Annotated in this window: 47 protein-coding genes (1 of these 47 running past the window's edge); 23 read left to right on the top strand and 24 right to left on the bottom strand. The window is 73.5% G+C overall.

The annotated features are described in order from the left end of the window. Positions 1-270 carry the 5' portion of a nuclear transport factor 2 family protein gene (locus ACBJ32_RS06730; RefSeq protein ID WP_375125938.1) on the bottom strand. 147 nt of this gene lie to the left of the window's left edge, so the window shows 270 of its 417 coding nt (coding positions 1-270); the start codon lies at positions 268-270; its stop codon lies off the left edge, out of view. A 216-nt stretch (positions 271-486) separates the two neighbouring features. Here ACBJ32_RS06730 and ACBJ32_RS06725 point away from each other — a divergent pair, with 216 nt between their 5' ends. Continuing rightward, positions 487-1,233 (top strand): arginase family protein, encoded by a 747-nt coding sequence (locus ACBJ32_RS06725; protein WP_375125937.1) that lies wholly within the window; start codon positions 487-489, stop codon positions 1,231-1,233. A 15-nt stretch (positions 1,234-1,248) separates the two neighbouring features. Here the strand turns inward: ACBJ32_RS06725 and ACBJ32_RS06720 are convergent, their stop codons facing one another. Next, positions 1,249-1,674 (bottom strand): nucleoside deaminase, encoded by a 426-nt coding sequence (locus ACBJ32_RS06720; RefSeq protein ID WP_375125936.1) that lies wholly within the window; start codon positions 1,672-1,674, stop codon positions 1,249-1,251. A 60-nt stretch (positions 1,675-1,734) separates the two neighbouring features. Continuing rightward, a complete protein-coding gene (locus tag ACBJ32_RS06715; protein ID WP_375125935.1) occupies positions 1,735-2,586 on the bottom strand; it encodes an LLM class flavin-dependent oxidoreductase in 852 nt (283 codons plus the stop codon). Positions 2,587-2,680: 94 nt separating this feature from the next. Here ACBJ32_RS06715 and ACBJ32_RS06710 point away from each other — a divergent pair, with 94 nt between their 5' ends. Continuing rightward, positions 2,681-3,133 (top strand): Lrp/AsnC family transcriptional regulator, encoded by a 453-nt coding sequence (locus ACBJ32_RS06710; RefSeq protein ID WP_375125934.1) that lies wholly within the window; start codon positions 2,681-2,683, stop codon positions 3,131-3,133. A gap of 19 nt (positions 3,134-3,152) precedes the next feature. On the opposite strand, the gene ACBJ32_RS06705 is transcribed toward ACBJ32_RS06710, so the two are convergent. From ACBJ32_RS06705 to ACBJ32_RS06695, 3 genes are all read right to left on the bottom strand, one after another. Further along, positions 3,153-4,040, bottom strand: a complete 888-nt coding sequence (locus ACBJ32_RS06705; RefSeq protein ID WP_375125933.1) for an ABC transporter permease — start codon at positions 4,038-4,040, stop codon at positions 3,153-3,155. Between the two features lie 129 nt (positions 4,041-4,169). Next, positions 4,170-4,757, bottom strand: coding sequence for a TetR/AcrR family transcriptional regulator (locus tag ACBJ32_RS06700; RefSeq protein WP_375125932.1), 588 nt, complete (start codon positions 4,755-4,757; stop codon positions 4,170-4,172). Positions 4,758-4,829: 72 nt separating this feature from the next. Continuing rightward, complete coding sequence (locus ACBJ32_RS06695; RefSeq protein ID WP_375125931.1) at positions 4,830-5,684, bottom strand: hypothetical protein; 855 nt, start codon at positions 5,682-5,684, stop codon at positions 4,830-4,832. A 166-nt stretch (positions 5,685-5,850) separates the two neighbouring features. Between ACBJ32_RS06695 and ACBJ32_RS06690 the strand changes: the two genes are divergently transcribed. Beyond that, positions 5,851-6,600, top strand: a complete 750-nt coding sequence (locus ACBJ32_RS06690) for an HAD family hydrolase (RefSeq protein WP_375125930.1) — start codon at positions 5,851-5,853, stop codon at positions 6,598-6,600. Further along, positions 6,597-9,515, top strand: a complete 2,919-nt coding sequence (locus tag ACBJ32_RS06685) for a pyridoxamine 5'-phosphate oxidase family protein (protein ID WP_375125929.1) — start codon at positions 6,597-6,599, stop codon at positions 9,513-9,515. Before ACBJ32_RS06690 ends, ACBJ32_RS06685 begins: the two co-directional genes overlap by 4 nt. A gap of 11 nt (positions 9,516-9,526) precedes the next feature. On the opposite strand, the gene ACBJ32_RS06680 is transcribed toward ACBJ32_RS06685, so the two are convergent. From ACBJ32_RS06680 to ACBJ32_RS06660, 5 genes are all read right to left on the bottom strand, one after another. Further along, complete coding sequence (locus tag ACBJ32_RS06680) at positions 9,527-10,624, bottom strand: esterase-like activity of phytase family protein (protein ID WP_375125928.1); 1,098 nt, start codon at positions 10,622-10,624, stop codon at positions 9,527-9,529. A gap of 158 nt (positions 10,625-10,782) precedes the next feature. Further along, positions 10,783-10,917 carry a hypothetical protein gene (locus ACBJ32_RS06675; protein ID WP_375125927.1) on the bottom strand — a complete coding sequence of 45 codons (135 nt, stop codon included), beginning with the start codon at positions 10,915-10,917 and terminating at the stop codon, positions 10,783-10,785. Positions 10,918-10,941: 24 nt separating this feature from the next. Beyond that, complete coding sequence (locus ACBJ32_RS06670) at positions 10,942-11,562, bottom strand: TetR/AcrR family transcriptional regulator C-terminal domain-containing protein (protein ID WP_375125926.1); 621 nt, start codon at positions 11,560-11,562, stop codon at positions 10,942-10,944. 25 nt (positions 11,563-11,587) lie between these two features. Then, positions 11,588-12,388: a putative protein N(5)-glutamine methyltransferase gene (locus ACBJ32_RS06665; RefSeq protein ID WP_375125925.1), complete on the bottom strand. Its 801-nt coding sequence runs from the start codon at positions 12,386-12,388 to the stop codon at positions 11,588-11,590. 203 nt (positions 12,389-12,591) lie between these two features. After that, positions 12,592-13,725, bottom strand: a complete 1,134-nt coding sequence (locus tag ACBJ32_RS06660) for an FAD-dependent oxidoreductase (protein ID WP_375125924.1) — start codon at positions 13,723-13,725, stop codon at positions 12,592-12,594. Positions 13,726-13,829: 104 nt separating this feature from the next. Between ACBJ32_RS06660 and ACBJ32_RS06655 the strand changes: the two genes are divergently transcribed. From ACBJ32_RS06655 to ACBJ32_RS06630, 6 genes are all read left to right on the top strand, one after another. Beyond that, entirely contained in the window at positions 13,830-14,444 is a 615-nt protein-coding gene (locus ACBJ32_RS06655) for a TetR/AcrR family transcriptional regulator (RefSeq protein WP_375125923.1), read from the top strand. A gap of 882 nt (positions 14,445-15,326) precedes the next feature. Beyond that, positions 15,327-15,614 (top strand): hypothetical protein, encoded by a 288-nt coding sequence (locus ACBJ32_RS06650; RefSeq protein ID WP_375125922.1) that lies wholly within the window; start codon positions 15,327-15,329, stop codon positions 15,612-15,614. Then, complete coding sequence (locus ACBJ32_RS06645; protein WP_375125921.1) at positions 15,611-15,985, top strand: hypothetical protein; 375 nt, start codon at positions 15,611-15,613, stop codon at positions 15,983-15,985. The genes ACBJ32_RS06650 and ACBJ32_RS06645 overlap by 4 nt, the downstream gene beginning before the upstream one ends. Before the next feature lie 71 nt (positions 15,986-16,056). After that, a complete protein-coding gene (locus ACBJ32_RS06640; protein ID WP_375125920.1) occupies positions 16,057-16,968 on the top strand; it encodes an NADP-dependent oxidoreductase in 912 nt (303 codons plus the stop codon). 114 nt (positions 16,969-17,082) lie between these two features. Then, entirely contained in the window at positions 17,083-17,550 is a 468-nt protein-coding gene (locus ACBJ32_RS06635; RefSeq protein WP_375125919.1) for a cupin domain-containing protein, read from the top strand. Between the two features lie 12 nt (positions 17,551-17,562). Further along, complete coding sequence (locus ACBJ32_RS06630) at positions 17,563-17,997, top strand: cupin domain-containing protein (protein ID WP_375125918.1); 435 nt, start codon at positions 17,563-17,565, stop codon at positions 17,995-17,997. Between the two features lie 140 nt (positions 17,998-18,137). Here the strand turns inward: ACBJ32_RS06630 and ACBJ32_RS06625 are convergent, their stop codons facing one another. Together ACBJ32_RS06625 and ACBJ32_RS06620 are read right to left on the bottom strand one after the other, a co-directional pair. After that, entirely contained in the window at positions 18,138-19,283 is a 1,146-nt protein-coding gene (locus ACBJ32_RS06625; RefSeq protein WP_375125917.1) for a TolB family protein, read from the bottom strand. Positions 19,284-19,360: 77 nt separating this feature from the next. Next, positions 19,361-20,671: a lysine N(6)-hydroxylase/L-ornithine N(5)-oxygenase family protein gene (locus ACBJ32_RS06620; protein WP_375125916.1), complete on the bottom strand. Its 1,311-nt coding sequence runs from the start codon at positions 20,669-20,671 to the stop codon at positions 19,361-19,363. Between the two features lie 112 nt (positions 20,672-20,783). On the opposite strand from ACBJ32_RS06620, the gene ACBJ32_RS06615 reads away from it, so the two are divergent. Continuing rightward, a complete protein-coding gene (locus tag ACBJ32_RS06615; RefSeq protein WP_375125915.1) occupies positions 20,784-21,731 on the top strand; it encodes a methionyl-tRNA formyltransferase in 948 nt (315 codons plus the stop codon). Here the strand turns inward: ACBJ32_RS06615 and ACBJ32_RS06610 are convergent. Continuing rightward, the gene (locus ACBJ32_RS06610; RefSeq protein WP_375125914.1) at positions 21,722-22,843 is read right to left on the bottom strand and encodes an alpha/beta hydrolase-fold protein; all 1,122 of its coding nucleotides are present in this window, start codon (positions 22,841-22,843) and stop codon (positions 21,722-21,724) included. The two genes, ACBJ32_RS06615 and ACBJ32_RS06610, sit on opposite strands and share 10 nt — an antisense overlap. An 88-nt stretch (positions 22,844-22,931) precedes the next feature. Here ACBJ32_RS06610 and ACBJ32_RS06605 point away from each other — a divergent pair, with 88 nt between their 5' ends. The 7 genes from ACBJ32_RS06605 to ACBJ32_RS06575 all read left to right on the top strand — a co-directional run bounded on the left by ACBJ32_RS06605 (position 22,932) and on the right by ACBJ32_RS06575 (position 40,988). Further along, a complete protein-coding gene (locus ACBJ32_RS06605) occupies positions 22,932-23,966 on the top strand; it encodes a FecCD family ABC transporter permease (RefSeq protein WP_375125913.1) in 1,035 nt (344 codons plus the stop codon). After that, a complete protein-coding gene (locus ACBJ32_RS06600) occupies positions 23,963-25,033 on the top strand; it encodes a FecCD family ABC transporter permease (RefSeq protein WP_375125912.1) in 1,071 nt (356 codons plus the stop codon). Before ACBJ32_RS06605 ends, ACBJ32_RS06600 begins: the two co-directional genes overlap by 4 nt. A 124-nt stretch (positions 25,034-25,157) precedes the next feature. Then, positions 25,158-26,156 (top strand): iron-siderophore ABC transporter substrate-binding protein, encoded by a 999-nt coding sequence (locus ACBJ32_RS06595; RefSeq protein WP_375125911.1) that lies wholly within the window; start codon positions 25,158-25,160, stop codon positions 26,154-26,156. A gap of 43 nt (positions 26,157-26,199) precedes the next feature. Next, entirely contained in the window at positions 26,200-27,978 is a 1,779-nt protein-coding gene (locus tag ACBJ32_RS06590) for an ABC transporter ATP-binding protein (protein WP_357885630.1), read from the top strand. A 42-nt stretch (positions 27,979-28,020) separates the two neighbouring features. Next, positions 28,021-39,060 (top strand): amino acid adenylation domain-containing protein, encoded by an 11,040-nt coding sequence (locus ACBJ32_RS06585; RefSeq protein ID WP_375125910.1) that lies wholly within the window; start codon positions 28,021-28,023, stop codon positions 39,058-39,060. Further along, entirely contained in the window at positions 39,047-40,747 is a 1,701-nt protein-coding gene (locus tag ACBJ32_RS06580) for an ABC transporter ATP-binding protein (protein WP_375125909.1), read from the top strand. The genes ACBJ32_RS06585 and ACBJ32_RS06580 overlap by 14 nt, the downstream gene beginning before the upstream one ends. Before the next feature lie 31 nt (positions 40,748-40,778). Further along, a complete protein-coding gene (locus ACBJ32_RS06575) occupies positions 40,779-40,988 on the top strand; it encodes an MbtH family protein (protein ID WP_357885625.1) in 210 nt (69 codons plus the stop codon). A gap of 135 nt (positions 40,989-41,123) precedes the next feature. Here the strand turns inward: ACBJ32_RS06575 and ACBJ32_RS06570 are convergent, their stop codons facing one another. From ACBJ32_RS06570 to ACBJ32_RS06560, 3 genes are all read right to left on the bottom strand, one after another. Next, the gene (locus tag ACBJ32_RS06570; protein ID WP_375125908.1) at positions 41,124-43,646 is read right to left on the bottom strand and encodes a sensor histidine kinase; all 2,523 of its coding nucleotides are present in this window, start codon (positions 43,644-43,646) and stop codon (positions 41,124-41,126) included. Next, a complete protein-coding gene (locus ACBJ32_RS06565) occupies positions 43,616-43,999 on the bottom strand; it encodes a response regulator transcription factor (RefSeq protein WP_357885621.1) in 384 nt (127 codons plus the stop codon). Before ACBJ32_RS06565 ends, ACBJ32_RS06570 begins: the two co-directional genes overlap by 31 nt. A 92-nt stretch (positions 44,000-44,091) precedes the next feature. After that, positions 44,092-44,769: a response regulator transcription factor gene (locus ACBJ32_RS06560; RefSeq protein WP_357885619.1), complete on the bottom strand. Its 678-nt coding sequence runs from the start codon at positions 44,767-44,769 to the stop codon at positions 44,092-44,094. A 177-nt stretch (positions 44,770-44,946) separates the two neighbouring features. Here ACBJ32_RS06560 and ACBJ32_RS06555 point away from each other — a divergent pair, with 177 nt between their 5' ends. Together ACBJ32_RS06555 and ACBJ32_RS06550 are read left to right on the top strand one after the other, a co-directional pair. Further along, entirely contained in the window at positions 44,947-45,210 is a 264-nt protein-coding gene (locus ACBJ32_RS06555; protein ID WP_375125907.1) for a hypothetical protein, read from the top strand. Further along, positions 45,197-45,802: a hypothetical protein gene (locus tag ACBJ32_RS06550; protein WP_375125906.1), complete on the top strand. Its 606-nt coding sequence runs from the start codon at positions 45,197-45,199 to the stop codon at positions 45,800-45,802. The genes ACBJ32_RS06555 and ACBJ32_RS06550 overlap by 14 nt, the downstream gene beginning before the upstream one ends. A gap of 208 nt (positions 45,803-46,010) precedes the next feature. On the opposite strand, the gene clpX is transcribed toward ACBJ32_RS06550, so the two are convergent. After that, positions 46,011-47,264 (bottom strand): ATP-dependent Clp protease ATP-binding subunit ClpX, encoded by a 1,254-nt coding sequence (gene clpX, locus ACBJ32_RS06545; protein WP_375125905.1) that lies wholly within the window; start codon positions 47,262-47,264, stop codon positions 46,011-46,013. 9 nt (positions 47,265-47,273) lie between these two features. Further along, on the bottom strand, positions 47,274-48,452 hold the full coding sequence (locus ACBJ32_RS06540) for a cytochrome P450 (RefSeq protein ID WP_375125904.1): 1,179 nt from the start codon (positions 48,450-48,452) through the stop codon (positions 47,274-47,276). A gap of 81 nt (positions 48,453-48,533) precedes the next feature. Between ACBJ32_RS06540 and ACBJ32_RS06535 the strand changes: the two genes are divergently transcribed. Continuing rightward, positions 48,534-49,604, top strand: a complete 1,071-nt coding sequence (locus ACBJ32_RS06535) for a TetR/AcrR family transcriptional regulator (protein WP_375125903.1) — start codon at positions 48,534-48,536, stop codon at positions 49,602-49,604. A gap of 284 nt (positions 49,605-49,888) precedes the next feature. On the opposite strand, the gene ACBJ32_RS06530 is transcribed toward ACBJ32_RS06535, so the two are convergent. Next, positions 49,889-50,752: an SMP-30/gluconolactonase/LRE family protein gene (locus tag ACBJ32_RS06530; protein ID WP_375125902.1), complete on the bottom strand. Its 864-nt coding sequence runs from the start codon at positions 50,750-50,752 to the stop codon at positions 49,889-49,891. A gap of 323 nt (positions 50,753-51,075) precedes the next feature. Between ACBJ32_RS06530 and ACBJ32_RS06525 the strand changes: the two genes are divergently transcribed. Beyond that, positions 51,076-52,443, top strand: coding sequence for a family 43 glycosylhydrolase (locus ACBJ32_RS06525; protein ID WP_375125901.1), 1,368 nt, complete (start codon positions 51,076-51,078; stop codon positions 52,441-52,443). Between the two features lie 73 nt (positions 52,444-52,516). Here ACBJ32_RS06525 and ACBJ32_RS06520 read toward each other — a convergent pair whose 3' ends face one another. Further along, entirely contained in the window at positions 52,517-53,434 is a 918-nt protein-coding gene (locus ACBJ32_RS06520) for an EamA family transporter (RefSeq protein ID WP_375125900.1), read from the bottom strand. A 76-nt stretch (positions 53,435-53,510) separates the two neighbouring features. Here ACBJ32_RS06520 and ACBJ32_RS06515 point away from each other — a divergent pair, with 76 nt between their 5' ends. Beyond that, positions 53,511-54,014, top strand: coding sequence for a MarR family winged helix-turn-helix transcriptional regulator (locus ACBJ32_RS06515; protein ID WP_375125899.1), 504 nt, complete (start codon positions 53,511-53,513; stop codon positions 54,012-54,014). A gap of 78 nt (positions 54,015-54,092) precedes the next feature. On the opposite strand, the gene ACBJ32_RS06510 is transcribed toward ACBJ32_RS06515, so the two are convergent. From ACBJ32_RS06510 to uppS, 3 genes are all read right to left on the bottom strand, one after another. Beyond that, on the bottom strand, positions 54,093-54,959 hold the full coding sequence (locus ACBJ32_RS06510; protein WP_375125978.1) for a pentapeptide repeat-containing protein: 867 nt from the start codon (positions 54,957-54,959) through the stop codon (positions 54,093-54,095). A gap of 74 nt (positions 54,960-55,033) precedes the next feature. Further along, positions 55,034-55,804, bottom strand: coding sequence for a GNAT family N-acetyltransferase (locus tag ACBJ32_RS06505; protein ID WP_375125898.1), 771 nt, complete (start codon positions 55,802-55,804; stop codon positions 55,034-55,036). A 117-nt stretch (positions 55,805-55,921) separates the two neighbouring features. After that, a complete protein-coding gene (uppS, locus tag ACBJ32_RS06500; RefSeq protein ID WP_357885589.1) occupies positions 55,922-56,698 on the bottom strand; it encodes a polyprenyl diphosphate synthase in 777 nt (258 codons plus the stop codon). Positions 56,699-56,838: the final 140 nt, after the last annotated feature.

Raw genomic sequence — 56,838 nt, 5'->3', positions numbered from 1 at the left:
CGCCGAGGCGGCCGCCTGGTCGCCGTCGAGGTCCACCAGCAGGTCGGTGGTCGTGTGCTGGGCGCGCTGCCCCTCGACCTCCGACTGCCGCATGAAACCGACGACCTTGTCGAGGCCGCGCAGCTCACCTCCGCGCGGCGAATGCACCGCCACGTCGTCGGCGAAGACCGTGCCGGCGTCCTCCCACCGCGCCTCGTCGAGCAGGAGCGCGAAGCGGGTGAACAGGTCGGCGATCTCGATGCGGTCGGCGATCAGAGTTTCCGTGGACATGCCATCCTCTTTTCATTGGCGTCACCAACGTTTACGTCACTAACTATACCCAGATTCGTTGGCCACGCCAACAGTTCACCAGGACAGATCACCGCGACCGCAGGTGGAACGACCCCGGCACCTGGGACGCCGCCCTCGACGACGTGCACGGCGTCTCCCTCGTACGGCCCGAGCTGCAGCCCGGCGACCTCCTGCGGGCCTTCATCGCCCGGGGCCGTGGCCCGCGGCGCCGAGCGGCTGGTGCCGCTGTCGGCCCGGGCCGGCGGTCCCGGGCTGGACCGGCCGCGCGAGCGCATCGTCCAGCAGTCCGGCGCGGCCTGGACGGTGCTCCACCCCACCTGGTGCTTCCAGAACTTCAGCGAGGGGATGTTCGCCGGCGCCGTGCACTCGGGCGGGCTTTGCCTGCCGGCCGGGGCAGGGCGGGAGGCGTTCGTCGACGCCGGGGACGTCGCGAAGGCGGCGGTCGTGGCGCTGACCGGGGGACGGCCACCACGCCGGCCACCAACCTCGTCCAGGTCGGCATCGGCGGCCGGCGGGGTCCCGGGCCGGGGTCAAGGTCGGCCGCGAGCGCGGCACCACCGTGATCACGGCGGGGACGTGGAACGGGTCGGTGTGGAGCGCGCCACCGGGACCGCCCTGGAGATCGCCTGGCAGGACGCCGAGGCCGTCTACCTCTCCTTCGACATCGACGTCATCGACGCCGGGTTCGTCCCCGGCACCGGCTGGGCGGAGCCGGGCGGGCTGCTGCCCCGGGAGGCGCTGCACCTGGTGCGGCTGGTGTCCGAGCCGGGGCCGGCCGGGATCGAGGTGGTGGAGTGCTCGCCGCCGTACGACTGGGCGGAGCAGACGGCGCTGCTCAGCGCCCGGGTCATCCTCGACAGCCTGGCCGTGCAGGTCAGAGCCGGGAAGCTGGGCCGCAAGGCGGCTGCCCGGCAGCGTCCCGCCTGGGGGCCCACGGCGTGATCGCCGGCGGGGCGGTCAGCGGTAGAAGCCCTCGACCGGGACGCGTGCCTCCTCGAACAGCGCCGGCCCCTCCTGCGGCACCCGGGGCCAGCCGCCGCCCGGCTTGAGCCGGGCGAGCTGGTCGTTGGACAGCGCGTACACCACGCGCCCCAGCCCGGAGCGTTCGATGCCGCCCCGGCACATGTCACACGGCTGGCAGCTGGTGTACATGGTGGTGGCCGCGGCGGTGGCCGGATCCAGCTCGCGGGCCGCCCACCGGGCCAGCTTCAGCTCGGGATGGGCGGCGATGTCGCCTTCGCTGGTGACGGTGTTGTGCGCTTCGGCCAGCACGTCGCCGTCCGGTCCCACCAGCAGGGACCCGAACGGGGCGTCCCCGCTCGCGCGGGCCTTGGCGGCCAGCTCGATGGCCCTGCGCAGGAAGGTCTCCTCCTGAGGTGTCACTGTCGCTCCCTTGATCGGTCGTGCGGGTCCAGGCTGGTCAGTCGAGCGGGTCCACGCCGGTCAGCCGTGCGGGTCCAGGGTCCAGCGGTCGGCCACGGCGGCGAGCGCGTGCCAGGCCGTCGCCGGGTGCAGCGTCTCGGCGGGGTCGCCGTCGAACGGGTCGAGCACCACGGTGTCGGCCCCGAGCGCGCGCAGCTCCTCCAGGTCCTCGACGATCTGGCCGATGGTGCCCTCCCCCGCGCGCCGCTGCGGGCCGGTGACCGGCGTGCCGGTCAGCCGCAGCACGATGCGCGGGGCCAGGGCGGGCGCCGGCCGTCCCAGCTCGCCAGCGACGGTCTTGAGCCGCTGCGCCGCGTCCCGCAGCCACGGGAGCGTCGTGCGCAGCGGATGGTACGCCTCGCCCAGGCGCACCGCCCGGCGCAGCCCGGCCTCGCCGTTCCCGCCGACCCAGAGGGGTATCGGCCCGGCGCGGTAGTCGTCCTCGTCCGCCCACGCGGCCCGCATCGCCTGGAGGTGCTCGTCCGTCAGCCGCCCGCGCCGCTCGAACGGCACCCCGAGCGCGTCGAACTCCTGGCGGGCCCAGCCGGTGCCCACGCCGAGGACGAGCCGGCCGCCGCTGAACCGGTTGAGGTTCGCCGCCATCCGGGCCATGAGGAGGGGGTGGCGGTACGGCACGATGAGGACCGAGGTGCCGAGCCTGATCCGGTCGGTGACGCCGGCCAGCCACGCGAGCGTGGTGAACGGCTCGTAGAACGGCGCCGGATACTGCTCGGCGACGTCGGGTGTCACCACGACGTGGTCGGAGATCATCAACAGGTCGTAGCCGAGCGCCTCCACCGTCCGCGCCCAGCGCCGCAGGACGGCCGGGTCCGTCCCCGGCCCGAAGTTCGGCACGTTAACCCCGATTCGCATGGCAAGGAGGCTATCGAGGCGGCCGCCCGGAACTGAAGGCATTGTTCACGCCCTTGGCGGCCGGTGACCGGGAATCTGCCGGTAATTTGGCATGATGACCGAGGAACTTGACGAGACCGACTGGTCGATCCTGGAGGAGGTCCAGCGGGACGGCCGCATCCCCTTCACCGAGCTGGGCCGACGGGTGAATCTCAGCGCCTCGGCCACCACCGAGCGCGTCAGGCGGCTGGAGGCGCTGGGCGTCATCTCCGGTTACCGGGCCGACGTCGATCTCACCAAGGTCGGCTACGCCATTCTGGCCGTCGTGCGCCTGAAGTACCCGGGCAACCGGCACGAGCCGCTGCGCCACCTGCTCGGCGAGCGCATGGAGATCCTGGAGTGCCTGCGCACCACCGGCGAGGACTGCTACACACTGAAGGTGGCGGCGGGCTCCATGGCGCATCTCGAACGCATCGTCGACGAGCTCGCCCGGTTCGGCAGCACCACGACCAACCTCGTCTACAGCCAGCCCCTGCCCTACCGCGGCCCGCGGACCCCGCCCCTGTGACGCGGCCCGCGACGGGCCCTCAGCCCCGCCCGTACCGGTCCTCGGCCCGCCAGAAGTACCAGAACCCGCCGACGAGCGCGACGACCGCCCACACCACGCACGACACCCACACCATCCGCGGCGGGGTGTGGCTGGCGATGAGGATGTCCCGCATCCACTCGATGTAGGAGGCGGCCGGGTTCAGGTACATGGCGGTGGCCACCCATTCGGGCAGGCCCGCGCTGTTGACGACCTTGTCGTGGATGGCGAAGAACACGCCGGAGGCGTACAGCCACGTCCGCATGATGAACGGCAGCAACTGGTTGAGGTCGCGCAGCGAGGCGCCGAGCCTGGCCAGCGTCAGCCCCGCCCCGATGTTGAACATCGTCTGCAGCACCAGCACGATCGGGATCATCAGCCAGAGCAGGGTCGGCGGCTCGTCGGTGATCACCACGATGACCAGCAGCACGCCCATGGAGATGACGAGCTGCTGCAGCTCCTGGATCGTGTACGCCAGCGGCAGCGAGGCCCGCGGGAAGTGCAGGGCGCGGATCAGCGACAGGTTGCCGGAGATCGACTTGGCCCCGGCCGTGACCGTGCGCTGCGTGTAGGTGAACACGAACATCCCGGTCAGCAGGAACGCCGGATAGTTCTCGATGCCCTTGCTGCCGCCGAGGATGAGGCCGAACATCACGTAGTAGATGGCGGCGTTCAGCAGCGGGGTGATGACCTGCCAGAGCTGGCCCAGCGCCGAGCCGGAGTACTTGGAGACGTTGCGCGAGGTCGCGTACGTCAGCACGAAGTGCCGCCGCTGCCAGAGCTGGTTCAGGTAGACGGGGAATCGGGGGCGCGCGATGGCGGGCCTGAGCCCGTGCCTTCGGGCCAGCTCCGCCAGCGACTGCGGTGCGGGGTCTTCCACTTGGCTCATGAGCACCTCGAAGCGTTGCGGTCACCGTGCCGGCCCGCGCGGTGGCCGATGGTTCTTGCTTGTTGATCATCCCCCGTCACAGGGGGCGCCGGTCCAGTCTTGGGCCGGAGCGTCGCGGAGTCGAGGACCTCATTCGGCGAGGTACGGGCGCAGCGTCTGCCCCACGGCGTCGCGCATCGCGTCGGGGAGCGGGGCGTCGCCGGTCAGCGCCCACAGGATGAGGGCGCCGTTGTAGGCCACCTGCACCGCCCTGGCCAGCGGGCCCGACTCCGCCTCCGCGGTCAGCTCCCCCGCCGCCGCCGCGTCGGCCAGCAGGGCGGCGATCTCGTCGCGGGTACGGCGGGCGTGCTCGGCCGCGTGCGCGCGGAAGTCGGGGTCGGTCAGGTCGAGCTGCAGGAACCCGAGGCTGCCCGACAGCTCCTCGGGCGTGGACACGCCTTCCGCCAGGTGCACGAGCGCGGCACGCAGGGCGGCCAGCGGCGAGGCGTGCTCCTGGCGGGCCCGCTCGAACGGCTCGGCCGCGGTGCTGGTGGCGTGGGCGGCGAACGCCAGCAGCAGGCCGCGCTTCGAGCCGAACCGCTGCACCAGCGTGGCCGGGGACAGCCCGGCCTCCTGGGCGACCGCGGCCAGCGTGAGCCCCTGCGGGCCGTGCCGGCCGATCGCGCGGGCGGTCGCTCCCAGGATCGCCTCGTCGCTGGTGGTGCGGGGCCTGCCCATGATCGCTTCCCCCCGAGCCTTAGTGAATGCGCGTTTATAAACTAGCAGCTCTCCTCGCGAGGACGGCGGCCGTCAGGGAGGCGACGTCACCCCCGTCACCGCGAACCGCTCGACCTCGGCCACGTGGCCGCCGGTCGAGGCGACGATGGTCAGCGTCCGTCCCGGTTGCGCGGTGAACGAGACCCGCACCGACCAGGGCGCGTTCTCGCCTCCCGCGGGCAGGCAGCAGCGCTCCCCCACCGGGGTGTCCGAGCCGGGGTGGCGGACCTGGACCCTGATGCTCTCGTCCACGCCGGTGACGCGACCGCCGACGGTCACCGGCGAGCCGGCGGCGGCGCCGTACGCGGGCCTGGTCAGGGTGAGCGTGGTGTCGTCGGTGCCGACCACCTCCCAGGGGGCGTCCTGGCCGGGGCCGTACCTCATGAGGTGCACTACGGCCGCCACCAGCGGCCGGGAGGCGTCCTCGGCGCGGTAGCCGACGTGCACGCGCGCGTGCGGGCCGTCCGTCACGGTCTTGACGGCGCGGTCGATGCCGGCGAAGCCGAGGAAGTCGCGGCTGAAGGCGACCGCGGTGCGGCGGGCGTCGAGGTGCCACGGCTCGTGGCCGCTCGCCCGGTACTCGCGCTGCCAGGCCGCCACCTCCTCCGGGGTGGAGAACGGCCACAGCGGCTGGTAGCGGCCGCCGATCAGGGTCTCGCGCGGGGTGGGCTGCGCCCCCGGGGTGCCCGCGGGCGAGGAGGAGGCGGGCGATGAGGGGGCGGGCGTGGTGGGGGCGGGTGACGAGGCAGCAGGCGTGGTGGAGGGGGTGGTGGGGGCGGGTGAGGGGCTCGGCGTGGCGGTGTCCGGCGGCCCGGCGTCGCCGCAGCCCGCCACACCCACCCCCAGCACGGCGAGCAACGACAACACTCCTACGGTCAACGCTCTCATGCGGCGCCTCCTGCCAGGGCCGGCGGGTTCGGGGATTCACGTGGCGCGGCCTGGTGACAGACGTACCCACTGACCGCTCCCGCTTCCCGTGGGACGGGCCGGAGGTCCTGGGTCAAGAGGTCCGACGGCCATGGCTGGGCGCCGCGTGCGCGGGTAGCGTCCAGACATGGCCACCTTCGATCTGACCAGCTTGCGCGCCGTCGTCTTCGACACCGACGGCGTGGTCACCGACACGGCCCGGGTGCACGCCGCGGCGTGGAAGCACGTCTTCGACGCCTTCCTCCGGGGGCGCTCGGCGCCCTTCGACATCCGCGCCGACTATCTCGCCCACGTGGACGGCCGGCCCCGGCTCGACGGCGTGCGCACGTTCCTGGCCTCGCGCGGCATCTCGCTGCGCGAGGGCGGGCCGGACGACGAGCCGGGCGCGCCGACCGTGCACGGGCTGGGGCTGGCCAAGGACGCGCTGTTCATGGAGCAGATCCGCCAGCACGGCGTGGCCGCCTTCCCCGCCACGGTGGCGCTGCTGCACGAGCTGCGGCAGCGCGGCTGCCGTACGGGAGTGGTCTCGGCCAGCAGGCACTGCCGGGCGGTGGTGTCGTCGGCGGGGCTGCTGCACCTGTTCGACGTGCTGGTGGACGGCAACGACGCGGCCCGGCTGGGCCTGCCGGGCAAGCCGGATCCCGCGCTGTTCCTGGAGGCGGCGCGGCGGCTGGAGCTGCCGCCGGGCGACGTGGCGATCGTGGAGGACGCGCTGCCCGGCGTGGAGGCCGGGCGCAGGGGCGGGTTCGGGCAGGTCGTCGCGGTGGACAGGAGCGGCGCGCAGGCCGCCGCGATGCTGGCGGCCGGGGCCGGCGCGGTCGTCGCCGACCTGGCCGACGCCGACGTGGCGGGCCGCGTGCCCGTGGGGCGCCGATGAACGCTCCTCCCGCGGCGGACGCCTGGGCGCTGGTCTACGAGGGCTTCGAGCCCGCGAGCGAGGGGCTGCGCGAGGCGCTGTGCACGCTGGGCAACGGCCGGTTCGCCACGCGCGGCGCCACCCCCGACGGGGAGCCGCGCACGCCGGGCACGTACCTGGCGGGCTGCTACGACCGGCTCGACTCCGTGGTGGCCGGTCATACCGTGACGAACGAGGACATCGTCAACCTGCCCGACTGGCTGCCGCTGACGTTCGCCACGCCCGATTCCGGCTGGTTCCGGCCCGAGGGGGCCGACCTGCCGCTCTACCGGCACGTGCTGGACCTGCGCCGCGGCGTGCTGGTGCGGGACCTGCGCTGGCGCGACGGCGCGGGCCGGATCACCCGGGTACGCCAGCGCCGCCTGGTGTCGATGGCCGACCCGTACCTGGCGGCGATGCAGACCACGTTCACCGCGGAGAACTGGTCGGGCCCGCTGCGCGTGCACGCCACGCTGGAGGGCCGGGTGCGCAACGAGGGCGTGGCCCGCTACCGCGACCTGCGCGGCGACCACCTCACCGGGCACGCGACCGGCTCGGAGGACGACCTGGCCTGGCTGACGGCGCGCACCCGCTCCTCCCACGTCGTCGTGGCGCTGGCCGCCAGGATCGACAGCGACGCGCCCGCCAGGCCGGCGCTCGGCACCGGCCACATCACCTCCGACCACGTGCTCGACCTGGCCGAGGGGGTGCCGGCCGACTTCACGAAGGTCGTGGCGCTGACGTCCTCGCGCGACCCGGCCAGCCACGATCCGCGCTCGTCGGCGCTGCGGCACGTACGCCGGGCGCCGCCGTTCGCGGAGCTGCTGGCGCGGCACGAGGCGGCGTGGGAGCGGCTGTGGCGGCGGGCCAGGCTCGACGTGGACGGCCCCGAGCTGTCTCTGGTCGTGCACCTGCACATCTTCCACCTGCTGCAGACGCTGTCCCCGCACACCGCCGACCTGGACGCCGGGGTGCCCGCCCGGGGCCTGCACGGCGAGGCGTACCGGGGGCACGTGTTCTGGGACGAGCTGTTCGTGCAGCCGTGGCTGGACCTGCGCTTCCCGCAGATCTCCCGCGGCCTGCTGCGTTACCGCTGGAGGCGGCTGCCCGAGGCGCGGGACGCGGCCAGGGAGGCCGGCCACGACGGCGCGATGTTCCCGTGGCAGAGCGGCAGCGACGGCCGGGAGGAGACGCAGACCCTGCACCTCAACCCCGCCTCCGGCCGCTGGCTGCCCGACCACTCCCGGCTGCAGCGGCACGTCGGCCTGGCCATCGCCTACAACGTCTGGCACCACTACCTGGCCACCGGCACCATGCCGCCGTGGTGCGCCGAGCTGCTGCTCGACATCGCCAGGTTCTTCGCCTCGCTGGCCGTCCCGGCCGGCGACCGGTACGAGATCCGCGGCGTCATGGGCCCCGACGAGTACCACGACGCCTACCCCGGCGCGTCCGTCCCCGGCCTGGACAACAACGCCTACACCAACGTCATGACCGCGTGGCTGATGGCACGCGCCCGCGACACCGCCGCGCTGGTCCCCGACCTGGCCCCGCCCGCCGCGGAGCTGGACCGCTGGGACGACCTCGGCCGCCGCCTGCGGGTCGACTTCCACGACGGCGTGATCAGCCAGTTCACCGGGTACGCCGACCTGCTGGAGCTCGACTGGGACCGCTACGCCGGCGTGCGCCGCCTGGACCGGGCGCTGGAGGCCGACGGCGACGACGTCAACCGGTACAAGGCGTCCAAGCAGGCCGACACCCTCATGCTCTGCTACCTGCTCACCGGCGACGAGCTGACCGGCACCCTGGAGCGGCTCGGCTACCCGGTCGAGCCGGATCTCATTCCCCGCACCGTCTCCTACTACCTGAGGCGCACCAGCCACGGCTCCACGCTCAGCGCCGTCGTGCACGCCTGGGTGCTGGCCCGCTCGAACCGGGCGCAGTCGTGGCGTTTCTTCACCGAAGCCCTCTACAGCGACATCAAGGACGTCCAGGGCGGCACCACCGCGGAAGGCATCCACCTGGGCGCCATGGGCGGCACGCTCGACCTGCTGCAGCGCTGCTTCCTGGGCCTGGAGGTCAGGCCCGACGGGCTGCGGCTGGACCCGCTGCTGCCCGACGAGCTCGGGCTCGTGTCCATGCCGATCCGCTACCGCGGGCGTCAGGTGTTCATCGACGCCGACCATCACGAGGCCCGGCTCAACGGCGCCGCACGCCGTACCTATCGCAGAGGGGAAGTCATCATGACAGGCACAGGCGATCTCGGCCGCCGCGTCATCCACCACCGCGAGCGACTCGGGCTGACCCGCGAGCAGGTCGCCGAGCGCGCGGACATGTCACCCGGTTACCTGAAATATCTGGAGGAGAACGCCGACACGCCCGACACCGGTGCGCTCTACCGGCTGGCGGACGCGCTGGGCACGACGGTGGACGACCTGCTGGGCGGCGGCCAGGACCGGCCGCCCGGGCGCGGCCCCGCGATGGCCCACCCGTCCCTGGAGACGCTGGACGAGCAGGAGTGCCGGCGGCTGATCGCGCCCGGGGGGATCGGGCGGGTCGCGTTCAACGGCTCGCACGGGCCGACGGTGCTGCCGGTCAACTACAAGGTGCACGAGGGCGCCATCGTCTTCCGCACCGCCGCGGGCGGGGCCATGGACAAGGACCTGAGCACCGGGCTGGAAGGCGTCGACATCATGATCGCCTTCGAGGTCGACAACTTCGACGAGACCAACAGGGAGGGGTGGAGCGTGCTGGTCCAGGGGCCCGCGCACCACCTGCCGCCGGAGGAGGCGGACGGCGCGGCCGGCACGGGCGTCACCCCGTGGGCCGGGGGCGAGCGGCAGCTCTACATCCGCATCGTCCCCCAGCAGATCACCGGGCGCCGCATCCACGGCATCTGACGGTACGCAGGTCAGCGGCAGCCCGTGGCGGCGAAGGCCATGAACTGCGTCACCTCCTCCTCGGAGAAGTTGTCGTCGGAGCCGATCACCAGCGTGCACTCGCCGCTCGCCAGCCGGGGACCCCAGGCCATGCCCTCCAGGTTCTGCACCGGCGGCCGGAAGTCGCCGAGGTCGTGGACCAGCCGCTTGGCGACCGGCCGGTACCGGCCGGCCTGCTCCAGCGAGTCGCGGCCCATGACGTTCGAGGCGCCGCGCAGGTCGATCTCGTACAGCTTGGCCCGGTATCCCACGCCCTGGATCCAGGAGCGTTCGAGTGCCAGGTAGCGGTGGTCGTCGATGGCCAGCAGCTCCGACACGCCGCTGTCGCTCTGGCCCGTCGGCGGGTTCGGCGGGGCCTGCAGGGCGTCGAGCGGGTAGGCGTACTGCGCGCGCACCCGGCCCCCGCGGTCCCACACGGTCAGCCGCGTCACCGAGCCGCTGTCGGCCGTCGGCGTCGGCCCGTCCTCGTAACGCGGCCCCTCGGTCACGGCGGTGACGGCGCGTTCGGTGACGGCCAGCCCCTCGAATCCGAAATTGCGGCGCGGCCCGCTTTCCGTGCTCTCGAAGCGCAAATTCGACGGCACCGGAAAATTACCGACCTCGCGCCCTTCGGGGTTCATTCCGCGCACTGTGGAATGCGAGATGGGAATATCCGGATTCGCGCGGTCGGGCCGGTCGCCCTCGTCGCCCCACAGCAGCCGCCCGCTCCACCGGTCGACCCTGATCGACTCGGGGTCGGCCGAGCCCGGCTTGCCGTAGCCCGGGTACGGGGTCCCGTCGGGCCTGGTCAGCGTGGTGACGCCGGTCAGCCGCACGCCGGTGAAGTCGCCCGTCATCCGGTCGATGGCCAGGCGGCCGGTGTAGAAGCGGGCGGGGTTGTAGCGCCAGCGGTCGTCGGAGACGAAGTACCAGACACCGGTGCGCGGGTCGCGGTCGAAGCCCGACAGGCCGCCCACGGTCGTGCCCTCGAACTTCACCAGGTGCGGGATCCGCTGCTCGCCGAGGAAGCGGGTGATCCGCACCGGCTCCCGCGGGGCGGCCGCCGCGGGCGGGGCCGTGCCCGCCACCATCGCGAGGGCGAGGGCGATCCCTGTAATTCTCCGTGCACTTCTCCGTGTACGCGCCAATTTTTCCTCCGTCTCGGAATTCGACGGAGGAAATGAAAGCGCGTCTCACCGGAGAAGTCCACGAAGAAAACAACCGCATGCCGCACTGCAAAAGGCGCAAATCACTGCGCGATGCCGGGCAGGGTGATCAGGAACAGCGTGCCGTCCGGCAGGCCGGTCGCGGACAGGGCGCTCAACGAGCCGTTCGCGTCGATGCGGGCAGGGGCGGGCCGCCACGTCCACGCCGGCAACCGCACCCGCCGCCTCCTTGACCGGTGAGATCAGGCGGGGGCCGACGCGGCGACGCCGTCGAGGATGAGCCGCAGGCCGTGCGCGAACGCCTCGTCGCTCGTCGGCGCGCCGCCCGTCCTGACCCCCTCGACCGTGAGCGGGTAGTCCGTGGCGTACGCGGCCAGGCCGGGGCTGTCACCGCGGCCTCGCCGGTCGAGGCGGGCCTGCTCGTACAGCACGAAGCCGAGCGTGTAGTGGCTGATCGCGGCGATCGCGTGCAGGCCCTGCGCGGGGGTGAAGCCGAGCCCGGCCAGCGTCCTGAGCTCCTCCTCGAAGCTCCTGGCCACCCCGGGCCCGGGGTCGCCGGCCGCGACGAGCCGCGCGCCGTCGCGGTGGCTGAGCAGCGTGCGCCGGTAGCGGTGCGCGCGCCGGGTCAGCCACTCCCGCCAGCCCTCGCCCTCGGCCGGCCCGCCCATGTCGTGGGCGAGCAGCTCGCGGGCCATCTCGTCGAGCAGTTCCTGCTTGTTGCGGAAGTGCCAGTAGAGCGCCGGGTTCTGGACGCCCAGGCGGGCGGCGAGACGGCGCACGGAAAGGCCCTCCAGGCCGGTCTCGTCGAGCAGTTCGAGCGCCGCGCGCACGACGGTGTCCCGCGCCAGTCCCTTCTGTGCCATCGCGGATCACCTTAACACCGCTAAGTCATCGAGCTTCCCTGGTGCCGATGACCGCCGTCGCGTCCAGGTCGTCGGAGGCGGCCACCCGGACCGCCAGCCCGGCGGCCCGTACGGCCTCGGCGGTCGCCGCCGCCTGCCGCCCGCTGGTCTCCACCAGCAGCCGCCCGCCGGGCGCGAGCCAGCCGGGCGCGCCGCCGATCACCCGCCGCACCACGTCCAGCCCGTCGGCGCCGCCGTCCAGCGCGTGCAGCGGCTCGTGCAGGCGGGCCTCGGGAGGCAGCAGGCCCACCGACTCCGTCGGCACGTACGGGGGGCTGGCGATCAGGATGTCCACCCGGCCGCGGAGCGTGGCGGGCAGCGGGTCGTACAGGTCGCCCTCGTGGACGGTCGCCGTCCCCGCCAGGTTGCGCCGGGCGCAGCGAACGGCGGCGGGGTCGAGATCGGCGGCGTGCAGCTCGGCCCGCGGCAGGCCCGCCGCCACCGCCGCGCCCATCGCGCCCGTCCCGCAGCACAGGTCCAGGACCACCGGCGTGCCCGCGACCTCGCGCGCCAGCGCGACGGCCGCCTCGATGAGGAACTCGGTGCGCGGCCGGGGCACGAACACGCCCGGCTCCACGTACACCCGCAGGCCGCAGAACTCCGCCCAGCCCAGCACGTGTTCGAGCGGCTCGCCCGCGACCCTGCGCGCCACCATGGCGTCGAGGTCGGCGGGGGTGGGCGCGGTGGACAGGAGCAGCTCTGCCTCGTCCTCGGCGAAGACGCATCCGGCGGCGCGGAGGCGGGCGACGATGGCAGCAGTACTGATAGATGACGAAAAAACCGACATGGGAGCCTTTCGGGATGCCGATGGGCACTCCCGCGGTCACCTAATCCCTGTGGGCCGCACTTCGCGAGGGGAGCACCCAGACTGACACAGCGGTAATGGGTCTCACCTCCCGAGGACGATCCTGCGTACGAGACCGCCACAGTATCAGCCCGCCGGATCCCCACCGCACGGGGCCGGGCGATGCCGGCCTCCAGCCGTCACGGTCAGCCGTCGCCGGCGGTGGCGAAGTCGGGCAGCTCGGTGGACAGCAGCCCGTCGGCGGCGCCGTCGAGGAGCTGGGCCATCTCCGCGGAGCGGGGAAGCATGGTCTGCTCGTAGGCGCGGACGGCCTCCTCGACGGTGTCGTGGCGGGCGATGGCCAGGGCGAGCTCGCACGCGTCCAGCAGGGCGAGGTTGACGCCGACGCCGAGCGGGGGCATGAGGTGGGCGGCGTCGCCGAGCAGGGTCACCGTGGGGTTGTGCGCCCAGACGTGCGGGGCGGGCAGGGCGAAGATCGGGCGGTCGACGTAGGGGCCGTCGTTGTCGGTGATCAGCCGGCGCAGGCTGGGCGACCAGTCGCGGTAGCGCTCCAGGAGGAGGGCGCGGATGCCGTCGGTGGCCTGGATGGACAGGCCGCCGGCGGTGATCCAGTCGGCCGGGACGCGCTGGATGAGGTAGACGCGGATGTGGTCGCCGCTGTTGCGCTGGGCGAACAGGCCGCGCTCGCCGTCGGCCGCGGCGGCGCCGCCCTGGCCGACGAGCTCGGCGATGCCGGGATGCCGGGTCGTGATGTCGTGGAACCAGGCTTCCAGGAAGCTCACGCCGGTGTGGCGGGGGGTGGCCGGGGAGACGGCGCGGCGGACCTTGGACCAGGCGCCGTCGGCGCCGATGACGAGGTCGGCCTCGATGGTGGTGCCGTCCGCGAAGTGCAGCCGCCGGGGGCCTTCGCCGGGGCCGCTGACGGCCCGCAGGGTGTGACCCCAGCGCACGGTGCCGGGCTGGAGCGAGTCGAGCAGCAGGTCGCGCAGCCGGCCGCGGTCGATCTCCGGCTTGAACCGCTCGCCCTGCTCGGGGACGTGGTGGAAGAGGATCGTGCCGGCCGGGTCCAGCTGGCGCATCTCCTGGCCCTCGGGCCGGGCCAGCCGGAAGAACTCCTCCAGCAGGCCCGCCTCGCGCAGGGCGATCTGGCCGTTGTCGGCGTGCAGGTCGAGGGTGCCGCCCTGGTCGCGGGTGGCGGGGCCGGCGTCGCGGTCGTAGACGGCGGCGGCGATGCCGTGCCGCTGGAGGATGCGCGCGCAGGTCAGGCCGCCGGGGCCGGCTCCGATGACGGCGATGCGGGGTGCCGTGGTGGTGTTCATGGTGATGCTCCGTTCGTTCTGTGCGCCCCAGAAAAACACACCGGATCAATAAGTGCAACAACACAACTTTTGAACTCGATCCACCAAAGCGGTAGGGTGCCGGTATGCCCAGCACCACGAGCAGTCCCTCTCCCGCGCCGGTGGGGCGCCGCGAGCGCAAGAAGGCCGCCACCCGCCAGGCCATCGCCGACGCCGCGCTGCGCCTGTTCCTGGAGCGCGGATACGACGAGGTCGGCATCCGCGAGATCGCGGACGCCGCCGACGTGTCCACCACCACGCTGTTCAAGCACTTCCCGGTCAAGGAGGCCCTCGTCTTCGACGAGGACTCCGACCAGGAGGCCCGCCTGCTCGCCGCCGTCCGTGAGCGGCCCGAGGGCCGGTCCGTCCCCGCCGCGCTGCGCGAACACGCCCTGACCACCCGGCTGGCCACCGCCGACGGCGACCCCGCCTTCACCGCCTTCACCGACCTCGTGGCCGGCACCCCCGCGCTGCGCGACTACGCGCAGAACATGTGGCTGCGCCACACCGCCGCGCTCGCCCGGGCCATCGCCGAGGAGAGCGGCCTCGCCGCGGACGACCCCGCCTGCACCGCCCTGGCCCACTTCGCCCTCGAAGCCCCCCGCGCCGCCTACGCCCACCACGACCCCCGCGAGGCCATCAACCGGGCCTTCGACCTCCTGGAACACGGCTGGAGCGCGCTCGCCCGGACCAAGGCCTGAGCGAGCGCCTTCGCGTACACCGAGGGGTCCCCTCGTCCGGATGCGCGGCGCGGTCACGGGATGTGCCAGCCGCGGTCACGGTGCGGGGCCGGGTGCCGGGTCTAGCGTCGAGGCGCGACTGGACCGCGCTCGCGACATGCCGTTCGCCCGGCACGCCTCGTTCAGGGAGATCCCCCGCTCATCGCGCCCTCTCGGGTCAGGGGCCCGGCGGTCCTCGCACGGACGCTTCGGCTGGAGAAGGGATCGATCAGATGCAGACCGAGCAGGCCGCCCCGCGCAGCGGCGTCACCGCCGCCCCCGGGCCGGTCCCCGTCGCCGACCGGCGGCGATGGGTGGGGCTGGGGATCGGCACGGCGCTGTCCCTGCTGGCCGCGCAGACCCGCTACGACCTCGCGCCGGCGGCGTGGCCTGGTCACCGCGGTGGGCGTTCTCGGGCTGGCCACCCTGTTCTTCGTGCCCTACGCCCTGGACCGGCTGCTGGCGGCGCGGGCCGGTGCGGGCCGGGTCGCTGCTGCCGTTCCCTGCGGCGGTGACGGCGTTCGAGTTCCTGGTGACGTCGATCGGCCCCTTCGGCTCCGCGTTCAGCGTGATCGCCCCCACCCAGCAGGGCAACCTGCCGCTGCTGCAGGTAGCCGCGCTGACCGGCCCGTACGGCGTGGCGTTCCTCATCGGCTGGTTCGCCACCGTCGTCAACCACCTGTGGGCCGCCGGGTGGGACCCGCGCCGGACGGCCAGGGCGGCCGTCAGCTACGCCGCCGTGCTCACCCTGGTGCTGCTGGCCGGCGGAGCCCGGCTCGCCTACGCCACCCCCGGCGGCCCCACGGTGCAGACCCGCGGGCATCAGCCCGGACCCGGGAGGCGGCCCAGGCCGGAGCGAAGATCGTGTTCTGGTCCGAGCAGTCGGCCAACGTGCTGGCCGCCGACGAGCAGGCGTTCCTGGGCCGGGTCTCCGCCGCCGCCCGGGAGCACCGGATCTACCTGCGGGCCGCCGTGGCGCTCTACCTGCCGCGGGCGCCGCACGCGGCGAACCGGACGTACCTGTTCGGCCCGGACGGCCGGCGGATCTGGACCTACGACAAGTCCCGTCCCATCCCGGGCCTGGGGTTCTACCCGCCCGGCGACGGGGTCGTGCCGGTCGAGCGGACCCCTACGGGCGGCTGGCCTCGGTGATCTGTTTCGACGCCGACTTCCCCGCGCTGGCACGCGTCGACGCCGACATCATGATCGTCCCGGCGCGGGACTGGCCGGAGATGGGCACCTTGCACAGCCGGATGGCGGACATGCGCGTCGTCGAGAACGGCTACTCGATGGTCCGGCAGGCCGAGTTCGGCGTGTCGGGCGCGTTCGACGCGCAGGGACGGACCCTGAGCGAGCACGTCCACGAACGCGGCGACCGGCACGTGGTCGTCTCCGAGGTGCCCGTCCGCGGCTCCGCCACTCCCCTGTCGGGCGATCGGCGACGTGTTCGCGTGGCTGTGCGTGGCCGGCACCGTCCTGCTGATCGGCCTGGCGATCCACCGGGCCGCCAGGCCGCAGGGTGACGGCTGAACGACCGGGCCGGTGGGTACGTTCGCCCTGCTCGAGTTCTCACATCACCGGCGAGGGACCTGCCATGCAAGCCATCACCGTCCGCGACCGGACCGCCGGTCCGGCCGGGCTCTCCCTGACCGAGGAGCCGTACCCGCACGCCGCCGAGAACGACGTCGTCGTGCGGGTGCACGCCGCGGGGTTCACCCGGGGGGAGCTCGACTGGCCGGGAACGTGGTCGGATCGCGCGGGCCGCGACCGGACGCCCAGCGTGCCCGGGCACGAGGTGTCGGGGACGGTGGCGGAGCTGGGGTACGGAACCACCGGCCTGAGCGTGGGACAGCGGGTGTTCGGGCTGACCGACTGGACCCGCAACGGCTCGCTGGCCGAGTACGTGGCGGTGGAGGCGCGCAACCTGGCGCCGCTGCCGGCCGACATCGACCACACCGTGGCCGCCGCGCTGCCGATCTCGGGGCTGACCGCGTGGCAGGCGCTGTTCGACCACGGGCGCCTCGAGGCCGGCCAGACCGTGCTCATCCACGGCGCCGCGGGCGGCGTCGGCTCGGTCGCGGTGCAGCTCGGGCGCGAGGCGGGAGCCCGGGTGATCGGCACCGGCAGGGCCGGGGGCAGGGACACGGCGCTCGGCCTGGGCGTGGACGCCTTCCTGGATCTGCAGGCCGAGCGGCTGGAAGACGCCGGTCAGGTCGATCTGGTGCTCGATGTGATCGGCGGGGACGTCCTGGACCGTTCCGCGGCGCTGGTGCGCCCCGGCGGCACCCTCGTCTCCATCGCCGCGCCGCCGGCGGTCCAGCCCCGGCACGGCCGGGCGATCTTCTTCGTCGTCGAACCCGATCGCGCCCGCCTCGCGGACCTGGCCCGGCGGCTGCGGGAGGGCCGGCTCCGCGTGATCGTGGGGGCCGTGCGCACGCTGGCCGAGGCGCCCGCCGCGTTCGCGTCCCGCGGCAGGACGATCATCCGGGTCACCGAGGGCGGATAGGCCACCGCACGCCCTGCAGCTGGGCGAATCATCGCCAGGGCTTGAACGCGCCCCTGGTTAACCCGGGCAAGGCCCGGACAGCGTACTCGGACAGAGCAGGATGGGAGAGGCGTCATGATCCGAGTACGGTTCGCCCGGGGCTTCCTGGTCGCCGGCCTGGTGGCTCCGGCAGCCGCGTGCGCCGCTCCCGCGGCGGAGCCCGCGACCGGCCGGGCGCCGGTCGCCTCCGTGGTCACGCAGCCACCGTCCGAGACGCTCTCGCCCCTGCTGGAGAAGGCGCTGCCGAATGTCAAGGGCAAGACGTTCACCTCGGCGATCGCCGACTTCCCGCCCACCGCGCGCGCGGTTCCGCATCGGCACGGCGACGCCTTCGTCTACGCCTACGTGCTCGCGGGCGCCGTCCGCAGCCAGATCAGTGGCGAGCCGGTGCGCACCTACCGCCAGGGCGAGAGCTGGGTCGAGCCGCCGGGAGCCCACCATGTGCTCACGGAGAACATCAGCCGGACGCAACCGGCGAAACTACTGGTCATTTTCATCTCGGACACAGGGGCCGAACTCAAGGTCGACGATCGGCCAAGGTAGCGGTGAGGAACCATGAGCGACGAACATCTGCACCACCTCGACAACCCCGACGCGACCACGCCACCGCCGAGGATCGAGCTCATCTCGTCGGTGCCGTCTCCGCCGCCGATGCCCGGCAACGCGGAGGCGATGACGATCCGGGTCACCCTGCCGCCGGGCAGCGCGGGCAACCCGCCGCACCGCCACACCGGTCCCGTGTTCGGGTACCTGATCAGCGGCGAGATGCTCTTCGAGCTGGAAGGCGAGCCGCAACGGGTCATCAAGGCCGGGGAGGCGTTCTGGGAGCCGGGCGGCGACCTCATCCACTACCAGGACGCCAACAACCTCCCGGACGCCGAGACCGAGTTCGTCGTCACGATGTTCGGTGTGGCCGGGCAGCCGATGCTCATCCCGGTGAGCGCGGAGGAGCTCGAGGCGCGCCGGGACCGCCGGGCGCCCCGCCCATGAGGCAGCCTCCGCCGTCCGCAACGGCGCCCGGCGGCCCGGGCAAGCCGCTGCGTCAGCCCTGATCGGCGCGGTGGTGGGTTACCTCTGGCTGTGCAAGAAGCCACGCTGACGGCATCCGCGGCGGCCCGTGCTCACCCGGGTCACCAGGCCACGCGCGGCGAGTCGCCCTCGCCCGGACGCTCGCCGGCCGTGATCGGCACGGAGGTGACGGCACCGCCGGCGAGGCCGATCCGGTAGGCGCGCCACTGGTGCGCGTACAGGAGGTGCTCGCCGGTCCCGTCGACGCAGAAGCGCAGGCTCAGCGAGGCGCCGGGCGGCGGTTCCGGCCGGGCCAGCACCCGCGCCGGCCCGCCCGACACGGGGACGCGTTCGACGGTGTGCCCGGAGGCGTAGATCAGCGCGCCGCCGTCAGGGGTGTGGGTCACCGACTCGAACGGCACGGCGCCGGTGGCGTTCTTGACGATCCGGGACGCGGCGCCGTCCTGGCCGTCGCCCAGGCGGGCGAGGTCGAGCACGGCGATGGCCCGGCCGCCCAGCACGTAGGCGAGCGAGCGGCCGTCCGGGGCCCAGGACAGGCCGCCCACCATCGAGTGCGTCGCGGTCCTCCAGTCGCGGCGCCGGCCGGTGGCGACGTCGAGCACGGAGATCTTGACGCCGCCCCCGATGAGCGGGGTGGCGTAGGCCAGCCGGGTGCCGTCGGCACTGAGGGCCAGGTCGTGGACCAGCGTCAGGTCGTCCGGGTCGGTCTGCGTGACGGGCACCGGCTTGCCCGGCCGCCCGTCCTCGCCGAGGCGGACCAGGAAGAAGCGGAGGCCGGGCTTCGCCTGCCCGGTCCGGCCGGCGATGGCGAACGTGCGGTTGTCCCGGGCGGCGGCCACGCGGTGCGAGGAGCCTTCGATGCCGGGCGGCAGCGGGATGTTCGCGATGAACGCCCCGGTCCCGGCGTCGTGCACGGCGGGCGGCACCGGGGTGACGACGGCGGTCTTGGACCTGCCGGGGAAGTGGGCGAGCGGGGTGCGCGCGGAGACGAAGAACCGCGGCGGGCCCGTCGCCGCCAGGGGCGCCCCGGTCGCCATGGGCTCGGCCAGGGAGGTCGCCATCGGGAACGGGTGCCTCGCGGGCCCCGAGGACGCCATGGGCGAGGGCGGCTGCGGGACCGCCGTGGGCGACGGCGGGGAGGACGCCGGGGGCTGGGACGCGCTGACGAGCGACACCCGGCCGGCGGCCGGGTCGGCGCATCCGGCGGCCAGGACGGCCAGGGCCAAGCCCGCCAGCGCGGCTGACATACGGCACGGCATGCAAGGATCTTCGTAGGAAACGGTCTTCCGCGCCAGCGCACGACAGGACCGCTACGGCGCGCGCCTCAGCGTGACAGCGCGTAGGAGCTCAGGCTCCCGCTCCGGAGCCGGTCGGCCACGGACTCGGCGATCTCGCCCACCCGGATCGCGGTGTTGGACAGCAAGGTCGAGGTGAGGCCGTGGGTGTGCTCGCTGGCGCCCTGGACGTAGATGCCGCAGCGCATCGCCGGGGAGGTGACGATCCGGTAGTCGCGATCCAGCCGCACGCCGCCGCCGGGGAGCCGTTCGCAGAACCGGCCCGCTCCGCCCAGCAGGGTGAGCGGGTCGGCCGGCCGGTAGCCGGTCGCGTAGACGATGACGTCGGTTTCCAGCAGGGTGCGCTCGCCGGTGGGCAGGAACTCCACCGTGACGCGCAGGCCGTTCCCGTCGCGCTCGACGTCGGCGAGGCGTGAGGCGTTGAGGATGCGCAGCCGCTCCTTGCCCTGCACCTTCTCCTGGTAGTGGCGGCGGTACAGCTCGTCGATGAGGTCCAGGTCCACCACGGAGTAGTTGGTGGCGGAGTGGTAGGCGCGCAGCCGCGACTTCACCTCGTCAGGAGCGGTGTAGAAGTGGTCGACCGCCACGGGGTCGAAGATGCGGTTGGCGAAGGAGCTGTCGTCGGCGGGGGTGTATCCGTACTTGGTGAAGACGGCGCACACCTCGGCCTCGGGATAGGCGCCGTGCAGGTGCTCGGTCACCTCGGCCGCGCTCTGCCCGGCGCCGACCACCACGAACCTGCGCGGGTCGCGCAGCGACGGCAGCCTGCCGAGCAGTTCCTCGCTGTGCCAGATCCGCTCGTCGGTGACCAGGCCGTCCGGCAGGACCGGTTCGAGCCCGGCGGCGAGGACGAGGTTGCGGGCGCGGCGGGTGACCAGCGTGCCGTCGCCCTGACGGACGACCACGTCGAGGAGCTCGATCGTCCCGCCTGCCTCGACGGGGGTCACCGCGACGACCTCGGAGCCGTATTCCACCTGCTCGGAGAACCGGGCGGCCGTCCATTCGAGATAGTCGTGGAATTCCATGCGGGACGGGAACATCGTCTTGTGGTTGATGAAGTCGAGCAGCCGGCCCTTGTCCTGCAGATAGCAGAGAAAGCTGAATTCACTCGTCGGGTTGCGCATGGTGACCAGGTCCTTCAGAAAGGACACCTGCATGGTCGTGCCTTCCAGCAACATGCCCCGGTGCCAGCCGAAGGCGGGCTGCTTCTCGAGGAACACGGCGTCGAGCACGTCGCCCGTGCGCGCCTGGCGTTCCCGCAACGCTATCGCCAGGGCGAGGTTGGAGGGTCCGAAGCCGATGCCTACGAGATCGTGCACGTGCTGCTCCGCTGAGGACATGGATGCCTTTCCGCCGGTGCGTAACTGGGGTGGAGTCATGGCAAAAATTAGGTTAGCCTGGCCTAATTAAGGCGAGCCTAACTTAATCCGATCCCCTCGACAAGGAGGCACCATGCGGGTCGTGATGTTCGGCTATCAAACCTGGGGTCATCGCACGCTCCAGGCCCTGCTGGATTCCGCGCACGAGGTCGTACTGGTGGTGACCCATCCGAAGAGCGAGCATGCCTACGAGAGGATCTGGAGCGACTCGGTGGCCGAGCTGGCGCAGGCACACGGCGTCCCGGTGCTCCTGCGCAACCGGCCCGACGACGAGGAGCTGATGGTCCGGCTCAAGGAGGCCGAGCCCGACCTCATCGTCGCCAACAACTGGCGGACCTGGATCCCGCCGGAGATCTTCCGCCTCCCCCGCCACGGCACCCTCAACGTGCACGACTCGCTGCTTCCCGCCTACGCCGGCTTCTCCCCGCTGATCTGGGCGCTGATCAACGGCGAGCCGGAGGTGGGGGTCACCGCGCACATGATGAACGACGAGCTGGACGCCGGCGACATCGTCGTGCAGCGGGCCGTGCCCGTCGGGCCCGCCGACACCGCCACCGACCTCTTCCACCGCACCGTCGACCTGATCGCGCCGATCGTCACCGAGGCGCTCGACCTCATCGACTCCGGCCGGACCGCCTGGACGTCCCAGGACAGGTCGAAGGCCAGCTTCTTCCACAAGCGGTCGATCGAGGACAGCAACATCGACTGGAGCTGGCCCGCCGAGGACATCGAGCGCCTGGTCCGCGCCCAGTCCGACCCGTACCCCAACGCCTTCACCCACTACAAGGGCGAGCGCGTGCGCGTGCTCAAGGCCTCGGTGTCCCAGGGGATCTACGGCGGCACGCCCGGCCGGGTCTTCATCCGGGAGGGTGACGGCGTGGTGATCGTCGCGGGCGCCGAGGCCCGCCGCGGCCGCAGCCACGGGCTGGTGATCGAACGCGTGCGCACGGAGGACGGCAGGGAGCTGCCCGCCACCGAGGTGTTCAGGAGCATGGGCGGCTACCTGACCCGTCACCCGTGAGCGTGTGGTGGCCCGGCGGCCGGGCCACCACCACCCGCGAGCACCCAGGAGACGTCCCTGAGCAGGGCGTGCCGCCAGCCCGCCCGGTCGTGCCCCGAGGGCGAGCGCGAGACCCGCACCGTGGCCCCGGCCTGTTCCGCCAGGGTCTCGACCAGCTCGCAGTGCGGCAACATCCGCCTCTCGTGCTCCCCCACGTCGAAGGCGACCCGCAGCCCGGACAGGTCGGCGCGCTCCCGCAGGCGCGCGGCGACGGCGCCGCCGACCGGCCCGCCCATGGGGTCGGCCAGGTCCTGCGCCCCGGGCGCCCACCAGAACGACCCCGACTGGCAGGCGAGGCCGGACACCAGCCCGGGGAACTCCAGCGCCGCGTACATCGCGCTCAGCCCGCCGAGGCTCTGCCCGGCGACCACCAGCCGGTCCCGGTCGGCGGGCACGCCGCTCTCCGCCACCAGCGGCAGCAGTTCGTCCCTGATCGCCTCCCACAACGCGGGCCTGCAGGCGAACTCGGCCTCCCTGTCCCTGGCGGGCACGAAGACGAGCGTGACGGGAGGCAGGTCACCCTGGGCGACGGCCGAGTCGAACGCGGTCATGGCCGGGTGCAGGTACAACCAGTCGTCCCCATCGAGCAGCAGCACCACCGGCCCGCCACCGCCCGCCGGATGCACGCGCACGGTGCGCCGCCCGCCGAGCCGTTCGCTGGTCCAGCGCAGGCGGGTACGCGGCAGGGGCAGGACGCCGTCGGCGCCGACGGCGGGCCAGTGCGGCTGGGCAGGGGCGTCAGGGGTCGCGGCGATGGACCGGTCGCCGCCCGCGCCCACGGGGTTGAACGGGTCGGCGTACGCGGCGTCCGCGGTGCGGAACTGGTAGGTCACCCGCAGCCGCGCGGGCATGGCCACCTCGGCGTACCAGCAGTCCGTGTCACCCCACCGGCGCAGGGGCACCGGCTCCGACCAGCTCTCGAAGCCGATGCTCGCGGGCGACCCGCGCCACAGGAACAGGGTCGTCCAGCCGCCGGCGCCGTCGGGCAGCGGCGCGGGCGTCGCCGCCGCCGCCCAGAACTCCTCGGTGCCCGGCTCGCCGGGTAACCCGAACCTGGCGAAGGTGTCGTCCATCGCAGCCCCGTCCGTCCCTACCGTCGGCCAGCGACTAAGGATAGCTTTACCTAAATCGATTGATCGAGACGGCGGTGACGAACATCGCATGGGAACTTCCGGGGCAGCGCGGGCCCACCGGCGGCGCGCGGCGGGAGCGGTCACGCTGGTGGTGGTCCTCGCGCTCGTGGGGACGGCGTCGCTGGCCGTCGGCGCGCGCGCGTTGAGCCCTGGCGAGGTGTGGCACGGGCTGTTCGGAGTGCCGGGCGCCGACCAGCGGCTCAGCGAGATCACGCTCATCCTGCGGACCGTGCGGGTGCCCAGGACCGTGCTCGCGATCGCGGCCGGCGCCGCCCTGGGCGTCGGCGGGGCGCTGATCCAGGGGTTCACGCGCAACCCGATCGCCGACACGGGGCTGCTGGGGGTGAACTCCGGCGCCTCCTTCGCCGTGGTGACGGTGATCCTGCTGTTCGGGCTCTCCAACCCGCTCCAGTACGTCTGGTTCGCCTTCCTCGGGGCGGCGGCGGCCGGGGTCGTCGTGTTCGGGCTGTCGAGCCTCGGCAGGGGCGGGGGCAGCCCGCTGACGCTCGCGCTGACCGGCCAGGGGGTCACGGTGTTCCTGGCGGCGATGACCACGGCGATCGCGCTGTCGGACCAGGCGTCGCTGAACGCGCTGCGCTTCTGGAACGCCGGCTCCGTGGCCGGCGTCGGCTTCGAGGTCATCTGGCCGGTGACGGCGTTCATCGCGGCCGGGCTGGTACTGGCGCTGACCACGCTGCCGGCGATCAACCTGCTCAACCTCGGCGAGGACGTGGCCAGGGGGCTGGGCGTGAACACCACGTTGAGCAGGACCGCCGGCATCGCCGCCATCACCGTGCTGGCGGGAGCGGCGACGGCGGCCTGCGGGCCCATCGCGTTCCTCGGGCTCATGGTGGCCCACGTGGCGCGGTACCTCACGGGACCGGACTATCGCTGGCTGGTGCCGTACGCGGGACTGCTGGGCGCCGTCGTCCTGCTCGCCTGCGACATCGTGGGGCGCGTGGTGACGCGGCCGGGCGAGTTGCAGGCGGGCGTGGTGGTCGCGCTGGCGGGCGCCCCGTTCTTCGCGGCGCTGGTGTGGCGCGGGAAGTTCAGGAAGGCATGAACGGGACGGCGGCCAGGCGTACGGTGGCGCCGGGCGTGCGGCTCGGCCGGGCGTCGTTCGTGCGGCGGCCCTGGCTGCTGGCCGTCACGCTGCTGCTGGCGGGCGCGACCTTCCTGGTGTTCTGCCTGTCCATCGGCGTCGGGGACTTCCCCATCGGCCTGCCCCAGGTGATCGCCACGATCTTCGGGCGGGGCGAGCGGGTCGACGAGTTCGTGATCATGGATCTGCGGATGCCGCGCGCCCTGGCCGGGCTCGTCGTCGGGGTCGCGCTGGGGCTGTCGGGGGCGATCACGCAGTCCATCGCGCGCAACCCGCTGGCCAGCCCCGACGTGCTGGGGATCACCGGGGGCGCGAGCGCGGTCTCGGTGTTCCTGGTGACGGTGTCGGGCGGGGCCGCCGCGGCGATCTCCGACACCGTGGGCCTGTCCGCGGCGGCGCTCGCGGGGGGCCTCGGCACCGGCCTGCTGGTGTATCTCATGGCCTGGCGGCGCGGGATCGAGGGCCTGCGGCTCATCCTCATCGGCATCTCGGTGAGCGCCGTGATGGAGGCCATCACCACCTGGCTGCTGGTCACCGCCGACATCCGGGACGTGGCCAGGGCCCAGGCGTGGCTGGTCGGCTCGCTGGACGGCCGGTCGTGGGGCGAGGTCCTGGTGGTGCTGTGGTGCACGCTCGCCCTGCTGGCCGTGGTGTCGTACCTTGCCTTCCCCCTCAGGCCGATGCACTTCGGCGACCAGGTCGCGGCGAGCCTGGGCGTGCGGTACTCGATGGTGCGGGCGGTCCTGCTGCTGTGCGCGGTGCTGCTGGCCGGCGTCGCGGTGAGCGCGGCGGGCCCCGTCCCGTTCGTCGCGCTGGTGGCGCCTCAGGTGGCGATGCGCCTGGCGCGGCACGCGACTCCGCCGCTGCTGGCCTCCGGGCTGGCGGGCGCGTCGCTGCTGATCGGAGCCGACCTGGTGGCCCGTACGGCGCTGCCGGTCAGCCTCCCCGTCGGCGTGGTCACCGCCGCCATCGGCGGCCCCTTCCTGGTCTACCTGCTGGTGCGGGCGAACCTCAGAAAGGACCGATAAGCAAGGTTAGCCTTACCTAACATCGTCGTGTTACGGTTTCCCTGGCAGTCGAGATCGCAGCGGACAGCAAGGGACCCCGATGCCTTCACACGGAACGACCCTGACGGCCCTACGGCGCTCAGCGGTGGCACTGTCCGCCGCGATCCTCGTCGCGGCCTGCGGATCCGCCCCGGCGCCACAGCCGGAGGCCGGGGACGCGGCCCCCACCACCGGCGGCGCGTTCCCGGTCACCGTGGAGCACGCCTTCGGCTCCACGCAGATCACCAAGGCCCCGCAGCGGGTCGTCTCCGTCGGCTACACCGACGACCAGGCCGTCCTGGCGTTCGGCATCAAGCCGGTCGGCATGGTCGACCAGTACCCGAACCCGCCCGGCAGGACCCCCGACATCAACACCCAGTGGCCCTGGGTGAAGGACCGGTGGGGCGGCACCCGCCCCGAGGTCATCATGACCAACGGGGACTCCGGCCCCAACTACGAGAAGATCGCCGCGCTGCGGCCCGACCTGATCATCGCGGTCTACTCCGAGATCGACCAGGCCGCCTACGACCGGCTCACCAGGATCGCCCCGACGGTGGGCCGCACCAGGACCGAGAAGGAGCCGTTCAGCGCGCCGTGGCAGGACAACGCGCTGCACATCGCCAAGGCGCTCGGCAAGGCGGACGAGGGTGCGAAGCTGGTCCAGGACGTCCAGGCCAAGCTCGACGCCGCCCGCGCCGCGCATCCGGAGTTCGCCGGCCAGACCGCCGTCGCGCTGTCCTGGTACAAGAACTCGGTCGCGCCCTTCACCACCACCGACGTGCGCGGGCGGCTGGTGACGGGCATCGGGTTCAAGGGGCAGCCGGAGATCGACGAGATCGCGGGCGGTAGCTTCTACACCGTGCTGTCCCCAGAACGTATCGACCTCATCGACGTCGATCGCATCTTCGTCATCGCGGACCAGGCCGACCAGGCGGCGCTGAAGAAGTTCGAGCTGTTCGCCAACCTGCCCGCGGTCAAGAACGGCAAGGTGTCCTACCTGCTCGACAGCGAGGGCCCGGCCGTCGGCGCCGCCATCTCGCAGAGCACCCTGCTGTCGCTGCCGTACGCGATCGACGAGCTCGTCAAGTCGGTCGGCCAGGGATGACGCCGGTGCACGAGCCCCGTCCCCGGCCCGGCACGGCCCGGACGTGAGCGGCGTCGAGGTTCGCGCCGCCCTGCGCACGGCCACCGGACGCGAGGCCGCCCGATGGGTGGCCGCGGCCTGCCGTGAGGCGCCCTGGCTGACGGCGGCCACCGCCGCCACCACGGTGGCCGGGGCGGCGCTCCAGGTGATCCCCGTGCTGCTGCTCGGCCGGGTGGTCGACGGGGTGGTCGCGGGCGAGCCGCACGGGATCCTGGTCACCGTCGGGGTGCTGCTGGTCGCGGCGGCGCTGCTCGGCGCGGCGGCCACCGCGGCGTCGGCGTACCTGATCGGGCGGCTGGGCGCGGAGCTGCTCGCGCGGTTGCGGGAGGGCGCCGTGCGGGCCGTGCTGGGCATGCCGAGCGCCCGGATCGAGCAGGTCGGCCACGGTGACGTGCTGTCCAGGGTCGGTGACGACGTGGCCGTGGTGTCCAAGGGCATCCGGCAGGCCGTCCCCACCGTGTTCTCGGCCGGGGTGCTGGTCGCCATCGCCACGGTGGGCATGTTCGGGCTGGACTGGCGGCTCGGGCTGGCGGGCGCCGGGGCGCTGCCCGCGTACGCGCTGGCCCTGCGCTGGTACCTGCCCCGGTCCGCGCCGCTCTACCGGGCGCAGCGCGAGGCCCAGGCCGACCGCGCGCAGGCGCTGATCAGCGGGCTGAACGGGATCGACACCGTCCGGGCGTACCGGCTGGAGAGCGTCTTCCGCGAGCGGGTCGCCCGCGAGTCGTGGCGGGTGCGCGATCTGGGCGTCGAGGTGTTCCACTTCTTCGGCCGGTTCGTCGGCAGGGAGAACCGCGCCGAGTTCATCGGGCTGGTCCTCATCATCGTGACCGGGTACGTGCTGCTGGAGGCCGGCGCCGTCACCCTCGGCGAGGCCTCGGTGGCGCCGCTGCTGTTCCACCGGCTGTTCAACCCGCTGGGCGCCATCATGTTCACCTTCGACGAGGCGCAGAAGTCGGGCGCGAGCCTGACCCGGCTGGTCGGGGTGCTGGGTGAGCCGACGGAGGAGCGGCTGGTGGGCGGCGCGGCCGTCGCCCCGGCAGGCGCCGGGCCGTACCCCGTGACGGTGCGGGGGCTGACGTTCGGCTACCCGGAGTCCGAGCGGCCGGTCCTGCGGGACGTGGACCTGGAGATCCCCGCCGGCGGCTCGCTGGCGCTGGTGGGGGCGACGGGCGCGGGCAAGTCGACGCTGGCGGCGCTGATCGCGGGCATCGGCGTCCCGCAGGCCGGGACGGTGCGCATCGGCCCGACCGACCTCGCCGAGCTGGACGAGGCCGGCGCCCGGGTCCTGGTGAGCATCCTGACGCAGGAGACGCACGTGTTCTCCGGCAAGCTCGCCGACGACCTGCGGCTGGCCGCGCCCGAGGCGACGGACGACGAGCTCATGGACGCCCTGCACACGGCCGGCGCCGGCCCGTGGGTCGCGGCGCTGCCCGACGGGCTGGACACCGTGGTGGGCGAGGGCGGCGAGCGCCTGGACGGCGGCAAGGTCGCCCAGCTCGCGCTGGCCCGGCTGATCCTGGGCCGCTCGCCGGTGGTGGTGCTGGACGAGTCGACCGCGGAGGCGGGCAGCCAGGGCGCCGCCGAGCTGGAGCGGGCCGTGCTGGCCGCGTGCCGGGGCCGTACCGCGCTGTTCGTGGCGCACCGGCTCACCCAGGCCATGGCGGCGGACCGCATCGCCGTGCTGGACGCGGGACGGGTCGTGGAGCAGGGCACCCACGAGGAACTGGTGGCCCTGGACGGCCGGTACGCGCGGTTGTGGCGGGCCTGGCGGGAGGCCGGCTAGGTGATCAAGAGGAGGTTACCGAAAGGGATGGCTGAGTCTGCGATGTTGGAACCAAGCGCTCGTGTTGTTTCGCTTTCTTCCGCTCGGCTGGCCGGCCTGCGCCGGCGGACCGGTGAACATCCCGACAGGACTCTCGCCGAAGCGTGCGCCATCGGGCTGGCGTACTGGGCGACGGGCCGCAGCCCCGACGGCCTCGGCCTCACCCCCGGCACGCTCTTCACCGACGTGCTCGGCTGGGCAGGCAACGGCGGGCGCGCGCCCGCCGGCTGGGACGTCGCCGGGGACGGGCGCGGCATCACCGTCCCCGAGGGCGTCGTGCCGGAGGACGCGCAGCTCGCGCTGGACGACCTGGCCGACTTCCCCGACCGGCCGGTGGGGACCATCGGCCCGTCCAGCGTGGCGGAGCGGCTGCGGACCCTGGCCGGCTGGAACGACACCCGGGCCGACCGGGAGCGCCCGACCATCGTGGAGCTGTTCCGCGAGCAGGCGCGGGCCAGGCCGGACGCCGTCGCCGTCGTCGACGAGCGCCGGTCCCTGACCTACCGCGAGGTCGCCGCGCTGGCCGGCCAGCTCGCCCACCACCTGATCGAGCGCGGGCTCAGGGCCGAGCAGGTCGTCGGCATCTCGCTGGAGCGTTCCGCCGACATGGTGATCGGGCTGCTGGGCGTGCTCATGGCGGGCGGCGCGTTCGTGCCGCTCGACCCGCGCTGGCCCGCCGCGCGCCGGGCGGTCGTCATCGCCGACGCCGGGCTCGCGCTGCAGCTCGACCACTGCGGCGAGGCCGGCGCGGGCGAGCCGGAGGCCGTGGCCGTCGATCTCGACGACTGGCGCTTCGGCGCGTACCCCGCCCAGGACCCCGAGGTCGGCATCCCCGGCCCCGCCCTGGCGTACGTGATCTTCACCTCGGGTTCGACCGGGCGGCCCAAGGGCGCCATGATCCGGCACGAGGCGATCAGCGAGCGGCTGCTGTGGCAGGCCGGCGAGATCCTGCGCTTCGGCCCCGACGACGCGTCGCTGTTCAAGGCGCCGCTGTCGTTCGACATCTCGATCAACGAGATCTTCCTGCCGCTGGTGCGCGGCGGCAGGCTGGTGGTCCTGCGGCCGGGCGGCGAACGCGACCCGCACCACCTGCTCAGCGTGATCGCCGAGCAGCGCGTCACCTTCACGTACCTGGTGTCGTCCATGCTGGACGTGCTGCTGGAGATCGCGGGCGAGTCGGGGCGGCTGGACAGCCTGCGCCACGTGTGGTGCGGCGGCGAGGTGCTGACCCCCGAGCTGTACGAGCGCTTCCGCACCCGCCTCGGCATCCCGCTGTACCACGGCTACGGCCCCGCCGAGACGACGATCGGCGTCTCCCACGTCATCTACCGGGGCGCGGCGGAGCGCCTGTCCACCTCGATCGGCAAGGCCAACCCCAACACCGAGCTGTACGTGCTGGACGAGGAGCTGCGCCCGGTCCCGGTCGGCGTCGGCGGCGAGCTGTACGTCGGCGGGTTCCTCCTGGGCCGCGGGTACGCCGGCGCGCCCGGCCTGACCGCGTCCCGGTTCGTGGCCAACCCGTTCGCCACGGACGGGTCCCGGCTTTACCGGACCGGCGACCTGGCGCGGTTCGCCCCGGACGGGTCGCTGGACTTCCTCGGCCGGGCCGACAACCAGATCAAGATCCGCGGCATGCGGCTGGAGCTGGAGGACGTCGAGGCCGGCCTCGCGGAGCACCCCGGCGTGCGGCATTCCTGCGTCGTGGCAAGGAAGAACGCCGCCGGCGGCACCTACCTGGTGGGATACGTGATCCCGGCGGCCGGGAGCGAGGGCCTGCGGCCGGAGGAGGTCACGGCGTGGGCCGCCACGAACATGGTCGAGCACATGGTGCCCGCGCACGTCGTCGTGCTGAAGGAGTTCCCGCTCACCGAGAACGGCAAGCTGGACCGGCGCGCGCTGCCCGAGCCCGAGATCGGGGCGGGCCCGCTCGTGCCGCCCGCCACCGAGAACGAGCGGGTGGTGTGCGCGGCGGTCGCGTCGGTGCTGGGGCTGGACGAGGTCGGCGTGGACCAGAACTTCTTCAAGCTCGGCGGCGACAGCATCCTGGCGATCTCGCTGCTGAGCGCGCTGCGCGACGCTGGGCTCCACGTCACCGCGACGGAGATCTTCGCCGGCGGCACCGTGGGGGCGCTGGCGGCGGTGGCCAGGCGCGAGGCGGCCGTCCCCGCCGACTCGGGGGATGTCGCGACCGGTCCCGTCACGGGGTCGCCCATCGTGCGGTGGCTCGGTGAGACGACCGACGCGATCGACGGGTTCGTCCAGTCGACGGTGCTGAACACCCCGGCGGGCCTGACCGCCGGCGCCCTCGACGAGATCCTCGCCGCCCTGGTCGCGCGGCACGACATGTTGCGGGCCAGGCTGGTGCGCGGCGACCGCTGGGGCTTCGAGGTGCCGGAGGCCGGCCAGGCGTCCGCCGGGTGGCTGGAGAGCGACCTGCCGCTCGACGAGTGCGTCGCGCTCGCCACCGAGGGGCTGGACCCGGACGGGGGCGTGATGCTGCGTGCCGTCTGGCGGCGTGCGGCCCGGCAACTGGTCCTGGTCGCCCATCACGTGGTCATCGACGGCGTGTCCTGGCGGGTCCTGATGGAGGACCTGGCCACGGCGTGGCGGCAGCTCGCCGCGGGCGCGCCGATCGAGTTGCCCCCGGTGGGCACGTCGTTCCGGCGCTGGACGCAGGTGCTGGAGCAGACGGCGTCCGACGCGGACCTGGACTACTTCCAGCGCCCCCTGCCGGGCACGGACGAGCCGGTGGGCAGGCGCCCGCTGTCGGAGGCCGACACCGTCGCGCGCGAGAGGGTCCGGGTGGTCACGGCGGGCCCCGAGGTCACCGCCGCGCTGCTGGGCGAGATCCCCGCCAGGTTCCACGCCGGCGTCAACGACGTGCTGCTGACCGCGCTCGCCGTCGCCCTCGCCCGGTGGCGCCGCGATCTCGGCCAGGATCAGACGTTCGCGCACGTCGAGCTGGAAGGCCACGGCCGGGAGGGACGGCTCGTCGCTGACGCCGCCGGGTTCGAGCCGGAGCTGTCGCGGACCGTGGGCTGGTTCACCACGCTGTTCCCGGTGGTCGTGGATCCCGGGGCCGCGGCGGACTTCACCGCGCCCGAGTACCTGTCGGCCGCTCTCAAGGCGGTCAAGGAGGACCTCGCCCGGGTGCCGGGAAACGGCCTGCCCTACGGCGTCCTGCGTTACCTGGCCGGCCACGCCTTCGACGCGCCCGCCCCGCAGGTGCTGTTCAACTACCTGGGCCGCTTCGACGCGGGCGGGCCCGGGGACTGGCAGCTCGCGGGCGCCACGGGGCAGCTGGGCGAGCGCCGGGATCCGGGGATGCGGCTGCCCCGCGCCCTGGAGTTCAACGCGATCGCCGAGCCCGGCCCCACCGGCGAGTACGAGCTGGCCACCGCCATCTCCTGGCCGGAGGGCGTCTTCACCGGCGAGGACGTCGCGACGATCGGCGGCTACTTCCTGGCGGCGCTGGAGGGCCTGGCCGCGCTCGAACGGGGCGGCCACTCCCCCAGCGACTTCCGCCCGCTGTCCCTGACGCAGGCGGACGTCGACGCCCTGGACGGCCCGGCGCTGCACGACATCCTGCCGCTGACCCCGCTGCAGGAGGGCCTGTACTTCCACTCGGTCTTCGACGACGACTCGGCGGGCAGCTACGTCGAGCAGCAGGTGCTGACGCTGGAGGGCGAGGTGGACGCCGACCGGCTCGCCGCGTCGGCCACCCGGCTGCTCACGCTCTACCCGAACCTGGCCGCGCGGTTCGTGGCGCTCGCCGACGGCCGGGTGGTCTCGGTGCTGGAGAGCGGCATGACCGCGCCGTTCACCACGCTGGAGCGTCCCGGGATGACCGGCGAGGAGATCCGCGACCACGCCGAGCGGGACCGCCGCGCCGGGTTCGACCCGGCCAGGGGGCCGCTGATGCGCTACACGCTCATCCGCGCGGGCTCCGGCGGGAACGTCCTGGTGCAGACCGTGCACCACATCATCGCCGACGGCTGGTCGGTGCCGGCCATGTTGCGGGCGCTGCTGGCCGAGTACCACGCGCCGGGCAGCGTGCATCCGCTGGGCGGCTTTCCCGGTTACGTACGGTGGCTCGCCGGGCGTGACGACGACGTCAGCGACCGGGTGTGGCGGGACCAGCTCGCCGGGCTGCCCGGCCCCTCGCTGGTCGCCGAGGGGCACACCCCGTCCGGCCGCTTCGCCGACACCGCCGCGCAGCCGGGCGCCGAGCTCGACGCCGACGGGGCCGCGCGGGCGGCGGGCGTGCCGCTGAGCGTCGCCGTGCACGGCGCCTGGGCGGTGACGCTGGGCGGCATGCTGCACAGCCAGGACGTGGTCTTCGGCTCCACGGTGTCCGGGCGTGACGCGCCGGTGCCCGGCATCGAGGACATGGTGGGGCTGTTCATCAACACGATCCCGGTGCGTGCCCGGTGGGACGGCACCACCACCTCGCACGAGCTGCTCTCCGCCGTGCGGGAGCACCAGAGCGCGGTGCTGCCGCACCAGCACGTCTCGCTGGCCAGGATCGGGCGCCAGGCCGGGAGCGGGCCGCTGTTCGACACGCTGGTGGTGTTCGACGTCGCGACCGACGTGGAGAGCCTGCGCGAACCCGGCCACGAGCTGGTCATCACCGGCGTCGTGAACGAGGGCGCCCCGCACTACCCGCTGACGCTGGTGGTGGAGCGCGCGCCGGACGGCCGGGCGCGCTTCAACCTGATCTACGACTGCGAGCTGCTGCGGGAGAAGGGCGCCCGGGCCGTCCTCGCCACGTTCACCCGGACCCTGACCGGGCTGCTCACCCGGCCGGACGGCCTCGTCAGCGACCTGGCGTCCGGCGCCCTGCCGGACGCGCTCACCGGCCACCCGGCGGCCCGTGGCACCCGGCCGGACGCGCCGAGCACTCCTGGCACGCCGAGCGTTCCGGCGACCCTGGGCGGGCTGTTCGACGCCGCCGCGAGCCGCGACCCGGCCGCCACCGCCGTCACCCAGTGCGGGCTCGACGGCAGCACCCGGTCACTCACCTACGGCGAGCTGGCGGAGGCCAAGGACCGGCTGGCCGCGGCGCTGCGCGCGGCCGGGGCCGGGCCGGGCGAACGGGTCGCGGTCGCCGTACCGCGCTCGGTGGAGCAGGTCGTCGCCCTGGTCGCGACCGTCACCGCGGGCGGCGCGTACGTGCCGCTGGACCTGGCGTACCCGGACGAGCGCCTGCGGTACGTCCTCGAGGACGCCGCCCCGCGGGTCGTGCTCGTGGACGGGGAACACCGGGACCGCCTCGCGGAGCTGCTGGCCAGGGCGGGCGTGCCGGCCCGCGTGCTCGTCCAGGGAGACGAGCCGCCCCTGGACGCCGCTCCCGGCGGGCCGCAGGCCGGCCCGCACGACCCGGCGTACGTGATCTACACCTCCGGCTCGACCGGCAGGCCCAAGGGTGTCGTCGTCCCGCACTCCAGCGTGGTGACGCTGCTCCTGAACACCCGGCCCGGCATGGGCTTCGGCCCGGACGACGTGTGGGTGCAGTTCCACTCCTCCTCCTTCGACTTCGCCGTGTGGGAGCTGTGGGGCGCGCTCGCGCACGGTGGCGAGCTGCTGGTGCCCGAGTACGGGCTGACCCGCTCCCCCGTCGACTTCCACCGCCTGGTACGCGAACGCGGCGTCACCGTGCTCAACCAGACCCCATCGGCGTTCTACCAGCTCATCGAGGCCGACCGGCACGCCGCCGAGCCGCTGACCTCGCTGCGCCGGATCGTCTTCGGCGGCGAGGCCCTGGATCTCGGGCGGCTGCGCGGCTGGGTCGAGCGGTACGGCACCGGCTCGCCCGAGCTGGTCAACATGTACGGCATCACCGAGACCACGGTCCACGTCACCCACCGGGTGCTGACCGAAGAGGACTTCGCCGCCCGCGGCGACGCCGCCCCGATCGGCGGCCCCATCCCCGGCCTGGTCACCTACCTGCTCGACGACCGGCTCAGGCCGGTGCCGCCGGGGCGGGTGGGGGCCATCTACGTCGCCGGTGACCAGGTGTCGCTCGGCTACCTGGGCAGGCCGGGGCTCACCGCGAGCCGGTTCGTGGCCGACCCGTTCGCGGGTGACGGCTCCCGCATGTACCACACGGGCGACCTGGCCCGCCGGACGCTCGACGGCGAGCTGGTCTTCGCCGGCCGCGCCGACGACCAGGTGCAGCTCAAGGGGTTCCGCGTCGAGCCCGGCGAGGTGGAGGGCGCGATCAGGGAGCTCGACGGCGTGGTGGACGCGGCCGTCACCGTGGCGGACAGTGGTGACCATCTGATCGCGCACGTCGTGGGCGGCGTGCCCGGCGACCTCACCCGGCTGCTGGCGGCGAAGCTGCCCGCGTACATGGTGCCCGGGCGGGTGCTGCCGGTGGACGCGCTGCCGCTGACGGTCAACGGCAAGCTGGATCGCCAGGCCCTGGCGGAGCGCGCGGCCCGGCTCGACGCCGGGGAGCCCCGGCTGCCCGCGAACGGACCGGCGGCGCTCGCAGAGGCGCCCCCGCCCGCACACCAGCCCCCACCCGCACACCAGCCCGCGCTCGCCGCGCTGGTCGGGATCTTCGCCGAAACGCTCCCCGGCACCGACGTGGACGGCGACACCGACTTCTTCCGTGCCGGGGGCGACAGCATCATCGCCATCACCGTCGTCAACCGGGCCAGGGCGCTCGGCCTGCCCGTCACCCCGCGCGACGTGTTCCTGCACAGGACGCCACGCGTGCTGGCCGAGCACCTGGCCACGCGCACGCCACCGGCCACGACACCCGCCCCCGCACCCGCCCGCCACCGGGACGGCCCGCTGACGCCCACGCCGATCATCCTCCGACAGCGGGAGCTGGGCGGCTCCCTCGCCCGGTTCGCCCAGGCCAGGACCCTGCCGGCGCCGGAGGGCACCGGCTTCGCCGACGCCGAGCGCGCCGCGAACGCCGTCGTGGCCGCGCACCCGGCGCTCCGGTTGCGGCTGCGCGTCGAGCACGGGGTGTGGGCGCTGCGTACGGAGCCGCCCCGCCCGGCGGCGGTCACCCGGGCGGCGGCCACGGCCACGGCGACGGCTGCCGCGAACGAGGCCGCCGGCCGGCTCGACCCCGAGGCCGGGGAGGTGATCGCGTTCACCTGGCTGGAGGAGAGCCGGACCCTGGTGGTCACCGCGCATCACCTCGCCGTCGACTCGGTGTCCTGGCTGATCCTGCTGGACGACCTGGCCACCGCCATGCGAGGAGCGGCCCTGCCACCGCCCACCACGTCCTACGCCGAGTACGCCGACACGCTGGCGGCCCGCTCCGCCCACGCGATCGACGACCTCGGGCACTGGGTGGAGACGCTCCAAGCGCCCGCGCTGCTGCCCGCGATCGGGAAGCTGCGCGAGACCACGGTGGAGATCTCACCCGAGGTGACCACGACCCTGACGCGCACCGCGCCCGCCGCGCTCGGCGTCGGCCTCACCGAGCTGTTGTGCGGCGCGCTGCGGGCCGCGCTGACACACGTCCAGCAGGCGCCCGCCGATCTCGCCGTCGAGCTGGAACGGCACGGCCGGGTCCCGCTGCTCGAACACCACGACTACACCCGTACGGTCGGCTGGTTCACCGCCATCGCGCCCGTGCGGCTCACGGCGCACACCGACCCCGTGGCGGCGGCGCGCGAGGTCGCGCAACGCCAGCGGGACGAGCGCGGGCACCTCTCCTACGGCCTGCTCAGGTACCTCGACCCGCAGACCGCCCCGCTGCTGCGCGGGCGCCCGCAGGTGCTGTTCAACTACCTCGGCCCGGCCACCGAGTCGCAGGCGCTCCCGATCACCGGCGGCGACCAGGGCAGCCCGTACGCCGTCGAGGTCAACGTCTGGCTCGACCCGGCCACCGGCACCCTGCGCGCCGCCTTCACCCTGGCCGAGGGCGTCCCCGGCGAGCTCACCGGGCACTGGCGGCGCGCGCTGGAGCGCATCGCCGGCGCCTGCGCGACGGCGGAACGCACGGCGCCGGTGACCCCGCTGCAACGCGGCCTGTTCTTCCAGGCCCAGCTCACGGGCCCGGCCGGGCACTACGTCGCCCAGAGCTACTTCACCTTCGACCGGCGGCTGGACGCCGACGCGCTGGCCGAGGCGATGGCGTACGTGATCGCCCGGCACCCGGTCGTGGGCGCCGGGTTCACCACCGACGCCGATGGGAACCCGGTCCAGGTGCTCGCGGCGGGCCGGCGGGTCGAGGTCCGCACGGTCGTGGCGTCCACCGAGGCGGAGGCCGAGGCGCTGCGGGCCCGCGACCGCGACACCGGCTTCGACCCCGGCGAGCCGCCGCTGATCCGGCTGACCGTGGTGCGCCTGCCCGGCGGGCCCGACGGCCTGCTGCTGAGCTACCACCTGCTGCTGTGGGACGGCTGGTCACGCGAGATCGTGCTGCGGGACCTGTTCGACGCCTACGCGGCCGTCGTCGCGGGACGGCCGCTGGACCCGGTCCCTGCCACGCCGAGCTTCGAGGAGCACGCCCGGGCGCTGGCCGCCAGGGACGTCTCCGCCTCGGAGCGCTTCTGGGCGGAGCACCTGGCCGGCCTCCCCGGCCCGACGCTGCTCGCCGGCCCGTCCCCGTCGCTGCCGGACGAGCTGCCGCTCGCGCTCGTGCGCACGCTGACGGCCGAGCAGTCGCGGCTGCTGCGGGAGGCGGCCAAAGTGCACGGGGTCACGCTGAACTCGGTGCTGACCGGCGCCTTCGGCCTCCTGCTCGGCGCGCACACCGGCCGGAGCGACGCCGTGTTCGGCGTGACCGTCTCCGGCCGGGAGGGGGAAGGCCTGTCCGGCATCGTCGGCGTGCTGCTCAACACCGTGCCCATGTGGACCCGGGCCCGGCCGTCCGACACGGTGCGGGAGTACCTGTCGTCCGTGCAGGCGGCCAGGGTGGCGGCGATGGAGCACGAGCACCTGGGGCTCGGCGAGATCCAGCGCGGCAGCGGCCACGACACCCTCTTCGACAACCTGTTCGTGCTCCAGAACTTCCTGGACCTGGACGCGTTCGCCGAGCTGAACGCCAGGCACGGCATCACCGCGGTGCGGGCCGACGACTCCACGCACTACCCGTTCACCTGGGTCGTCACGCCCGGCGAGCAGCTCACGGTCAAGCTGGAGTACCGCGACCACGACACCGGCCGTGCGCAGCGGCTCCTGGACGACTACCTGCGCGTGCTCGACGACCTGGCCCGGTGGACCGGGCCGGTGGGCGCGCTGCCGGGTCCGGGGCCCGAGCCCGTGCCGGCCGAGCGCACGGACATCGGCACGGACACCGTGGTGGACCGGTTCGACCGGGCGGCCGAGCGCGATCCGGACCGGGTCGCGCTCGTCGCCCACGGCCGCGCCATGACGTTCGGCCAGCTCCGGGAGCGCAGCCGCGCGGTGGCGGGCGTGCTCGCCGGGCGCGGCCTCGGCCCGGGGACGACCGTGGGGCTGGCGATCCCGCGCTCGCTCGACTCGATCGTGGCGCTGTTCGCCGTGCTGCGCACCGGCGCGGCGTACGTGCCGCTGGAGCTGGACCACCCGGACGAGCGGATCGCCGCGATCGTCGCGGACGCCCGCCCGGACGTGATCCTCACCGTGAGCTCCGTCACCTCCCGGCTGGCCGGGAGCCTGCCCGAGCGGGACCTGATCGAGCTGGACCGCCCGCTGCCCGAGGCAGAGCCGTTCGTGACGTTCGCGCCCGGCGACCCCGCGCGCCTGCGGCACCCCGCGTACACGATCTACACCTCCGGCTCGACGGGGAAACCCAAGGGCGTGGTGACCGAGTACGCCGGGCTCACGAACATGCTGATCAACCACCAGCGCCGGATCTTCGAGCCGGTGCTGGCCGAGCACGGTCACCGGGTCTTCCGGATCGCGCACACCGTGTCGTTCGCGTTCGACATGTCGTGGGAGGAGCTGCTGTGGCTCGCGGACGGCCACGAGGTCCACATCTGTGACGAGGAGCTGCGGCGCGACGCGCCCCGTCTGGTCGAGTACTGTCTGGAGCACCGCATCGACGTCATCAACGTGACCCCCACCTACGCGCAGCAGCTGGTCGCCGAGGGCCTGCTCGACGACCCTGCGCGGCGGCCCCCGCTGGTGTTGCTGGGCGGTGAGGCGGTCACCCCGGCGTTGTGGCGGCGGCTCGCCGAGACCGAGGGGACGGTCGGATACAACCTGTACGGGCCCACCGAGTACACCATCAACACCCTCGGCGTCGGCACGTTCGAGTGCCAGGACCCGGTGGTGGGCGTGGCCATCGACAACACCGACGTGTACGTGCTGGACCCGTGGTTGCGTCCGGTGCCGGACGGCGTGCCGGGTGAGCTGTACGTGTCCGGGATCGGCATCGCCCGTGGCTATCTCGGGCAGCCGGCCCAGACCGCGCACCGGTTCGTGGCGTGCCCGTTCGGCGAGCCGGGGGAACGGATGTACCGCACCGGGGACCTCGTGCTGCGGCGTCCCGACGGGAACCTGATGTACCTGGGCCGCACCGACCAGCAGGTCAAGATCCGGGGGCACCGGGTCGAGCTGGGCGAGGTGGAGGCCGCGTTCGCGGCGCATCCGGCGGTGCGGTTCGTCGCCGCGGTCGCGCAGTCCGATCCGCAGGTGGACGGCGCGTACCGGCTGGCCGCCTACCTCGTGCTGGGCGGCGGCGACCTGGCGGCGGTCGCCGCCGAGGTGGGCGCCGGGCTGCCGGACTACCTGCGTCCCACGCACTACGCTCAGGTGGAGGCCATCCCGCTGACCGTGAACGGCAAGGCCGACACCAAGGCGCTGCCGGAGGCCAAGCCGCTGGGCGCGCTGACCACGTCGGCCGAGCGCGGCCCGGCGACCGAGACCGAGAGCGCGGTGTGCGAGTTCTTCGCCGAGGCGCTGGACCTGGATGACGACGAGGTGAGCGCGGTGAGCGACTTCGTGTCCCTCGGCGGGCACTCCATGCTGGCGGTGCGGCTGATCGGGCTGCTCCGCCGCGAGTACGGCCCCGTGATCACCATTCGTGACCTGTTCGCCCTGCGTACCCCCGAAGCGATTGCCCGGCACCTCGATGAGCACTCCTGACCGGCGCGGGCCCCGCACGGGCCCGGACATCCTCCGGACCGCGCTGCGGCGCAACGCGGGCGCCATGGCCTGGGGCACCCTGCTCATGGGCCTGTACCAGGCGGGCGAGACCGCCTTCCCCATCGCGCTCGGCCTGATCGTCGAGCACGCGCTGCAGGAGCGCAGCCTCGGCTCGCTCGCCTGGTCGATCGCGGCGCTGGCCGTGATCGTCACGACCGTGTCGCTGTCGTGGCGGTTCGGGATGCGCATCCTGCAGAAGGCCAACACGACGGAGGCGCACCGCTGGCGGGTGCAGGTCGCCGAGTGCGGGCTCCAGCCGGTGGCCAGGGACACGGACCTCAAGTCCGGCGAGGTGCTGACCATCGCCACGGAGGACGCCGACCAGACCGCCGACATCATCGAGGTCGTGCCGCTGCTGATCAGCTCGCTGGTCGCGGTGCTGATCACGGCGGTCGCGCTGGGCATCGCCAGCGTCTGGCTGGGCCTGCTGGTGATCGTGGGCACCATCGCGATCCTGTCCATCCTGAGCGTGCTGTCCAGGCGGATCGGCGAGGGCACCCGCGAGCAGCAGGCGCGGGTGGCGCGGGCGGGCGCGAAGGTCGCCGACCTGATCACCGGCCTGCGCCCGCTGCACGGCTTCGGCGGCAACCACGCGGCGTTCCTGTCGTACCGGACGGTGAGCACGGAGGCCAGGGACCAGGCGATCACCGTCGCCAGGGTGAACGGCGCGTACGCCGGGGCCGCGCTGGCGCTCAACGCGATCCTCGCCGCCGCGGTGACGCTGGCGGCGGGGTGGCTGGCGTTGAGCGGCCGGATCAGCATCGGGCAGCTCGTCATGGCCGTGGGGCTGGCGCAGTTCATCATCGAGCCGCTCAAGCTGTTCTCCGAGATGCCGAAGTACGTGATGATCGCGCGCGCGTCGGCGGAGCGGATGGCGCTGGTGCTGGCCGCTCCCCCGGTGATGGTCGCGGGGACGCGGCGCCCGTCACCGGGCGGGAACCTGGAGGTGGACAGCGTCCGGTACGGGTCGCTGCGCGAGCTGAAGTTCCACGTGCCGGCGGGCGAGTTCACGGCGATCGCCGCCTACCGGGCGCGGGAGGCGGCCGATCTCGTCTCGATCCTGGCCGTGAACGTGCCGCCCGGCGCGTACGAGGGCGTGGTGCGGGTCGGCGGGCGGGAGCTGAAGGACCTGTCGATCGAGGCGGTCCGCGAGCACCTGCTGGTGAACCCGTACGACGCGGAGATCTTCGCGGGCACGCTCCGCACGAACATCGACCCGGCGGGCGCCGGCCACCTGGTGGCGGAGGCCGTCGAGGCGTCCATGCTGACCGACGTCGTCGCCCTGCACCGGGAGGGGCTCGACCACGGCGTCCGCGACCGCGGCGCGAACCTCTCGGGCGGCCAGCGCCAGCGCCTCTCCCTGGCCCGCGCCCTCGCCGCCGACCCCGGCATCCTGGTCCTGCACGATCCGACGACGGCGGTCGACGCGGTCACCGAGCAGCTCATCGCGCGCAACCTCGCGGAGCTGCGGCGGGGCCGCACCATGATCGTGATCACCAGCAGTCCCGCGCTCCTGGACGCCGCCGACCGCGTCCTCGTCCTGGACGGCGGCGTCATCACCGCCGAGGACACCCACCGCAACCTCCTCGCCACCGATGAGACCTACCGCCAGGCGGTGGCCCGATGACCCATCGCCTGCCTCGTGGAAAGGACCGAACATGACCAACCCCTTCGACGATCCGGACGGCCGTTTCCTCGTCCTGGTCAACGCCGAGAACCAGCACTCCCTGTGGCCTGCCTTCGCCGAGGTTCCGGGCGGCTGGACGGTCGTGCTCCCCGACAGCAGCCGGGCCGCCTGCCTGGACTACATCGAGAGCCACTGGACCGACCTGCGCCCCCGCTCGCTGGCCGAGGCCATGGACGGCTGATCCGGGTCCGGCGCGGACGGCCGGCGGGCGAGCAGCGGCGTACCCTGCAGCGCCGCCGCCATCCGCTGCTCGCCCCGGTCGTCCCGGTGGTGCTGCCGGCCGGCTCGATCACCGAGCCCGCCGGCGCCCGCCGGCTCACCCCGCGGCGCGGTAGGCGGTGGCCGGGATGTGCCCGTGCAGGCGCAGCCCCGTTCCGGGGCTGGTCTCGATGGTGAGGGTGCCGCCGATGGCGCCCAGGCGGTCGTACATGTTGGTGATGCCGTGCCCCGTGCGGATCAGGCCGGGGTGGCAGCCGATGCCCGTGTCGGCGAGGTCGAAGGAGAGGCCGTCCTGCTCGCGCAGGTCGATGGTCACCGCGGCCTGCTCGCCCGCGTGCTTGCTGGCGTTCTGCAGCGCCTCCAGCAGGCAGAAGTAGATGTTGATCTCGATCTCGGGCGGGTACCGGCCCAGGCCGGTGGCGCGGATCTCGGTCGGCAGCGGCGAGTGACGCGTGGCCGCGCGCAACGCCGCCTCCAGCCCCGACTCGGCGAGCTGCGGCGGGTAGATGCCGTGCGCCAGGTCGCGCAGCTCGGCCTGGGCCTCGCGTAGGTCGGAGGAGAGCTGCGCGAGCACGGGGGCGGCCTGGGCGGGGTCGGTGTCCATCAGCCGCTGGGCGACCCTGGACTGCACGGCCGCGGCGACGAGCCGCTGCTGGGCGCCGTCGTGCAGGTTCCGCTCGATCTGGCGGCGCTCCCGGTCGGCCGCCGCCACCAGGCGGGCGCGTGACTCCTGCAGCGCCTCCGCCCTGGCCACCAGCATCACGTGGTTGTGCCAGGCCAGGTACGAGGCCCGGGTCAGGCCCAGCACCACCAGGGCGATGACGACGGCGGCGATCAGCCACCCGGGGGCGTTCCCGGTGAACCCGATGCCGGGGGCCAGCCGCCCGGCGAGCGTGACGGCGACGGCGGCGGCGACCGTGCAGCCCATGATGACCTTGAAGCGCCGCCGCGACAGGAACGCCACCGACAGCAGCACCGGCGACACGATCACCAGCGTCGCGTACGGCAGCGCGGCCGGGATCATCGCGGTCAGCGTCAGCGCGTAGCACCAGGTGATCGCCGCCGAGAGGCCGATGGCGTGATCGATGCGGCGGCGCTTGACGACCCGCAGCGCCGCCACGACCAGCAGGGCCACCGTGCACCAGCCGCCGGCCAGGGCGAGCAGCCAGAGCTTGTGCACGCCGGCGAAGGCCGCGGCGGCGACCGCGCCCGCCCCGAGCGCGACGCCCATGATGGCCCACAGACCGGTGACGATGTACTGGTGGGGGTGCGGGTGGGTGCTGCGCTGGAGGCTCGTGTACAGCCGGGCGATGAGGTGCCAGACGGCCTGCAGCCCGCCGCGCACGGCGCCGCCCCGCTCCTGGCGGGAGCGCTCCACGCCGGCGCTCTCCAGCACCGACCGCGGCAGGTGCCCGTGCAGGCGCAGCCCGCCGCCGGGCCGGGTGTCGATGGTGAGGGTGCCGCCGATGGCGCCCAGGCGGTCGTTCATGTTGATCATGCCGGTGCCGGTGTGGACGAGACCGGGGTCGCAGCCGCAGCCGGTGTCGCGGAAGTCGAAGGACAGCCCGTTGCGGTCCTGCAAGCTGATGATCACCGTGGCCTGCTCCCCCGCGTGCCTGCTCGCGTTCCGCAGGGCCTCCAGCAGGCAGAAGTAGATGTTGATCTCGATCTCGGGCGGGTAGCGGCCGACGCCGCTGGCGTGCACGGTGGTGGGGATCGGGGCGTGCTGGGCGGCGGCGCGCAGCGCCGTCTCCAGGCCGTACTGGCCGAGCTGGGGCGGGTAGATGCCGTGCGCCAGGTCGCGCAGCTCCGCGCTGGCCTCCTGCAGGTCGTCCGTCAGGCGGGCCAGCAGCGGGCCGGCCCGGCCCGGGTCGGCGTCGAGCAGCCGCTGCGCCTGCCGGGTCTGCTCGGCGGCGGCGGCCAGGCGCTGCTGGGCGCCCTCGTGCAGGTTGCGCTCGATCTGGCAGCGCTCGCGGTCGGCCGCCGCCACCAGCCGGGCCCGCGACTCGCGCAGCGCCTCGGTCCTGGCGACCAGCATGCCGTGGTTCTGCCACGCGGCCAGCGACACCAGGATCGTGATGAACGGGATGAACACGATCGCCAGCGCGTCCGTGACCGTCTTCGGCACCAGCCGTTCCAGCCCGACCCCGGGCGTCAGGCTGCCCACGACGACCAGCGCCGTGCCGACCAGCATGGTCGCGCCGAGCATGGCCGACAGCCGCTCGTGGTTCATGTGCTGCACCGCCACCAGCACCGGCAGCAGCACCGCCAGCGCCAGCGTGGCCAGCGCGAACGGCACCACCGAGGTCACGGCCACGGCCACGATCCAGTTGGACAGCGCGAAGACGACGACGGCGGCGAAGCGCCGGTAGCGGTGGATCAGGTGGATCGCACGCAGCAGGAACGCCGCCATGATGAGCAGCAGCACGACGATGGCCAGCAGCCAGCCCTCGCGCCGGACCGCCGCCCACAGCACCGCGACCCAGCCCGCGGCCACCACGACGCCGATCAGGTCCGCCTGGATGTAGGTGCGCAGCCGCTCCCACTCCGGCGCGCCGATCTCGATGATCTCATGCCCCCGCAGGCCGGCTAGGAGTCTGCCTGCCCCCCGTCGCTCCACAGCGCCTCCAGTTCGTCGGGGCCGAAGCGGTCCTTGTGCCGATAATGGGCCCCCATCACCATCGCGTCACGAGGCAGGTCCTCCGTGTTGTTGACCGACAGCAGCACCACGGTGACGTCCGGATGCCCGCACCTGATGCGCCGGGCCGCCTCCAGGCCGCCCATGCCGGGCATGTTCACGTCCATCAGCACCATCCCGACGGCGTGGTCCCGGAGGAAGTCGAGCGCCTCCTCGCCGCTGGCCGCCTCCCCCGCCAGCACGAACCCGTCCGCCACCGCGATCACGCCGGCCACGGCCCGGCGGAACGACGGCAGGTCGTCCACCACCAGAACGCGCACGAACTGTTGGTCCACAGGCTGATCGTCGCATTCGATCGCCGCCGTGTCGGTGGTGCCACCATCACTATCCCGGCCGGATTTCGGGCCGCCGGGCTGGGAGCGGCGGCCTACCCCGGCGCCGAGCCGGAGTCGAGGAACATCAGGACCGCCTTGACGCGCCGGTTGGTGTCGCGGTCGCCGCGCAGGCCGAGCTTGACGAAGATGGAGTTGATGTACTTCTCGACCGCGCGCTCGGAGACGTTGAACGCGGTCGCGATGGCCAGGTTCGACCGGCCGGCGGCGACCTCGGCGAGCGTCTCGCGCTCGCGCGGCGTCAGGTGCCGCAGCATGCCGGCGTCGTTGCGGGCCTTGGCCGAGACCAGCGACTCGACGACCACGGGATCGATGAACGACCCGCCGGAGGCGACCGTGCGCACCGCCGAGATCAGCTCGCCGGGCGCGGCGATGCGCTCCTTGAGCAGGTAACCGCGCCTGCTGCTGCCCTGCTCGATCAGGGCCAGCAGGTACGTCGGGTCGAGGAACTGCGACAGCACCAGCACGGCCACGTCCGGGTGGCTGGCCCGCAGCGTCGTGGCCGCCCTGATGCCCTCGTCGCTCATGGTCGGCGGCATGCGGATGTCGGTGACGACGACGTCGGGTTTCTCCTGGTCGACGCATTCCATCAGCGCCTCGTAGCCCGAGCAGACGCCGACGACCTCCGCCCCGGACTCGGTCGCGATGAGGGCCTCGATCCCGGCCCGCACCAGCAGGTGGTCCTCGGCGATCACCACCCGGAAGGACGTCACGTGGCAACGTTAGTCCGCCGCCCCCGCCCGCTCAACGGGTGCGGAAAACCGAACCACCGATTCGGGAGCCAGCTTTATCGCTGAATGAGCGGGCGCAACGCAAACTGGCGGTATCAGCAGCCAATCTGCGCACGGATATGCGGGGTTCTCCACAGGGACGAAGACGGAGGGGGAGTGGTGGCCGAAATGTTTCACGTCGCCGCGCGAGTATCGCGAATCAGGTCCTACGTCAGCGAGTTGCTGGCGCGCGCCGACCGGGCGTTGTGCGCGGACCAGGACGAGCGGGCCCGCCAGTACGGGTGGACGGTCACCAGAACGGGGTTCGGCTCCAGGCGGTATCGCGACCCGCGCTTCGACGCGCTCAAGGCGGCCCGGCTCGCCGGGCTGCGGGCCGCCCGGGAGTCGTCGGCCGTAGGAGATGATCGTCATGTTCCCGCGTAACCCGCGCCACAACCCGTACGCGGTGACCGGGGGCCCGCTCCTGGAGCCGGGCCCCGGGCTGGTCACGCGGCTGTGGCGGTGGCGTACGGAGATCGTCCTGCTCCTGCTCGCGGCCGGGGCGGCGGTCGTGATCGCGATCGCCGTGGGCCGGGGGATGTGGTGGGCGCCGGTCGCGCTGGCGGGTCCCGTCGGCGTGCCCGCCACGGTGCCGGCCGGCCGGAAATGGATGATGCGGCACTTCTGGTGCCTGTTTTCCCGGCACCGGATCCAGCGGGTGTGCGCGGAGACGTCCATGCACACCCGCGCGGGCAGAATTCCGCTGATCCTCTGGATAACGCCGACCGGCTCCGGGGAAAGGGCTTTCATTCTGCTCCGCGCGGGGATTTGCGCCGACGACTTCGAGGCGTTCGGCGCGGAAATAGCGGCGGCCTGCTGCGCGGCTCACGTCCGCGTGCGGCGGCACCCGGACCGGGCGCAGTTCGTCACGGTGGACATCGTGCGGCGGGACGCGGGGGGCGACGTGCCCGGGGCGGCGACGTGGGGCGACGGCGAGCCGGGCGCGGAGCGCCCGCTGGAGCGGCTGGCCGGCTGACCCCGCCCCATCACCTGGGCGGACGGGGCTCACGCCACCCGAGCCTGCCGCCCTTCCCAGCCTCAGGGAGTGCCGGGGCCACCGGGCCGCCCCGGCCCCTGGGGCTGCGGCCACCCGGACGGGGGCGGTTCCGTCCGGGTGGCCGGCATTCGCGCAGCCGGCCGGTGCCGCGCCGGCCGGCTGCGCCGGACCGCTCTTCCTGGCAGGCTCAGGCGGATCTCTCCCGGCGTTCGGGGCCGCGCCGGCCCTGGGGGTGGTCGCGGGGCACCAGGGTCGGGTTGACGTGGTCCAGCACCGTCTCGCGGGTGATCACGACGCGGGCCACGTCGTCGCGGCCCGGGACCTCGTACATGACGTTGAGCAGCACCTCCTCCATGATCGCGCGCACCGCCCTGGCCCCGGTGCGGCGCAGCAGCGCCTGCTCGGCGACGGCGGCCACGGCGTCGTCCGTGAACTCCAGCTCGACCCCGTCGAGCTCCAGCAGCCGCCGGTACTGCTTGATCAGCGCGTTGCGCGGCTCGGTCAGGATGCGGATCAGCGCCTCGCGGTCCGGCGGGCGCAGCGTCGCCACCACGGGGACCCTGCCGACGAACTCCGGGATGAACCCGTACCGGACGAGGTCCTGCGGCATCACCTGGGCCAGCAGGTCGTCGTCGGGTCCTGACCGCGGCGTGGCGCCGAAGCCGGCGCCGCCACGCGCCACCCGCCGCTCGACGATCTGCTCCAGGCCGGCGAACGCGCCACCCGCGATGAACAGCACGTTCGTCGTGTCGAGCTGGATGAGGTCCTGGTGGGGGTGCTTCCTGCCGCCCTGCGGCGGCACGCCGGCCACCGTGCCCTCCAGGATCTTCAGCAGCGCCTGCTGCACGCCCTCGCCCGAGACGTCGCGGGTGATCGACGGGTTCTCGCCCTTGCGGGCGATCTTGTCGATCTCGTCGATGTAGACGATGCCGGTCCCGGCCCTGGCCAGGTCGTGGCCGGCCGCCTCGACGAGCGCGAGCAGCATGGTCTCGACGTCCTCGCCGACGTATCCGGCCTCGGTGAGCGCGGTGGCGTCGGCCACGGCGAACGGCACGTCGAGCAGCCGGGCGAGCGTCCGCACCAGGTGCGTCTTGCCGCTTCCCGTGGGGCCGGCCAGCAGGATGTTCGACTTGCCCAGCTCGGCGTCGGACGCGCGGACGCGCTTGTAGTGGTTGTAGACCGCCACCGACAGGGCGCGCTTGGCCTGGTCCTGTCCGATCACGTACTGGTCGAGGAAGGCGTGGATCTCGCGCGGCCTGGGCGGCTCCACGGCCGCGGGGCTCCGCGCCGCGCGCTCCTCGGCCATGAGCTCGGTGCACTGGCCCACGCACTCGTCGCAGATGCAGACGGAGGGCGGGCCCGCGATGAGCCTGCGTACCTCGCTCTGGCTCCTGCCGCAGAACGAGCAGTGCGGCAGGTCGTCCCTTCCGGTGCGTGCCATCGCGCCGCCTCAGCCCGCCGGGCGCAGGGTCACGGACAGGGACGCCAGCCGCCTCGTGCCCGGGTCCGGCAGGTACGACGCCTCCTCCGCGAGCGCCAGATCAGGGAAGCGGCGCAGCAGGGCCCCCAGCGCGACGGCGGTCTCCACGCGGGCCAGCGACGCGCCCACGCAGAAGTGCGGCCCGTGACCGAACCCGAGGTGCGGCCCAGGCTCCCGCGTGACGTCGAACCTGTCGGGCTCGTCGAACACGCGCGGGTCCCGGTTGGCGGAGGCCACGGAGACCGTGACCGGCTGCCCCTCGGGGACGGTCACGCCGCCGATCTCGACGTCCTCGGCGGGGAAACGCGGCACGGTCATCGGCTGCGGCGGGCTCCAGCGCGCCAGCTCGTCCACGGCGCGCGGCAGCAGAGCGGGGTCGGCGCGCAGCGCGGCGAGCTGGTCCGGATGGGCGAGCAGGATGGCGACGCCGTTCGCGATGAGGTTGGCCGGGGTCTGGCCGGCCAGGACGAGCAGCCACACCATGGTGACCAGCTCGTCGTCGGAGAGCCTGTCGCCGTCCTCCTCCACGACCCGGGCCAGGTCGGACAGCAGGCCGTCGCCGGGCCGCGCCTTGACCGCGGCGATCGCGGACCTGGCGTCGCCGATGATCCCCGGGATGGACCGCGCGAACCGCTCGCCGTGCCCGGCGGCGATGGCGGCGCCGTACTCCCGCCAGCGCGGGCGGTCGGCGGGCGGGATGCCGACCAGCTCGCAGATCACGTCGATCGGCAGCGGCTTGGCGAAGCGCTCCAGCAGGTCCACCGGCTCCCGCTCCGGCAGCTCGTCCAGCAGCCCCTCGACGATCCGCTCGATGCGCGCGCCGAACTCGCCGGCCCTGCGCGGCGTGAACGCGGGCGCGACCAGCCGGCGCAGGCGCGCGTGCTCGGCACCGTTCGTCTCCGACATCGTGCGCATGTACGGCAGGCAGTGCTCGGGCACGTCGGGCCGCATGAAGCTGGACTCGTTGATCCGCATGCGCGGGTCGGCCAGCATCGCCCTGGCCTCCTCGTGCCGCGTCACGGCCCAGAACGGGCCGAACCCCGGCACCAGCAGCCGCACCACCGCGGACCGCTCCCTGACCTGCGCGTACGCCGTGTACGGGTCGTGCAGCACCGCCGGGTCGGTCAGGTCGATCTCCGGCACATCCATCGTGGCCCCATTTCGAATGATCCCATCATCTGGATGTTCACGGTATCTTGGCTGCGGAGCGGACGGCAACGAGGAGGACGGTTGGCCCGGCTCACCAGAGCGGAGACCCAGGAGCGCAATCGCGCGAGGGTGCTGGCCGCGGCCAGGGCGGAGTTCGCCGAGCGCGGGTTCAGGGAAGCCAAGATCGACGACATCGCCGACCGCGCCGAGCTCACGCGCGGAGCGGTCTACTCGAACTTCCCCGGCAAGCGGGCGCTCTACTTCGCCGTGCTGGCCGACCTGGCCGAGCGCGTGCCCGTGACCGCCCCCGAGGAGCCCGCGCTCACCGTGCGGGAGGCCCTCGGCGAGGTGGCGCGCGCCTGGGTGACCCGGCTGCCGCTGGCCACCGAGGACGAGCGCCAGCCGAGCAGGCTGAGCATGCACCTGATCCCCGAGATCCTCGCCGACGAGGTCACGCGGCGGCCGTACGCGCAGCTCATGCAGCTCAACGCGGTCCTGCTCGGGCTGGCCATGGAGCGGCTGCGCCCGCCGAAGGAGCCGGACGGGCGGCTGGTGCGGCTGGCCGAGTCGGTGCTCACGGTCCTGCAGGGAGCCACGCAGCTGTCGGCCGCGGCGCCGGGGTTCGTGGAGCCGTTCAACGTGATCCGGGTGTGCGAGCAGCTCGCCGGCCTCGACCTGGGCGACCGGTGGGCGCCGGCGCCCCTGCTCCCCCGGGTGCGGGAGACGGCCGAGCCCTGGTCGCCGCCGCCCGGGGCGATCGACGCGGTCGGCGGCGGGCCGGCCCGGCTGGAGCGCGACGGCGTGGTGGCGGTGCTCGGGCTGCACCGGCTCTCGGCCGCCGAGGACGCGGTCCGCGCGGCGCCGGCGGACGCCGAGGTCACCGCCGTCGTGGCGACGGGCGCGCCCAAGGAGCTGCTGCCGCTGGCCCGGCTGGTGATCGCCGAGATGAGCACGTGCCTGCGGCAGGCGTTCCCGCGGCCTGCGTGGCCGCGGCTGCGGGTGGTGTACGACGAGAGCGGCGCGCTGGCGGCGGCGGCCGGGGTGGCGGAGCCCGGCGACGACACGGAGGTCGCGCTCCGGGTGCGGTCGGGCCGGATCGTCGTGCGCGCGGAGGGCTACGGCGCCGGACATGCGGCCGCCCGGCACCCCTGACCGCGGCGGGCGCGACCGCAGGACGGGTCCCGCTGACCTGGGCGGGCGCGACCGCGGGATCGGGTTCCTCGCCGGATGGAACCGGCGGGCGGGCAAACGCTGTCCAAGCCATGGGCGACGTTCACGCCGGTGTCCCGCCCGTCGGCCGCCTGTGCGGCAGGCCGTGGTGTTGCCGGGAGCCGGCTGACGCCGCGGACGGCCCTTCCCGTCCGCCGCGGGTGCTGGACGTCGCCCCCCGCCAACCCGTCACGGGCCGAGCACGCGACCGAGAGCGCGGCCCGCTCTCAGAGGGTCGTGGGCAGCACCGGCAGGCCGCGGACACCGGGGTCGGCGCAGAAGATCGCCCCCGCCTCCGGCTGTTCCGCACGGTCCACGCCGAGGGCCGAGGTGGTGACGAACAGCCGGTCGAGGTCCTCGCCGCCGAACGTGACCGCCGTGACCTTGCCTACCGGCAGCCGGACGACGGCGTCGAGCCGCCCGCCCGGGTCGTACCTGTGCACGGCCCCGCCCTGCCACATCGCCACCCACACCCCGCCCTCGGCGTCCACCGTCAGCCCGTCGGGCGCGCCCCGCTCCGGGTCCACCACGGCGAACGGCCGCCGCCCGCTCAGCCCCTCCTCGGGGTCGTAGTCGAGCACGTCCACGCGCCCGGTGGCGGTGTCGGCGTAGTAGGCCAGCCGCCCGTCCGGGCTGAAGCAGAACCCGTTCGAGATCGTCACCTCGGGCAGCACCACCCGCAGCGCGCCTCCCGGCCCGGCCACGTAGAACGAGCCGCGGCCCGGCGAGGCGTCGTAGGCCATGCTGCCGATGTAGAAGCGGCCGTCGGGGTCGCAGCCGCCCTCGTTCATGCGGATCCCGGGCTCGCTCCACGCCTCGCCCAGCGAGCGCAGCGGGGCGTCGAGGTCGTCGGAGCCGGCCAGCAGCAGCTCCCGCTCGGCGGCGACGACGTACCCGCCGGAGACGCGCGGCCGTACGACCGCGGCCACCGCGCCGACGTGCCGGCGGCGCACCGCGCCGTCGGCGGCGAGCGCGAGCACGTCCCCCGCCAGCATGTCCACCCACCGCAGCCCGCCCCAGCGGGCGGACCACACGGGCCCCTCGCCGTGCTCGGCGACGGGGCCGGTGACGGTGTACGCGGTGATGGTCATGCCACTCCCCCGCGTGCCGGTCGAGCGCTCCGAGCAGTGAGCCTGATCACGGACGCCACCTAACCGCGCGACGGGCCGCTCCGACAAGCCCGTTACGCGAACGTTACGGACGGTGCACCCCCACACTTTCGTTCATGGCCCTCTGACCTGCTCTTTTGCCGTCCATGGCCTGCTTGCGAGGCCCGGGGAAGATTTCTTCCGGGTTATTGACGAAATTTGAGCCTCTTGGGCAGACTCTCCGCATTGCGCACGAACGGCGGCCCCGCACCCGGCCCTCCGGGTGGGGCGAGTTCGGCATGCGCCGAGGCGGAAGGACACAATTGATGACTGGTTCCGACAACGGGTCGAACGTCGACCGACGATCCCTGCTGACCGGGGTGGCGGGCCTCCTGGGAGCGGCGGCGTTGCCGGCCTCCGCGGCCCAGGCGTCCGCGGGCACTTCGCCGGCGGCTGCTGTCGCCTCCCAGGCGGAGACCGCGTCGATGCGGCGTTACCCGGCGAACTGGCCCGAACCCGAGCCCTACGGCCTCGCCGACACCCGCCAGGACCTGTGGCCGCGTGACGACAACTCCTTCGTCCTCCCCCTGGAGCTGCGCCCCCGCGACGAGGAGCTCGGCCGGGTCTGGATCCGCGACACCTACGTCAACTGCTTCCGCGTGGGCGGCCGCCCCCTCTACGTCGCCACGGGCACCACCCGCGCGCCCGGCCTCGCCGCGGCCGGCCCGTGGAACGACGGCATCTTCATCTGGACGGCCCGGTCCCTGCGCGGCCCGTGGCGGCTGGCCGACACCACGCGCATCCGGCCGGACGCCGAGAAGGGCAAGGTGTGGTCGCCCGAGTTCGCCGGGGAGAACCGGCCGGGGCGGGTGGTCGTGGCTCCGTGGCAGGAGCACTGGACCGACGAGGGCCAGTTCGGCAAGCGGGGCAACGCGTGGGCGCCGGAGGTGCACTACTTCCGCGGCAAGTGGTACATCGTGGCGTGCATGGGCGACCACTCCCAGAAGGTCGGCTCGTTCATGCTGGTGAGCGAGGGCGGGGTGGAGGGCCCGTACCGGCTGGTCGAGGGCAACCACGACAAGCCGTTCGGCGACTCGTTCATCGGCGGGCCCAACTGGATCAAGCCCGGCGCCTACCACCACATCGACGGCAGCCTCTACGCCGAGGGCGACGACGCGTGGCTGGTGCTGCACAACCACCTGTACGCGAAGTTCCGGGACGACATGGAGGACATCGTCCCGACCACGAACCTGCCGAAGTTCCAGCAGACGCCCTACACGCCCGAGCCGTACCTCGAAGGCGCCTACGTCTTCAAGCACGGCGGCAAGTACTACCTGCTGCACGCCGCGTGGGACCGGTCGTCGGTCAACGCCGACGGCAGCACGCGCTACGCCTACGACCCGCCCGCCGCCGGCCGGGTGCAGTACCAGTACGACGCCGTCGTGGCCGTCTCGGACACCTTCGAGGGACCGTACTCGAAGCGGTGGACCGCGGGCGTCGGCGCGGGTCACAACAACCTCTTCGTCGACCACAGCGGCAAGGTCTGGGCGACGTTCTTCCGCAACCCCGCCTTCGGCTACTGGGCCGACCCGTCACGCGTCGGCGACGCCGCCGTGGCCGGCGTGGTGCGGATGGAGTGGACCGGCCCCGAGGGCAACCGCCTGTACGTCCAGCGTCCGAACCGGGGGCACTGAGCCCGGCCCCGCGGTGGCGCGGCCGCTCCGCCTCGCCACCGCGCGGTTCCCCATCGAGCTGCGCGCACGTTGATCAAGCTCGCCGTCCGGCCGGCTCGGGCTCATCGAGGGGCACGCGCGGCGCGGCGGGGCGCGGCCGGGAGGGCTGGAGCTGGGCGGCGGCCAGCGCGGCCAGCACGACGACCGCGCCGAACGCCTGGGCGGCGGTGAGCTCCTGGCCGAGCACGATCCATCCCAGCGCGGTCGCCACGACGGGGCTGAGCAGCCCGAGGAAGGTGACCTTGGTGGCCGACAACACCCGCAGCCCCCTGAACCACAGGGCGTAGGCGAGCGCCGCCCCGATGAGCGAGAGGTAGGCGTACCCGGCGACGTTCGCCCCGCTCAACGTCGCCGGCGGCGCCCCTTCGACGACCAGCGCGACGGGAACCAGCAGCAAACCGCCGGCGACGAGCTGCCATCCGGTGGTGGCCAGCAGCGGCGCGGGCGACTGCCACCGCTTGCTCAGCACGACCCCGACCGCCATGACGGCGGCCCCGCCGAGCGCCGCGGCCACGCCCAGCATGTCCAGCCGCGCATCAGCACGCAGCACGAGCAGGCCGACCCCGGCCACGCCCGCCACGGCGGCCACCATGGTGCGCCAGGTGAGCCGCTCGCCGAGCAGCCCCGCCGACAGCAGGGCGACCAACAGCGGCTGGATGGCGCCGACGGTCGCCGCCACCCCTCCGGGCAGCCGGTACGCCCCCACGAACAACAACGCGAAGAACACGCCGATGTTCAGCGCTCCCAGCACCAGCGCCCGCCACCACCAGATCCCCCGCGGCAGGCACCGGGTGATGGCGACCAGCAGCAGACCGGCGGGCAGGGCCCGGAGCACGGCGGCCAGGAGCGGGCGGCCGGGCGGGAGGAGCTCGGTGGTGACGAGATACGTGGTGCCCCAGATGGCGGGGGTCAGCGCGGTCACGAGGACGAGGCCCGTTCGATTCCTTAGCACTAAGACAAAGTATCTCAACGCTAAGCAACCTGTCGCGTGATATACCTCACCGCTAAGACATCGGTAGGCTGGGGCGGTGGCCGATCATGTCGAACTCGTCCTGAAGCAATGGCACGACCAGCGCCCTGACCTGGATGTCTCCCCGATGGGCGTGATCGGGCGGCTGTCGCGCCTGCACCGGCTGATCGACGCGGAGCTACGCCGGACGTTCGCCGCACACGAGCTGGACAGGGCCTCGTTCGACGTCCTGGCCACGCTGCGCCGCAGCGACCCGCCGCACCGGCTGACGCCCGCCGAGCTGATGCGCGCCTCCATGATCACCTCGGGCGCGGTGACGCAGCGCCTCGACCGCCTGGAGGCACGCGGGCTGGTGAGGCGCACGCCCAGCGAGTCGGACGGGCGCGTCGTCCACGTGACGCTCACCGAGGAGGGGTACGCGCTGATCGAACGCGTGCTGCCCGACCACGTCGAGACGGAGCACCGGGTGCTGGCCGCACTGCCGGAGGACCGCCGCGCGGCCCTCGCCGAAACGCTGCGCGACCTGCTGGAGTCCCTGGGGGACACGGCGGACGCGCTGTGAGGCGTGCGAAGCGGGGTGGCGTCGCCTGGGTGACCTGACGAGGTGACGTGGCGGTACAGTCCGGTCGGCGGGATGGCGTCAGCGGCGGCGCGGGCGGCGGCCCGCACGCTTGCCGCCGGCCGGGCGGCGCTCGCCACTGCCGCCACTGCCGCCGTTGCTGCCCTGTGCCCAGTGGGCAGGGCGGGTCAGCCGGGCGGGCAGCCGGGTGGCGGAGTCGCCCCTGGCGGCGTTGACCTGCGCCTGGGTCAGGAAGATGCAGCCCGTGAGATCGGCCCCCGACAGGTCGGCGCCCCGCAGGTCGGCCCCGATCAGGTCCGCCTGCCGCAGGTCGGCGCCCCGCAGGTCGGCCCCGATGAGATAGGCCCCGCGCAGGTTGGCGCCGCGCAACCCGGCCCCCTTCAGCCGGGCGCCGATGAGGTCGGCTCCCCTGCGTTCCTTGCCGTTCAGCCCGGCCCGCGCCAGCTCGCTCGCCCGCAGCAGCAGCTCGTTCACCTCACCCCGGTGGGCGGCCACGTCGAGCTTCTCCAGCACGCCGGCGCTCTGCCTGGTGAGCCGCTCGGTCTCGGCCAGGGCGAGCCGCAGCGTGTCGTGCAGCGGCCGCGTGGCGTCCAGGGTCAACGCCTCGGCGAGGTACCACAGCAGCTCGTGGAGCTGCCGCATGACGGGGAACACCGCGTACATCTGCCGCGCCGTGTCCGGCGCCTCCCGCCAGCTGCGTCCCTCGTACGTGACCTGCGACACCTTCTGCCCGGCCCCGAAGCAGTCGAACACCGTGCACCCGGGGAACCCGCGCTCCCGCAGCTGCGCGTGGATCGAGCAGCGGAAGTCGTCGCGCAGGTTGTGGCAGGGCTGCCCGTCGTCCTTGTCCACGGCGAAGTCGGCAGAGGCCGAGAACGGCAGCGCGACGCAGCACAGCCCGAAGCAACTCTCACAGTCGGCCAGCAGGCCGAGCTCTCGGGGGTTCGTGACATGCTCCTCGGGCTCAGCGGGAAACGGTACAAGCAGTCAGTCAAGGGTACTCAAGGATGGACGTACGGCGTCGTCGTGGTGAGCTCGGCGAAGCCCAGCCGCAGCAGGATGGGGTGGCTCTGGTCGGAGGCGTCCACCTGCAGGTACTCGTAGCCGCGCGCCACCGCCTCCCGGGCGCGGTAGGCGACCAGCGCCCGGTAGACGCCCCGCCCCCGCCACTCCGGCACGGTGCCGCCGCCCCACAGGCCCGCGAACCGGGTGCCGGTGGGCAGGTCCATGCGGGCGGCGCTGATCGGCACGTCGCCCGCCATGGCGACGACCGCGACGACGGTGCCGGCGGCGAGCTGGGCGAGCAGGGCCTGCCTGATGTGTACGCGCCCGGCGCCGAAGGCGGCCTCGTGCACGTCGGCCACCAGCTCCACGCCGGCCTGATCGGTCACCGGTACCAGGCGGACCCCGTCGGGGGCGGGAGTGTCGGGGATCCCGGCGGCCCGCGCCACCATGAGCGTCTCGGCGGGTTCGGGGGTGAAGCCGGCGGACAGGAGGCGGCTACCGAGGTCGGCGGGCCGGTCGTGGCCGTACAGCTTCCACTCGAACGGGCGCCCGAGCGCACCGAAGTACCGCACCTGCGCGGCGATCGCGGCGTCGGCGTCCTGGCCGTCGCCGCGCAGGCCGGACCAGAGAACACCGTTCCAGCCGTCCTCCGGCCCCACCTGGCGCACCACGTCGCCGTCACGCTCGATCTCGGTGTCCGGGCCGGCGGCCACGGCCTCGCGCCGCGACTCCCGGTCGAAGGCCGCCAGTACCTCTGCATGATTCACCGGGACACCTCACCAGCGGCCCCGTCCCGCCCGCAACCGATTTACCTCCCGGCCGGCTGCCGGAACGCCGCCACCGGTCAGCGCCCCGCCCATACCTCCCGGACACATGGCTGCCGGTCAGCCCCCGTAACGCCGCTGCCGGTCAGCGAAGCTGCGCAGCGCGCGCAGGAAGTCGATCTCGCGGAACGCCGGCCAGTACGCCTCGCAGAAGTACAGCTCGGAGTAGGCGGACTGCCAGAGCAGGAAGTTCGACATGCGCTGCTCGCCGCTGGTCCTGATGACCAGGTCGGGGTCCGGCTGCCCGGCCGTGTACAGGTGGCGGGCCACGTCGTCCACGGTCAGGGACGAGGCCAGCTCCACCATGGACTGCCCGGCCTCGGCCCGCTCGTACAGCAGCTCGCGCAGCGCCTCGATGACTTCCTGGCGGCCGCCGTACCCGATGGCCAGGGTGAGATGGAAGCCGGTGTCGCAGGTGCGGGTGGCCTCGACGGCGCTCTTGAGCGCGCGGGCCGTGGTGTCGGGCAGGATGTCGAGCATCCCGGCCACGTGAACCCGCCAGCGGGCGTCGGGGCGGTCGAAGTGGTCGGCGACCATCTGCTCGATCACCTTCAGCAGGAAGGCCACCTCCTCGTCGCCGCGGCGCTGGAGGTTCTCCGTCGAGCAGAGGAACACGGTCAGGTGCTGGATGCCGAGCCCTTCGCACCAGGTCAGCACGTGCTCGATGTGGTCGGCGCCGTACTTGTGGCCCATGCTCGGGTTGGCCATGCCCATCTGCTTGGCCCAGCGCCGGTTGCCGTCCATGATCAGGCCGACGTGGCGGGGCAGAGGTCCCGCCATGACCTGACGGCGCAGGCGCCGGGCGTAGAGGGAGTGAAGGAGGTCAGTCGTCTGCACCCTCCAAGGATGACGCGGACGGCGGTCCGGAACCTGATCTTTCCCGATTTCTGACGGATAAGCTCTCCGACGCCTCCCCTGCCGGGCCGTGGCCCGCAAGATCGTCGTGGGCGACTTGGCGCCAGCGCCCGACTTGGTCG

It is taken from the genome of Nonomuraea sp. GTA35 (assembly GCF_041950525.1).
Classification (GTDB): Bacteria; Actinomycetota; Actinomycetes; order Streptosporangiales; family Streptosporangiaceae; genus Nonomuraea.
The sequence above is the reverse complement of the archived record's forward strand: the minus strand, read 5'-3'. Positions and strand labels throughout refer to the sequence as shown.

What these genes read in the sequence shown, in the direction of transcription:
- ACBJ32_RS06530 (WP_375125902.1), bottom strand. Translation starts at nt 50,752, where the DNA reads ATGACCATCACCGCGTACACCGTCACCGGCCCCGTCGCCGAGCACGGC.
- ACBJ32_RS06655 (WP_375125923.1), top strand. Translation starts at nt 13,830, where the DNA reads ATGCCCAGCACCACGAGCAGTCCCTCTCCCGCGCCGGTGGGGCGCCGC.
- ACBJ32_RS06605 (WP_375125913.1), top strand. Translation starts at nt 22,932, where the DNA reads ATGGGAACTTCCGGGGCAGCGCGGGCCCACCGGCGGCGCGCGGCGGGA.
- ACBJ32_RS06685 (WP_375125929.1), top strand. Translation starts at nt 6,597, where the DNA reads ATGAACGCTCCTCCCGCGGCGGACGCCTGGGCGCTGGTCTACGAGGGC.
- ACBJ32_RS06585 (WP_375125910.1), top strand. Translation starts at nt 28,021, where the DNA reads ATGTTGGAACCAAGCGCTCGTGTTGTTTCGCTTTCTTCCGCTCGGCTG.
- ACBJ32_RS06630 (WP_375125918.1), top strand. Translation starts at nt 17,563, where the DNA reads ATGAGCGACGAACATCTGCACCACCTCGACAACCCCGACGCGACCACG.
- ACBJ32_RS06635 (WP_375125919.1), top strand. Translation starts at nt 17,083, where the DNA reads ATGATCCGAGTACGGTTCGCCCGGGGCTTCCTGGTCGCCGGCCTGGTG.
- ACBJ32_RS06690 (WP_375125930.1), top strand. Translation starts at nt 5,851, where the DNA reads ATGGCCACCTTCGATCTGACCAGCTTGCGCGCCGTCGTCTTCGACACC.
- ACBJ32_RS06525 (WP_375125901.1), top strand. Translation starts at nt 51,076, where the DNA reads ATGACTGGTTCCGACAACGGGTCGAACGTCGACCGACGATCCCTGCTG.
- ACBJ32_RS06610 (WP_375125914.1), bottom strand. Translation starts at nt 22,843, where the DNA reads ATGGACGACACCTTCGCCAGGTTCGGGTTACCCGGCGAGCCGGGCACC.
- ACBJ32_RS06580 (WP_375125909.1), top strand. Translation starts at nt 39,047, where the DNA reads ATGAGCACTCCTGACCGGCGCGGGCCCCGCACGGGCCCGGACATCCTC.
- ACBJ32_RS06715 (WP_375125935.1), bottom strand. Translation starts at nt 2,586, where the DNA reads ATGCGAATCGGGGTTAACGTGCCGAACTTCGGGCCGGGGACGGACCCG.
- ACBJ32_RS06705 (WP_375125933.1), bottom strand. Translation starts at nt 4,040, where the DNA reads ATGAGCCAAGTGGAAGACCCCGCACCGCAGTCGCTGGCGGAGCTGGCC.
- ACBJ32_RS06600 (WP_375125912.1), top strand. Translation starts at nt 23,963, where the DNA reads ATGAACGGGACGGCGGCCAGGCGTACGGTGGCGCCGGGCGTGCGGCTC.
- ACBJ32_RS06710 (WP_375125934.1), top strand. Translation starts at nt 2,681, where the DNA reads ATGACCGAGGAACTTGACGAGACCGACTGGTCGATCCTGGAGGAGGTC.
- ACBJ32_RS06700 (WP_375125932.1), bottom strand. Translation starts at nt 4,757, where the DNA reads ATGGGCAGGCCCCGCACCACCAGCGACGAGGCGATCCTGGGAGCGACC.
- ACBJ32_RS06615 (WP_375125915.1), top strand. Translation starts at nt 20,784, where the DNA reads ATGCGGGTCGTGATGTTCGGCTATCAAACCTGGGGTCATCGCACGCTC.
- ACBJ32_RS06695 (WP_375125931.1), bottom strand. Translation starts at nt 5,684, where the DNA reads ATGAGAGCGTTGACCGTAGGAGTGTTGTCGTTGCTCGCCGTGCTGGGG.
- ACBJ32_RS06640 (WP_375125920.1), top strand. Translation starts at nt 16,057, where the DNA reads ATGCAAGCCATCACCGTCCGCGACCGGACCGCCGGTCCGGCCGGGCTC.
- ACBJ32_RS06575 (WP_357885625.1), top strand. Translation starts at nt 40,779, where the DNA reads ATGACCAACCCCTTCGACGATCCGGACGGCCGTTTCCTCGTCCTGGTC.
- ACBJ32_RS06540 (WP_375125904.1), bottom strand. Translation starts at nt 48,452, where the DNA reads ATGGATGTGCCGGAGATCGACCTGACCGACCCGGCGGTGCTGCACGAC.
- ACBJ32_RS06660 (WP_375125924.1), bottom strand. Translation starts at nt 13,725, where the DNA reads ATGAACACCACCACGGCACCCCGCATCGCCGTCATCGGAGCCGGCCCC.
- ACBJ32_RS06625 (WP_375125917.1), bottom strand. Translation starts at nt 19,283, where the DNA reads ATGTCAGCCGCGCTGGCGGGCTTGGCCCTGGCCGTCCTGGCCGCCGGA.
- ACBJ32_RS06550 (WP_375125906.1), top strand. Translation starts at nt 45,197, where the DNA reads ATGTTCCCGCGTAACCCGCGCCACAACCCGTACGCGGTGACCGGGGGC.
- ACBJ32_RS06665 (WP_375125925.1), bottom strand. Translation starts at nt 12,388, where the DNA reads ATGTCGGTTTTTTCGTCATCTATCAGTACTGCTGCCATCGTCGCCCGC.
- ACBJ32_RS06680 (WP_375125928.1), bottom strand. Translation starts at nt 10,624, where the DNA reads ATGGTGGCGGGCACGGCCCCGCCCGCGGCGGCCGCCCCGCGGGAGCCG.
- ACBJ32_RS06670 (WP_375125926.1), bottom strand. Translation starts at nt 11,562, where the DNA reads ATGGCACAGAAGGGACTGGCGCGGGACACCGTCGTGCGCGCGGCGCTC.
- ACBJ32_RS06620 (WP_375125916.1), bottom strand. Translation starts at nt 20,671, where the DNA reads ATGTCCTCAGCGGAGCAGCACGTGCACGATCTCGTAGGCATCGGCTTC.
- clpX (WP_375125905.1), bottom strand. Translation starts at nt 47,264, where the DNA reads ATGGCACGCACCGGAAGGGACGACCTGCCGCACTGCTCGTTCTGCGGC.